39 protein-coding genes and 2 pseudogenes are annotated in these 41799 nt (G+C 69.2%); 20 read left to right on the forward strand and 21 right to left on the reverse strand.

Annotation, left to right across the window (positions count from 1 at the left end; translation table 11 throughout):
- The 5 genes from nuoE to H5J26_RS07515 form a co-directional block, all read right to left on the reverse strand.
- A partial coding sequence (gene nuoE, locus H5J26_RS07495; RefSeq protein ID WP_419183766.1) for an NADH-quinone oxidoreductase subunit NuoE occupies positions 1-592 on the reverse strand: 592 nt, incomplete at its 3' end.
- 50 nt (positions 593-642) lie between these two features.
- Positions 643-1977 carry an NADH-quinone oxidoreductase subunit D gene (locus H5J26_RS07500; protein ID WP_181764934.1) on the reverse strand — a complete coding sequence of 445 codons (1335 nt, stop codon included), beginning with the start codon at positions 1975-1977 and terminating at the stop codon, positions 643-645.
- Positions 1977-2693 carry an NADH-quinone oxidoreductase subunit C gene (locus tag H5J26_RS07505; RefSeq protein WP_181764935.1) on the reverse strand — a complete coding sequence of 239 codons (717 nt, stop codon included), beginning with the start codon at positions 2691-2693 and terminating at the stop codon, positions 1977-1979. The genes H5J26_RS07500 and H5J26_RS07505 overlap by 1 nt, the downstream gene beginning before the upstream one ends.
- Positions 2690-3244 carry a NuoB/complex I 20 kDa subunit family protein gene (locus H5J26_RS07510; RefSeq protein ID WP_181764936.1) on the reverse strand — a complete coding sequence of 185 codons (555 nt, stop codon included), beginning with the start codon at positions 3242-3244 and terminating at the stop codon, positions 2690-2692. The genes H5J26_RS07505 and H5J26_RS07510 overlap by 4 nt, the downstream gene beginning before the upstream one ends.
- 13 nt (positions 3245-3257) lie before the next feature.
- Positions 3258-3617 carry an NADH-quinone oxidoreductase subunit A gene (locus tag H5J26_RS07515; RefSeq protein WP_181764937.1) on the reverse strand — a complete coding sequence of 120 codons (360 nt, stop codon included), beginning with the start codon at positions 3615-3617 and terminating at the stop codon, positions 3258-3260.
- 959 nt (positions 3618-4576) lie between these two features.
- Between H5J26_RS07515 and H5J26_RS07520 the strand changes: the two genes are divergently transcribed.
- Entirely contained in the window at positions 4577-5278 is a 702-nt protein-coding gene (locus H5J26_RS07520) for a C40 family peptidase (RefSeq protein ID WP_309237819.1), read from the forward strand.
- Positions 5279-5424: 146 nt separating this feature from the next.
- Here H5J26_RS07520 and H5J26_RS07525 read toward each other — a convergent pair whose 3' ends face one another.
- The 5 genes from H5J26_RS07525 to H5J26_RS07545 all read right to left on the reverse strand — a co-directional run bounded on the left by H5J26_RS07525 (position 5425) and on the right by H5J26_RS07545 (position 11952).
- Positions 5425-6708 (reverse strand): geranylgeranyl reductase family protein, encoded by a 1284-nt coding sequence (locus H5J26_RS07525; protein ID WP_181764939.1) that lies wholly within the window; start codon positions 6706-6708, stop codon positions 5425-5427.
- 363 nt (positions 6709-7071) lie between these two features.
- A complete protein-coding gene (locus H5J26_RS07530) occupies positions 7072-7764 on the reverse strand; it encodes a demethylmenaquinone methyltransferase (RefSeq protein ID WP_181764940.1) in 693 nt (230 codons plus the stop codon).
- Positions 7765-7958: 194 nt separating this feature from the next.
- A complete protein-coding gene (gene mqnC / locus H5J26_RS07535; protein WP_181764941.1) occupies positions 7959-9155 on the reverse strand; it encodes a cyclic dehypoxanthinyl futalosine synthase in 1197 nt (398 codons plus the stop codon).
- Between the two features lie 63 nt (positions 9156-9218).
- The gene (locus H5J26_RS07540) at positions 9219-11006 is read right to left on the reverse strand and encodes a serine/threonine-protein kinase (RefSeq protein ID WP_181764942.1); all 1788 of its coding nucleotides are present in this window, start codon (positions 11004-11006) and stop codon (positions 9219-9221) included.
- A gap of 79 nt (positions 11007-11085) precedes the next feature.
- Positions 11086-11952, reverse strand: coding sequence for a menaquinone biosynthetic enzyme MqnA/MqnD family protein (locus tag H5J26_RS07545; protein ID WP_181764943.1), 867 nt, complete (start codon positions 11950-11952; stop codon positions 11086-11088).
- 266 nt (positions 11953-12218) lie between these two features.
- On the opposite strand from H5J26_RS07545, the gene H5J26_RS07550 reads away from it, so the two are divergent.
- Both H5J26_RS07550 and H5J26_RS07555 read left to right on the forward strand, forming a co-directional pair.
- Positions 12219-12422: a cold-shock protein gene (locus H5J26_RS07550; protein ID WP_028432886.1), complete on the forward strand. Its 204-nt coding sequence runs from the start codon at positions 12219-12221 to the stop codon at positions 12420-12422.
- A gap of 283 nt (positions 12423-12705) precedes the next feature.
- The gene (locus tag H5J26_RS07555) at positions 12706-13638 is read left to right on the forward strand and encodes a hypothetical protein (protein ID WP_181764944.1); all 933 of its coding nucleotides are present in this window, start codon (positions 12706-12708) and stop codon (positions 13636-13638) included.
- 37 nt (positions 13639-13675) lie between these two features.
- Here H5J26_RS07555 and H5J26_RS07560 read toward each other — a convergent pair whose 3' ends face one another.
- Positions 13676-14149 (reverse strand): spore-associated protein A, encoded by a 474-nt coding sequence (locus H5J26_RS07560; RefSeq protein WP_419183763.1) that lies wholly within the window; start codon positions 14147-14149, stop codon positions 13676-13678.
- A gap of 251 nt (positions 14150-14400) precedes the next feature.
- On the opposite strand from H5J26_RS07560, the gene H5J26_RS07565 reads away from it, so the two are divergent.
- The 6 genes from H5J26_RS07565 (at position 14401) to H5J26_RS07590 (ending at position 20384) form a co-directional block, all read left to right on the forward strand.
- Positions 14401-15336: a TetR/AcrR family transcriptional regulator gene (locus H5J26_RS07565; RefSeq protein WP_181764945.1), complete on the forward strand. Its 936-nt coding sequence runs from the start codon at positions 14401-14403 to the stop codon at positions 15334-15336.
- A 62-nt stretch (positions 15337-15398) separates the two neighbouring features.
- Positions 15399-16292, forward strand: a complete 894-nt coding sequence (locus H5J26_RS07570) for a 3-keto-5-aminohexanoate cleavage protein (protein ID WP_181764946.1) — start codon at positions 15399-15401, stop codon at positions 16290-16292.
- 86 nt (positions 16293-16378) lie between these two features.
- Positions 16379-17401 carry a 3-hydroxyacyl-CoA dehydrogenase NAD-binding domain-containing protein gene (locus H5J26_RS07575; RefSeq protein ID WP_181764947.1) on the forward strand — a complete coding sequence of 341 codons (1023 nt, stop codon included), beginning with the start codon at positions 16379-16381 and terminating at the stop codon, positions 17399-17401.
- Positions 17398-17862 (forward strand): thioesterase family protein, encoded by a 465-nt coding sequence (locus H5J26_RS07580; RefSeq protein ID WP_309237820.1) that lies wholly within the window; start codon positions 17398-17400, stop codon positions 17860-17862. The genes H5J26_RS07575 and H5J26_RS07580 overlap by 4 nt, the downstream gene beginning before the upstream one ends.
- A 222-nt stretch (positions 17863-18084) precedes the next feature.
- The gene (locus H5J26_RS07585; RefSeq protein WP_181764948.1) at positions 18085-19020 is read left to right on the forward strand and encodes a TauD/TfdA dioxygenase family protein; all 936 of its coding nucleotides are present in this window, start codon (positions 18085-18087) and stop codon (positions 19018-19020) included.
- A 92-nt stretch (positions 19021-19112) separates the two neighbouring features.
- The gene (locus H5J26_RS07590; RefSeq protein WP_181764949.1) at positions 19113-20384 is read left to right on the forward strand and encodes a lipase family protein; all 1272 of its coding nucleotides are present in this window, start codon (positions 19113-19115) and stop codon (positions 20382-20384) included.
- 48 nt (positions 20385-20432) lie between these two features.
- Here the strand turns inward: H5J26_RS07590 and H5J26_RS07595 are convergent, their stop codons facing one another.
- From H5J26_RS07595 to H5J26_RS07605, 3 genes are all read right to left on the reverse strand, one after another.
- Entirely contained in the window at positions 20433-20885 is a 453-nt protein-coding gene (locus H5J26_RS07595; RefSeq protein ID WP_181764950.1) for an ASCH domain-containing protein, read from the reverse strand.
- A gap of 94 nt (positions 20886-20979) precedes the next feature.
- Complete coding sequence (locus tag H5J26_RS07600; RefSeq protein WP_181764965.1) at positions 20980-22896, reverse strand: AMP-dependent synthetase/ligase; 1917 nt, start codon at positions 22894-22896, stop codon at positions 20980-20982.
- A gap of 97 nt (positions 22897-22993) precedes the next feature.
- The gene (locus H5J26_RS07605) at positions 22994-24298 is read right to left on the reverse strand and encodes an acetyl-CoA C-acetyltransferase (RefSeq protein ID WP_419183764.1); all 1305 of its coding nucleotides are present in this window, start codon (positions 24296-24298) and stop codon (positions 22994-22996) included.
- A gap of 72 nt (positions 24299-24370) precedes the next feature.
- On the opposite strand from H5J26_RS07605, the gene H5J26_RS07610 reads away from it, so the two are divergent.
- The gene (locus H5J26_RS07610) at positions 24371-25738 is read left to right on the forward strand and encodes a 3-oxoacyl-ACP reductase (RefSeq protein ID WP_181764951.1); all 1368 of its coding nucleotides are present in this window, start codon (positions 24371-24373) and stop codon (positions 25736-25738) included.
- Positions 25739-25744: 6 nt separating this feature from the next.
- Positions 25745-26689: a MaoC/PaaZ C-terminal domain-containing protein gene (locus tag H5J26_RS07615; RefSeq protein WP_181764952.1), complete on the forward strand. Its 945-nt coding sequence runs from the start codon at positions 25745-25747 to the stop codon at positions 26687-26689.
- Here the strand turns inward: H5J26_RS07615 and H5J26_RS07620 are convergent.
- Entirely contained in the window at positions 26658-27281 is a 624-nt protein-coding gene (locus tag H5J26_RS07620; RefSeq protein WP_181764967.1) for a TetR/AcrR family transcriptional regulator, read from the reverse strand. The two genes, H5J26_RS07615 and H5J26_RS07620, sit on opposite strands and share 32 nt — an antisense overlap.
- Positions 27282-27796: 515 nt before the next feature.
- Between H5J26_RS07620 and H5J26_RS07625 the strand changes: the two genes are divergently transcribed.
- From H5J26_RS07625 to H5J26_RS07640, 4 genes are all read left to right on the forward strand, one after another.
- Positions 27797-29293: a GntP family permease gene (locus tag H5J26_RS07625; protein WP_181764953.1), complete on the forward strand. Its 1497-nt coding sequence runs from the start codon at positions 27797-27799 to the stop codon at positions 29291-29293.
- Between the two features lie 112 nt (positions 29294-29405).
- Positions 29406-30041: a TMEM175 family protein gene (locus H5J26_RS07630; RefSeq protein WP_309237821.1), complete on the forward strand. Its 636-nt coding sequence runs from the start codon at positions 29406-29408 to the stop codon at positions 30039-30041.
- A gap of 103 nt (positions 30042-30144) precedes the next feature.
- Positions 30145-31044 carry an MIP family channel protein gene (locus H5J26_RS07635; RefSeq protein WP_181764954.1) on the forward strand — a complete coding sequence of 300 codons (900 nt, stop codon included), beginning with the start codon at positions 30145-30147 and terminating at the stop codon, positions 31042-31044.
- 197 nt (positions 31045-31241) lie between these two features.
- Positions 31242-31721, forward strand: a complete 480-nt coding sequence (locus tag H5J26_RS07640) for a hypothetical protein (protein WP_235980472.1) — start codon at positions 31242-31244, stop codon at positions 31719-31721.
- An 81-nt stretch (positions 31722-31802) separates the two neighbouring features.
- Here the strand turns inward: H5J26_RS07640 and H5J26_RS07645 are convergent.
- Positions 31803-32361: pseudogene (locus H5J26_RS07645) on the reverse strand (GNAT family N-acetyltransferase).
- Between the two features lie 585 nt (positions 32362-32946).
- Between H5J26_RS07645 and H5J26_RS07650 the strand changes: the two are divergent.
- Both H5J26_RS07650 and H5J26_RS07655 read left to right on the forward strand, forming a co-directional pair.
- A complete protein-coding gene (locus H5J26_RS07650; RefSeq protein ID WP_181764955.1) occupies positions 32947-33519 on the forward strand; it encodes an RNA polymerase sigma factor in 573 nt (190 codons plus the stop codon).
- The gene (locus H5J26_RS07655) at positions 33512-34492 is read left to right on the forward strand and encodes a hypothetical protein (RefSeq protein WP_181764956.1); all 981 of its coding nucleotides are present in this window, start codon (positions 33512-33514) and stop codon (positions 34490-34492) included. The genes H5J26_RS07650 and H5J26_RS07655 overlap by 8 nt, the downstream gene beginning before the upstream one ends.
- 227 nt (positions 34493-34719) lie before the next feature.
- Here the strand turns inward: H5J26_RS07655 and H5J26_RS07660 are convergent, their stop codons facing one another.
- Together H5J26_RS07660 and H5J26_RS07665 are read right to left on the reverse strand one after the other, a co-directional pair.
- Complete coding sequence (locus H5J26_RS07660; RefSeq protein ID WP_181764957.1) at positions 34720-36093, reverse strand: permease prefix domain 1-containing protein; 1374 nt, start codon at positions 36091-36093, stop codon at positions 34720-34722.
- Positions 36090-36461 (reverse strand): PadR family transcriptional regulator, encoded by a 372-nt coding sequence (locus H5J26_RS07665; protein WP_181764958.1) that lies wholly within the window; start codon positions 36459-36461, stop codon positions 36090-36092. Before H5J26_RS07665 ends, H5J26_RS07660 begins: the two co-directional genes overlap by 4 nt.
- 291 nt (positions 36462-36752) lie before the next feature.
- On the opposite strand from H5J26_RS07665, the gene H5J26_RS07670 reads away from it, so the two are divergent.
- Positions 36753-37577, forward strand: a complete 825-nt coding sequence (locus tag H5J26_RS07670; RefSeq protein WP_181764959.1) for a HEAT repeat domain-containing protein — start codon at positions 36753-36755, stop codon at positions 37575-37577.
- A gap of 189 nt (positions 37578-37766) precedes the next feature.
- On the opposite strand, the gene H5J26_RS07675 is transcribed toward H5J26_RS07670, so the two are convergent.
- The 3 genes from H5J26_RS07675 to H5J26_RS07685 form a co-directional block, all read right to left on the reverse strand.
- On the reverse strand, positions 37767-39131 hold the full coding sequence (locus tag H5J26_RS07675) for a dicarboxylate/amino acid:cation symporter (RefSeq protein ID WP_419183765.1): 1365 nt from the start codon (positions 39129-39131) through the stop codon (positions 37767-37769).
- Between the two features lie 162 nt (positions 39132-39293).
- Positions 39294-39584, reverse strand: a complete 291-nt coding sequence (locus tag H5J26_RS07680) for a DUF4229 domain-containing protein (protein WP_309237822.1) — start codon at positions 39582-39584, stop codon at positions 39294-39296.
- A gap of 160 nt (positions 39585-39744) precedes the next feature.
- The gene (locus H5J26_RS07685; RefSeq protein WP_181764961.1) at positions 39745-40269 is read right to left on the reverse strand and encodes a GNAT family N-acetyltransferase; all 525 of its coding nucleotides are present in this window, start codon (positions 40267-40269) and stop codon (positions 39745-39747) included.
- Positions 40270-40448: 179 nt separating this feature from the next.
- Between H5J26_RS07685 and H5J26_RS07690 the strand changes: the two genes are divergently transcribed.
- Together H5J26_RS07690 and H5J26_RS31350 are read left to right on the forward strand one after the other, a co-directional pair.
- Entirely contained in the window at positions 40449-41534 is a 1086-nt protein-coding gene (locus tag H5J26_RS07690; RefSeq protein WP_181764962.1) for a DUF3344 domain-containing protein, read from the forward strand.
- 56 nt (positions 41535-41590) lie between these two features.
- Positions 41591-41799, forward strand: a pseudogene (locus H5J26_RS31350) (glycosyltransferase family 1 protein); the annotation flags it as partial.

A 41799-nucleotide genomic window follows, 5' to 3' on the forward strand; every position in this document is an offset into this window, starting at 1 on the left:
GCTCGTCGGGGAAGCCCGCGAGGATGCGCGCCGTCTCCTTGAACGTGCACAGGGGTGCGCCCCTCGTCGGGGCGACCTCGCGGCCGGCGATCAGGTCGTCGACGAGCTGACGGGCCGACTCGGGCGTCTGGTTGTCGAAGAACTCCCAGTTGACCATCACGACGGGCGCGTAGTCGCAGGCCGCGTTGCACTCGATGTGCTCGAGGGTGACCTTGCCGTCCCCGGTGGTCTCGTTGTTGCCCACGCCGAGGTGCTGCTTGAGGTCGTCGAAGATGGCGTCGCCGCCCATCACCGCGCACAGCGTGTTGGTGCAGACCCCGACCTGGTAGTCGCCGGAGGGCTTGCGCCGGTACATGGAGTAGAAGGTCGCCACGGCGTTGACCTCGGCCGTGGTCAAGTCCAGCATCTCCGCGCAGAAGCGCTGTCCGGTGCGGGTGACGTGCCCCTCCTCGGACTGCATGAGGTGCAGCAGCGGCAGGAGCGCGGACCGGCTGTCGGGGTAGCGCGCGATGATCTGCCGCGCGTCGGCCTCCAGCCGCTGACGTACCTCGGCCGGAAAGTCCGGCGCGGGCATCGCGGGGATGCCGAGCATCGGGGCCTGGGGAGCGGCGCCTTGTTCCTGGGCGCTGCCGGGCGCGGTGGTCATCGGTCGACGCCTCCCATCACGGGGTCGATGGAGGCCACGGCGACGATCACGTCGGCGACCTGGCCGCCTTCGCACATCGCCGCCATGGCTTCGAGATTGGTGAAGGAGGGGTCGCGGAAGTGCACGCGGTACGGGCGGGTGCCGCCGTCGCTCACGGCGTGCACGCCGAGCTCGCCCTTCGGGGACTCCACCGCCGCGTAGGTCTGCCCCGGCGGGACCCGGAAGCCCTCGGTGACCAGCTTGAAGTGGTGGATCAGGGCCTCCATGGAGGTGCCCATGATGTTCTTGATGTGGTCCAGCGAGTTGCCGAGACCGTCAGGGCCGAGCGCGAGCTGCGCGGGCCAGGCGATCTTCTTGTCGCCGACCATGACCGGACCCGGCTCCAGGCGGTCGATGCACTGCTCGATGATGCGCAGCGACTGCCGCATCTCCTCGAGCCGGAGCAGGAAGCGCCCGTAGGAGTCGCAGGTGTCGACGGTCGGGACCTCGAAGTCGTAGTTCTCGTAGCCGCAGTACGGGTCCGACTTGCGCAGGTCGTGCGGGAGCCCGGCCGAGCGCAGGATGGGGCCGGTGGCGCCCAGGGCCATGCAGCCGGCCAGGTCGAGGTGGCCGATGTCCTTCAGGCGGGCCTTGAAGACGGGGTTGCCGGTGCACAGCGCGTCGTACTCCGGCAGGTTCTTCTTCATCTTCTTCAGGAACTCGCGCAGCGCGTCGACCGTGCCGGGCGGGAGGTCCTGCGAGAGGCCGCCGGGACGGATGTAGGCGTGGTTCATCCGCAGGCCGGTGATCAACTCGTAGAGGTCCAGAACGAGTTCACGGTCGCGGAAGCCGAAGATCATCACGGTGGTGGCGCCGAGCTCCATGCCGCCCGTGGCGATGGCCACGAGGTGGGAGGAGATCCGGTTCAGCTCCATCAGCAGCACGCGGATGACGTTGGCCCGGTCCGGGATGTCGCCCTCGATGCCGAGGAGCTTCTCGACCGCCATGCAGTACGCCGTCTCGTTGAAGAACGGCGTGAGGTAGTCCATGCGCGTCACGAACGTCGTGCCCTGCGTCCACGTCCGGTACTCGAGGTTCTTCTCGATGCCGGTGTGCAGGTAGCCGATGCCGCAGCGGGCCTCCGTGACCGTCTCCCCGTCGATCTCCAGGATGAGCCGGAGCACGCCGTGCGTCGACGGGTGCTGCGGGCCCATGTTGACGATGATCCGCTCGTCGTCGCTCCTGGCCGCCGCCGCGGCGATCTCGTCCCAGTCGCCGCCGGTGACGTCGTAGACGGTGCCCTCGGTGGTCTCGCGGATTCCCGCGGTCGCGTGGGTGGTGGGTGTGCTCATCAGCTGTACGACCTCCGCTGATCGGGAGCCGGAATCTGGGCGCCCTTGTACTCGACGGGGATGCCGCCGAGGGGGTAGTCCTTGCGCTGCGGGAAGCCCTGCCAGTCGTCGGGCATCATGATCCGCGTCAGCGCGGGGTGCCCGTCGAAGATCAGACCGAAGAAGTCGTAGGTCTCGCGCTCGTGCCAGTCGTTCGTCGGGTAGACCTCGACGACCGAGGGGACGTGCGGATCGCTGTCCGGGGCGCTGACCTCCAGCCGGATCACCCGGTTGTGGGTGATCGAGCGCAGGTGGTAGACGGCGTGCAGCTCACGGCCCTTGTCACCGGGGAAGTGCACGCCGCTCACGCCGGTGCACAACTCGAAGCGCAGCGCGGGGTCGTCCCGCAGGGTCCGGGTCACCTGGAGCAGATGCTCGCGGGCGACGTGGAAGGTCACCTCGTTCCGGTCGACGACCGTCTTCTCGATGACCTCGCCCGGGACCAGGCCCTGCTCCTCGAGCGCACCCTCCAACTCGTCGGCGACCTCGTCGAAGTAGCCGCCGTAGGGACGCCTGCTGGCGCCGGGCAGCCTGACCGTACGGACGAGACCGCCGTAACCCGAGGTGTCGCCGCCCTTGTCGGCGCCGAACATGCCACGGCGTACGCCGATGACCTCGCCCGGGTCCTGACGGGGTGCGGGTACGGCGCCGTTGCCGTTGCCGTTTCCTTCAGTCACCGGAGGAGCCCCTTCATCTCGATCGTCGGGAGCGCCTTGCGCGCCGCTTCCTCCGCCTCGCGGGCCGCCTTCTCGCGGTTCACGCCGATCTTCTCGCCCTGCACGTGCTGGTGGAGCTTGAGGATCGCGTCGAGAAGCATCTCGGGACGCGGCGGGCAGCCGGGCAGGTAGATGTCGACCGGCACGATGTGGTCGACGCCCTGCACGATCGCGTAGTTGTTGAACATCCCGCCGGACGAGGCGCAGACGCCCATGGAGATGACCCACTTGGGGTTGGGCATCTGGTCGTAGACCTGCCGCAGCACCGGGGCCATCTTCTGGCTGACGCGCCCGGCCACGATCATGAGGTCCGCCTGCCGCGGGGACCCGCGGAAGACCTCCATGCCGAAGCGGGCGAGGTCGTAGCGTCCGGCGCCGGTCGTCATCATCTCGATGGCGCAGCAGGCGAGTCCGAAGGTCGCCGGGAACATGGACGACTTGCGCACCCACCCCGCGGCCTGCTCGACGGTGGTCAGCAGGAAGCCGCTCGGCAGCTTCTCTTCGATTCCCATTGAGTACCTGCCCCTAATCCCATTCCAGGCCGCCGCGCCGCCAGTCATAGGCGTAGGCGACTCCGATGAGGGCGACGAAGACCAGCATTTCGGCGAGGCCGAAGATTCCGAGGGAGTCGAAGTGGACCGCCCACGGGTACAGAAAGACGATTTCGATGTCGAAGACGATGAACAGCATCGCCGTCAGGTAGTACTTGACCGGGAAACGCCCGCCACCCGCCGGCTGCGGAGTGGGCTCGATGCCGCACTCGTAGGCCTCCAACTTGGCCCGGTTGTAGCGCTTGGGGCCGATCACCGATGCCATGACGACTGAGAACACCGCGAATCCTGCCGCGATTGCTCCCAGTACAAGGATTGGCGTGTAGGCGTTCACCGCTCCCCGCTCCTTCCAGTCGACCGTGGGGACCTCCCGGGCCGGTGGGCCCAGGGGGGACTGTCGACGCTGACTGCCGGCTGTCCGCCGGGCACATGTTCCGCCTCCACGAAGATCACTTCTATGTGAGGCAGTTCACAAGCCCTTGCGGAAGGCATCTTATGCCCGGGCCCTGTGATCTGTGACACGGGGTCCCCCAAGGAGTTTGTGATCTCCACCACCTGGCAGTGAAACAGCACGTCAGAGGCATGCTGATCTTCAATTGCGAGACACCGGAAAGGCCTTGAGGAGAGGTGCCGGGAAGCGGTCTCACAGAGCTTCGGACCAGGCCTTCGCCGGACCCCGGAGCGCACCGGCGAAATCACCCTTCACGGGGCCGACTTCACCCTCGACGGACGACCGATATCCGACCGAGACCCTTATGCATCTGGAACGAGACCTCGCAGGCGGGTGACCGTGAAGGCCCCCGCGAGGCGATCGGGAGCCCCGAAGCGGGACTTCTCCCTCCCGCAGTTCGTGAAGAACCGCACAAACCTCCGCCCCTCCATCACTTCTTTTACGCTTCACACATCCATCCCCGGCGCCACAAAAGGGATGACAAGGCTTCAACTGCCCATTCATGAACAGAGTTGACACGCAGAGTGTGACCTGCGTCACCATGGGTCGTGGCAGCCCCTGCCAACTTTGCGCGGCTTTCAGCGGCGTGATATGCGCCGAGCAATACACGCAATGCGGACAACTGCGTGGTCACAGGGGTGTACTTGGGCAGCGCCCGTGATCGAACCGAGACATTGGAAGATCAACAAGGCCCCAACTGGGGGCTGACCCGGTACTTGTGGCGGATCGCACGAATTTTGAACGGATCATCGCAGGGCTGCTATCCATGCCCCATGTCCCGGAACACTCACGTACCCAGACACCGGAAGCCTCGCGAGAGCAGCGTGAACAGGACGCTGCGAGTGAGCGCGACCGGCGGCGTCCTCGGCGCCATCGCCTTCACCACGGCGATGTCCCCGCCCTCGTCCCTGGCCGACCAGGCCTCGGCGAAGTCGGAAGCCGCAGCCGAGACGGGCTCGGTCTCCAAGGTCGGTCACTCGGTGGCGGGTTCCTCCGCCAGGGCGGCCGACTCCCTCAAGACCACTGCACTGCAGTACGAGGTGCGCCAGGCAGAGGCCAAGGCCACCGACAAGGCTCAGGACGCGGCACAGAAGAAGGCTGACGCCGCGGCCAAGCGCAAGGCCGAGGCGCGCGAGAAGGCGAGCCGGGCCTCCCGCACCACGGCCCGCACCGAACTCTCGACGGGCAGCGGCAACGTCTCTTCCGTCATCAGCTTCCTCAGGGCGCAGTTGGGCAAGTCCTACGTCCTGGGCGCCAGCGGACCCTCGGCCTTCGACTGCTCCGGTCTGACCCAGACCGCCTTCAAGCAGGCCGGCGTGAATCTTCCGCGCACCTCCCAGACCCAGTCCCTCGAGGGCACTCCCGTCTCCATGGACGCGCTGCAGGAAGGCGACCTCCTCTACTGGGGCGGCCGCGGCAGCGCCTACCACATCGGCGTCTACGTCGGAGGCGGCAAGTTCATCGGCGCGCAGAACTCCTCGACGGGCGTCGTCGAGAAGCCTCTGGACTACGACCCGCCGTCGGGCGCGGTGCGCGTCCTGTAGGACGCCCGCACGACCCGCCCCGCTCCAGCAACGCCCGTACAGCGAACGAAGGCCCCACCGGCATCCGGTGGGGCCTTCGTCGTGTCCTGTACCGCCGTGCACGGCCGCGCCGCGTCCTCCAGCCGGCGCGGCCCGCGGGCAAGCCGCTACGCGCGCGGGGCGACCTTGCTGAGCCCGTTGATGACGCGGTCCATCGCGTCGCCGCCCGAGGGGTCCGTGAGGTTCGCCAGCATCTTCAGCGCGAAGCGCATCAGGAGCGGGTGGGACAGGCCGCGCTCGGTCGCCACCTTCATCACCTTGGGGTTGCCGATCAGCTTCACGAAGGCACGGCCCAGGGTGTAGTACCCGCCGTAGGTCTCCTTGAGGACCTTCGGATAGCGGCGCAGGGCGAGTTCGCGCTGCGCCGGGGTGGCGCGTGCGGTGGCCTGCACGATGGTCTCGGCGGCGATCACGCCCGACTCCATGGCGTACGCGATGCCCTCGCCGTTGAACGGATTGACCAGACCGCCCGCGTCGCCCACGAGAAGCAGCCCGCGGGTGTAGTGCGGCTGCCGGTTGAAGGCCATGGGGAGGGCGGCGCCGCGGATGGGGCCGGTCATGTTCTCCGGGGTGAAGCCCCACTCCTCGGGCATGGACGCCGTCCAGGCCTTGAGGACCTCGCGCCAGTCCAACTCCTTGAAGTCGTCGGAGGTGTTGAGGACGCCGAGGCCGATGTTGCTGGTGCCGTCGCCCATTCCGAAGACCCAGCCGTAGCCCGGCAGCAGCCGGTCCTGCGAGCCGCGGCGGTCCCACAGCTCCAGCCAGGACTCGAGGTAGTCGTCGTCGTGGCGCGGCGAGGTGAAGTACGTGCGCACCGCGACGCCCATCGGACGGTCCTCACGCCGGTGCAGGCCCATCTTCAGCGACAGCCGTGTGGAGTTGCCGTCGGCGGCGACGACGATCGGGGCGTGGAAGGTGACGGGCGTCTTCTCCTCGCCCAGCTTCGCGTGCACACCGGTGATGTTGCCCGCGGTGTCCAGGATCGGCTCGCCGACGTTGCAGCGCTCGTACATCCGGGCGCCGGCCTTCTCGGCCTGACGCGCCAGCTGCTCGTCGAAGTCGTCACGCCTGCGGACGAGTCCGTAGTCGGGGTAGGTGGCCAGCTCCGGCCAGTCGAGCTGGAGGCGCCGGCCTCCGCCGATGATGCGCAGGCCCCTGTTGCGCAGCCAGCCCGCCTCCTCGGAGATGTCGATGCCCATCGCCACAAGCTGCTTCGTGGCGCGCGGGGTGAGGCCGTCGCCGCACACCTTTTCGCGCGGGAAGGCGGTCTTCTCGAGCAGCAGCACGTCGAGGCCGCTTCGGGCGAGGTGGTAGGCGGTGGTGGCCCCTGCGGGGCCGGCACCGACAACGATCACGTCGGCGGTCCGCTCGGAGGTGACGGTCTCGGTCACAAGGACTCCCGCAAAGACTGGGTAGTGGGCAATGGCAGTCTAAAAGGCTCGTACTGAGCGTCCGGTCGTGCCCCCTGGCTGCGCCCGGCGTCCACCCGGATCCGAAGGCGGCCGGAGTGCGGCGCCGTGCTGGGCCCCGCGCCCCAGGCGGGACTTCGCCGACGCGCCGTAGGGCCTGTCTGACAAATGGCGCCGTCCGCCGCAGGCGCTGCTCGCGGCGGATGGTGCGTGCAGCCGCAAGGCGGAGGATCGCCCTCGTAGTGGGCTACTCGGTCGATTCGACAACTGGGGGCACCTCCCGCGAAGCGGGGGACGATGTGCGTGCCAGTCGTCGCGAGCAAGGCGAGATTTGCCAGACAGGGCCTAGGCCCGTACGCCGCGGTGCAGGGCGACCACGCCGCCCGTCAGGTTCCGCCAGGCCACCTTCGACCAGCCGGCCTTCTGAAGACGGCGGGCCAGGGCGGGCTGGTCGGGCCATTCGCGGATGGACTCGGCGAGATAGACGTACGCGTCGGGGCTGGAGGAGACGGCCCTGGCGACCGGCGGCAGCGCGCGCATCAGGTACTCGCTGTAGACGGTGCGGAACGGCGCCCAGGTGGGGTGGCTGAACTCGCAGATGAGGACCCGCCCGCCCGGCGCGGTGACGCGGTGCAGCTCGCGGAGGGCCGCGTCGGTGTCCTGGACGTTGCGCAGTCCGAAGGAGATGGTCACGGCGTCGAACGCCCCGTCGCGGAACGGCAGTCGGGTCGCGTCGCCGGCGGTGAAGGGCATCCAGGGATGCCGCTGCTTGCCCTCCGAGAGCATGCCGAGGCTGAAGTCGCAGGGCACCGTGTAGGCGCCGTCCGTGACGAACGGCAGCGACGAGGTGCCCGTACCTGCGGCCAGGTCCAGCACACGCTCACCGGGGCGCGCGTCGACGGCATCGGCGACGGCACGCCGCCACTGCCGCGCCTGCCCGAGGGAGAGCACGTCGTTGGTGATGTCGTAGCGCGCGGCGACGTCGTCGAACATCGCGGCTACTTCGTGCGGCTGCTTGTCGAGGGATGCGCGGGTCACGGACCCATTGTGGCGGGTCGCTCACCGGGACGCCGCGTCGGGGCTCGCAACTCGCCCCACGAGCCGTGCCGCCGTCAGGTCCGGGGGGCTCCGGACACCCGCGGCATGCCCCGTGCACGCGGAACACCCCGGCAGGGCCGGGGTGTTCCGGACGTACGGATCCGTGCGTCAGAGCGGGCGGGTGCCCGCCAGGGCTACTTCGCCTCGATCAGGTTGAGTTCGGGGTGCGCGCTGCCGCCCTCGATGGCCGTGGAGGAGAAGTGCGAGACCACACGGTCGTCGGCGGGGTCGTCGGCCGGGTCGTCGTGCACGACCAGGTGCTCGTACGTCGTGGCCCGCTGAGCCGGTACGCGGCCGGCAGCGCGGATGAGTTCGAGCAGTTCCAGCCGGTTGGAGCGGTGCTTCGCGCCCGCCGAGGAGACGACGTTCTCCTCCAGCATCACCGAGCCGAGGTCGTCGGCGCCGTAGTGCAGGGAGAGCTGGCCGACCTCCTTGCCGGTCGTCAGCCAGGAGCCCTGGATGTGGGCGACGTTGTCGAGGAAGAGCCGCGCGATGGCGATCATGCGCAGGTACTCGAATAGGGTCGCCTGCGTCTGGCCCTTCAGATGGTTGTTCTCGGGCTGGTAGGTGTACGGGATGAAGGCGCGGAAGCCGCCCGTACGGTCCTGCACGTCCCGGATCATCCGGATGTGCTCGATGCGCTCGGCGTTGGTCTCGCCCGTGCCCATCAGCATCGTGGACGTCGACTCGACGCCGAGGCCGTGCGCCGTCTCCATGATTTCCAGCCAGCGCTCGCCGGATTCCTTCAGCGGGGCGATGGCTTTGCGCGCACGCGCCGGGAGCAGCTCCGCTCCCGCACCCGCGAAGGAGTCCAGGCCCGCCGCGTGGATGCGGCGGATCGCCTCCTCGGGGGTCACGCCGGAGATCCGCGCCATGTGCTCCACCTCGGAGGCGCCGAGCGAGTGGATCACCAGTTGCGGGAACTGCTTCTTGATCGCCGCGAAGTGTTCCTCGTAGTACTCCACGCCGTAGTCCGGGTGGTGGCCGCCCTGGAACATGATCTGGGTGCCGCCGAGCTCCACCGTCTCCGCGCAGCGCCGCAGGATGTCGTCCAGGTCCCGCGTCCAGACGTCCTCGCTCTTGGGCGAGGCGTAGAAGGCGCAGAACTTGCAGGCGGTGACACAGGAGTTGGTGTAGTTGATGTTCCGCTCGATGATGTACGTCGCGATGTGCTCCGTACCCTCGTAGCGCTTGCGCCGTGCCGCGTCGGCGGCCGCGCCGAGGGCGTGCAGCGGGGCCGAGCGGTACAGGTCGAGCGCTTCCTCGGGGGTGATGCGGGCGCCCTGGGCTGCACGGTCGAGTACGGACTGACGGTCGGCGGTCTCGGGCACCGGGGCGTCCCTCCGAAGATGGCTGGTGGGTGTTTCCTGACCACGCCAGCGTACGCCAGCGCCCTATTTCACCTTGCGGAGCGTGGCCTTGGTCTCGCCGGAGCCCGCACCGCGCGAGGAGTACGAGAGCGTTCCGTCGCCGCGGAGCGTGAACTGCACGCGCTCGCCGTCCGCGCACGCGGGCGAGCCCTCGGGCGCGATCGACGTCATCTTCAGCGTGCTGCGGGCGGCGGAGTCGAGCGTGTAGTCCCCCTCGCAGGAGACGCCGAGCAGCCGGGCGCCCCCGTAGCCGACGTCCTCCCCCACCTCGCCCTGCTCGAAGGTGATGCGCATCGTGCCCGCGGGCGTACCGCCGTCGAGGGCCAACTCGCCCTTCCAGGTGCCGAGGAAGCCGTCCGGCACGTCGCTCTTCTCCTTGCCGCCGCCGTCCTTGCCTCCGTTCTTGCCGCCGCCGCCTGGCTGATCGCCGGGCGGGGACGAACCGGCGCTCGCCGAGGCGCCCGGCGGCTGCGCCGCGTCGTTTCCCGCGTCGCCGCCGGAGCCGGGGAGGATGTCGAAGAAGAACGAGCTGAACAGCCCGACGGCGAGCACGCAGGCGGCGGTCAGGACGAGCGTGCAGCTGATCTGGCGCTTGCTGCGCTCGGCGCGGGCCGTCACCGCCAGGCCGGGCCTGCCGCCTGTGCCGGCGTGGCCGTCCGGTGTGACCTGGCCGCCCGGCACGATCTGACCGCTCTTCGCGTCGAGTCCGCCTTGGCCGGCGAATCCGCTCCGGTCGGGCGTGCCCGGCCAGTCGGACGCTGCGGACCCGTTCCCGTTGAACGGCGCGTCCGGCGGCCCGAAGACGCCGAGCGGTCCGTGCACCTCCCGGGGCCCGTGGGAGGAGGTCGTGAACGGCACCGGCCCCGACTCCGGCCCGCCGGGGCCGCTCGGGCCCTCATCCGGTTCCAGGTCGAGCAGCTCCACGGCCCGTCTTCCGGCCTGCTCCACGATCGGGCCGGGCAGCCAGCTCCCCTGCACCGCGCCCGCCGCCTTCAACTGCTCGGCGAGCTGGGCGGGATCGGGCCTCCGTTCGGCGTCCTTGGCGAGGCATGCCGCGACCAGCTCCCTCAACCCGCCCTCGATGCCCTCCAGTTCGGGCTCCTCGTGCACGACCTTGTAGAGCAGCGCCGCCGAACTGTCCCCGGGGAAGGGGGCTTCGCCCCTCGCCGCGAACGCCAGCACCGCGCCGAGCGAGAAGACGTCGGAGGGGTGGCTCACGCCCTTGCCCAGCACCTGCTCCGGCGACATGTAGCCGGGCGACCCGATCGAGACGCCGGTGGAGGTGAGCGAGGCGGTCCCGTCGGTGGCCCGCGCGATGCCGAAGTCGATCAGCCTGGGCCCGTCCGGGGTGAGCATCACGTTGGACGGCTTGACGTCCCGGTGCACCAGCCCCAGCCCGTGCACACGGCCCAGGGCCGCCGCGAGGCCGGCGCCCAGCACCCGTACGGAATTCTCCGGCAGCGGCCCGTGCTCGGTGACCGCCTGCTGGAGTGACGGACCGGCGACGTAGCCGGTCGCCACCCAGGGCGTACGGGCGTCGGGGTCGGCGTCGAGCACGGGCGCCGTCCATCCACTCGCGCCGGGCGGCCCCTCCGGCGCCGTCCCCACGCGTCGCGCCGAGGCCACCTCGCGGCGGAAGCGCTCACGGAACTGCTCGTCGGTGCAGAAGTGCGGGTGCACGACCTTGACCGCGACCGTGCGGCCGCTCGCCGAACGGGCCAGGTAGACCCGGCCCATGCCGCCCACGCCTATGCGGCGCAGGAGCCTGTAGGGCCCGATCGTGCGCGGATCGTCGGGTTCGAGCGGCTGCATCCCCATGTCCCCCCACGTGTGGACTGCCGTGCCCAGCTTAGGCGTTGCGCCCGAGCGGACACCCCACGCGGACAGGGAGTCAGGCGGGTTCGTGCAGCAACTCCACGCGCACGTCTGCGGGGTAGTCGCCCGTACCGGCGGTGCGGCGTACGAACTCGGCCACGCCCTTGAGCTGCTGGCGGCCGAGCCGGAAGTCCAGGGTGGTGAAGTAGCGCTCCAGCACCGGGGGTTCGAAGACCTCCCAGTGCGAGGCGTGCTCGGCGACCTTGGCGACCTCCTCCAGCGCGAGGTCGCGCGAGGCGAGGAAGGCCCGGTGGACGTCCGCGACGGTCTCGGGGTGGCGCTCCAGATAGTCCCGGCGTACCGCCCAGACCGCCATGACGAACGGCAGCCCCGTCCACTCCTTCCACAGCTGGCCCAGGTCGTGCACCTCCAGCGCGGGGTCGGGCAGGTTGCGCAGATAGGCCCGCAGCCCGACGTCGCCGATCACCACCGCGGCGTCGGCCTCGCGCATCATCTGCTCCAGGTCGGGCTCGCACGTGAAGTACTCGGGCTGCACTCCGAAGCGCTCCGACAGCAGCAGCCGGGCCAGCCGCACCGACGTACGGGACGTGGAGCCCAGGGCGACCTTGGCGCCGTCCAGCTGATCAAGGGGTACGCGCGAGACGATCTCGCACGACATGACCGGGCCGTCGCAGCCGACCGCGATATCCGGCAGCGCCACGAGCTCGTCGGCATTCCTGAGGAATTCGACGAGGGTGATGGGGCCGATATCGAGGTCCCCCTTCACCAGCTGATCGCTCAGCTTTTCGGGGGTGTCCCGCGTCAGCTCCAGATCGAGCAGGGAGCCGGTGTGAACAAGGCCCCAGTAGAGCGGCAGACAGTTGAGGAACTGGATGTGCCCGACACGAGGGCGGGATCTCGGAGGCCTCGGAAACGCAGTCACACCCCGGAGCGTACGCCGCGCGTCCGGCGGCCCGGCCGCCGCCCGGCCGTGAGAGGCCGGGGAGAGGAAACGGGGCAGCGCACAAGCGAGATCGTCTGCCCTTCCCCGGTACCTGGACACCGTGCTACGCTCGCCGCAAGTTGCAGTTTGGTTTCCCTTGCAGTACAGAGCCTGCGGAGCATGTGACCGCGGGCTCTCGTCGTTTTCAGAGACTTCTTAGCGGGGTTCTGGGAGCAGGGCGACCCTTATAGGCCCAAGGAGGGCTTATGGCTACCGGAACCGTGAAGTGGTTCAACGCTGAAAAGGGCTTTGGCTTCATCGCCCAGGACGGCGGCGGTCCCGATGTCTTCGTCCACTACTCCGCGATCAACGCGACTGGCTTCCGCTCCCTGGAGGAGAACCAGCTCGTGAGCTTCGACGTGACGCAGGGTCCGAAGGGCCCGCAGGCGGAGAACGTCACGCCTCAGTGACCTGAGTTGCACCACCCAAGGAGCCCTCGCCGGGAGACCGGCGGGGGCTCCTGCCTTTGCCCGTGAGGCCCGCCCGCGCGAGCTCCGACGCCATCAGCGCCGACGTCGACGATTCGCCGAGATTCGCTGGGTATATACGAAAGTTGACGCTTCACAGTTTGTCGAGAAGTGCTAAGTCACGCCTCCCGAGGGGTCGTTTCGGGCCCCTCAGCAGTAGTGTCGGTGGGTCCAAGAGTTGAAAGCGGATCGTGGGGACCGCCCAATACACTGCAGGAGCCTGCGCATGCCGACCACATGCCCGCACTGTGGCATCACAACGCCCGCGAAGTCAGACGCGTGTTCGGGCTGTGGCCGCGACCTCTACCGCCTCTCCGATCCGTCGAAGCTTCCCTCGCTGTGGCTGAGCTTCCGGCCCGCACACATGTGGTCCAACCGCATGTGGATGTGGATCGGGACGGGCGCCGCGATCGTGCTCGTCGCCGCGGGCGCCTCCACCGGCCTGATCTTCGACGGCGGCGACCAGAACGACCGCGCCGGTGAGGAGCGGCTCTCGGAGGACAAGGGCCCGGGCCCCGTCATATCCCTGGACCCGACGCCGTCGGACTCCCCCTCGAAGAAGGCGTCCAAGAAGAAGCTGCTCTCCGAGCCCTCCCCGTCCGAGTCGAAGAAGCCCAGCGACTCCCCGCCGAAGTCCACGCCTCCCAAGAATCCGACGCCCGGAGCGCCGGCCGGATTCCGCACGGTGTCGGACGAAATGGGCTTCAGCGTCGCCGTGACCAAGGGGTGGATGCGCAGGCCGCTCGGTTCGACCCACGTCGACTACGTCCCGCCGACGGGCCAGGAGTTCCTGCGCATCGGCGCCGTCTCCGGCACGGGGAACTCCTCCGTCGCCAACTTCCAGCAGACGGAACAGCAGTTGAGCGCCAACGACCCGACCTACCAGCGGGTCCGCCTCGTGAGCAACACCTTCCAGGGACAGCCGGGCGCCCTCTGGGAGTTCACGTGGACCAACTCCGAGACCGGAGAGGTGATGCGTGCCAAGGACCAGGCGTACATGGCCCCCAACGGCATGGAGTACACCATCTACTTCGAGTCGCGCGACCGGGTCTGGGACGAGCAGGTCTTCACCACGGCGCTGAACACCTGGCAGGCGAAGGGCACCGTGGAGGCGAAGAGCTCCCCGCCGGCGGCTACGCCGAGGGCGACCGACCGCTAGCCGGTCAGTCGCCCCCTGACGGCCGGGCTGCGGCGACCTACTTACGGACGCCGCAGTTCGAGCCGCTGTTGTAGTACTCCTCCTCGCCGATGGATCCGCTCCACTCGATGCAGAAGCCCCTGCCCTTCACGTACACCGGTCCCGCGTAGGACTTGTACTCGCCCTCGTCGACCTCGGGGGGCGTCTCCGCGGTGTCGAGCGGCCGTACGGACGCCGACATGTGGATGGGGTCCCCCGTCTTGTTGCGGACGGTCACGACGCAGTTCTTGCCGGTCGTGGAGTTGTAGGTGAGGAAGACGGTGCCGAGGTCGGCGATCCCCGCCGAGTTCACGACGCTGTACCCGGCACCGCAGGCGCCGTTGTAGGCGGCCTTGGGCGACGCGGCACTCTCGGCGGTGGGCGTGGCCGCCGAGGCGGTCCCCGCGGTCGCGATCAGGGCCGTCCCCGCGACGGCTGCTACGGCGGTGGCCAGAGCGGCACTCTTCGAACGCATCACTGTTCCCCCAGTCATGGTCGTTGTCCTGCTTCGGTCGTCGGTCGGTCCGACCGGATCCGCAACGGGCTGCGGACCCGATAGAGGAGACGGGCGAGGCCCGGCGGGGGTTGTAACCGAATGAGCACTGAAAGTGCCGATCCATCGACCCGACCCCCGTGATGTGGTGCTGACTGATGCGCCAGTCAGCACCACACCAAGCAGTAAGGAGAGCATTCGTGTGCGCATCGTGTTGCTCTTTTCTCAACACATCCGTACGGTGACTCCCCATGGAGCAGGAGCCCGCGAACCGTGTCGCCGATTCGGCCGGTGACGTCGCCGTGCGCGTACGGCAGGTGATCGGCCAAGCCGGTTGCAGCCAGCGGGAGTTCGCGCGGCGGATCGTCATGGACCCCTCGAAGCTGTCCCGTTCGCTCGGCGGCAGCCGCCGTTTCACCGTCGCCGAGCTGGCCCGCATCGCGGACGCGGGCGAGGTCGACGCCGGATGGCTGCTGGGCGCGGGGGCCGCCGGGGAGCCTCCCGCCGCGTCGTCGGCAGCGACCGCCCTTACCGGCGCCGCCCGCGGTGCCACCGCCCGCCCGGCTCAGGCGCCCGAAGGCGGCCGGCCCCTCCAGATCGTCCGGGAGACGGTCCGCCTCGTCGCCGAGCACGGCTTCCACGCCGTCCGCGTCTCGGACATCGCCGAGGCCTGCAACACGAGCACCGCGGCCATCCACTACCACTTCCCCGGCCGCGCCGAGCTCCTGGAAGCTGCCGTGCGCTGGTGCATGGACGAGGACACCGCACACCGGGCCGCCCGTACAGCCGAGGCGGGCGACGCCGCGGACGAGCTGCGCCAGTTGATCGAGCTCCAGACGCCGCGCAACGCGCAACAGCGCCGGCAGTGGCTCGTCTGGCTCGATCTGTGGGCGGAGGCGGCCCGCTCGACGGCCGTGGGAGGCCTCCACGTCGACTACTACCGGCAGTGGCGCACGACCGTCGCCGACGTGATCCGGCGCGGCGTCGCCCAAGGCGTGTTCCGGGACGTCGACCCGGAGTTCGCCGCCCTGCACCTGACCGCCCTCATCGACGGCCTGGCCGCGCAGGTGCTCGCCACCGCACCCCGCGGTGACGGCTCCGCCGGCCCCGCCGGAATGGACGCCGAGGACATGCGCACCGCGCTCCTCGCCCACGTCGAGTCCCAACTCGCCGCACACGTTGAGTAGAAGGCACCCGCCCACCCGACCCGCAGGACCCGATCCGAACCCCGTACGAGCGGAGGAACCCCATGCCCGTCAACGACTCCGTCATCATCACCTGCGCCCTCACCGGCGCCGGCGACACCGTCGGCCGCAGCCCGCACGTCCCCGTCACCCCGGAACAGATCGCTCGCAACGCCGTCGAGGCCGCCGGAGCGGGTGCCGCCGTCGTGCACATCCACGTCCGCGACCCCGAGTCCGGCGCTCCCTCCCGCGACCCCCGCCTCTACCGGGAGGTCGTCGAACGGATCAAGGAGACCGGCACCGACGTCGTCATCAACCTCACCGCCGGCATGGGCGGCGACCTGGTCATCGACCCGGACGAGCCGCTCACGCACCTGCCGGGGACCGACCTCGTGGGCGGTGTCGAACGGCTCCCGCACGTCGAGGACCTGCTGCCGGACATCTGCACGCTGGACTGCGGCTCGCTCAACTTCGGCGAGGGAAGCAACCTCTACATCTCCACCCCGGACATGCTCCGCGCCGGTGCGAAGCGCATCCAGGAGCTGGGCGTACGGCCCGAGTTGGAGATCTTCGACACGGGACAGCTGTGGTTCGCCAAGCAGCTCCTGGAGGAGGGCCTGCTCGACGAGCCGAGCGTCTTCCAGCTGTGCATGGGCATCCCGTGGGGCGCACCGGCAGAGCCCGGAGTCCTGAAGTCGATGGTGGACTTCCTGCCCGCCGGCGCCCAGTGGGCCAGCTTCGCGCTCGGGCGGATGCAGATGCCCTGGGTCGCCCAGTCGATCCTGCTCGGCGGCAACGTGCGGGTCGGCCTGGAGGACAACCTCTATCTGAGCAAGGGCGTCAAGGCGACCAACGCCAAACTCGTCGAGCGGGCCGTGCAGATCACCGAGCTGCTGGGCGCCTCTGTCGCGACCCCCGACCAGGCGCGTGAGCGGCTCGGCCTGAAGCCGCGCGGCTGACCGGTCCGGCCGCGCACGCGGGACAGCGGGCAGCCGGCAGCACAGACACCCAGCACGCAGCAGCAACCGTGAGGACGACCATCAGCATGACCGACGACCTGTACCCCGGCGCCCCCTGCCCGCCCGAGTCCGTACGCCGCGTCACCTGCGTCGGCGCCGGAGTCATCGGCGGCGGGTGGGTGGCGCACTTCCTCGCCCGCGGATACGACGTCACCGCCTGGGACCCGGCACCCGACGCCGAGGAGAAGCTGCGCCGCCTCGTGGATGCGGCCTGGCCCGCACTCGAACAGCTCGGTCTCGCAGAATCGGCCTCGCCGGACCGTCTGACCGTGCTGCCCACGCTCGAAGAGGCCGTGGCCGACGCCCAGTTCGTGCAGGAGAGCGCGCCGGAAAAGCTGGAGCTCAAGCGCGAACTGCTCGCCCGGCTCGATGCGGCCACCCCTGCGGGGACCGTCATCGCCTCCTCCACCTCGGGCTACCCGATGACCGACATGCAGCCCGCACGGGACGGAACGGCCGACCCCGGCCGCCTGCTCGTCGGTCACCCCTTCAACCCGCCGTACCTCATTCCGCTGGTGGAGGTCGTGGGCGGAGAGCTCACGGATCCGGGCGCCGTCGCCTGGGCGTCCCGCTTCTACGAGGTGGCGGGCAAGTCCGTCATCACCATGGAGCGCGAGCTGCCCGGCTTCATCGCGAACCGCCTCCAGGAGGCCCTGTGGCGCGAAGCCCTCCACATGGTCGCCAACGGCGAGGCGACCGTGCGGGAGATCGACGACTCGATCACCGAAGGCCCGGGCCTGCGCTGGGCGTTCATGGGCCCGTGCCTCACCTTCGCCCTCGCCGGCGGAGAGGGCGGCATGGCCCACATGCTGGACCACTTCGGCCCCTCCCTGAAGTCCCCCTGGACGCGCCTGGAGGCACCCGAACTGGACCCATCGCTCCGCGACGCGATGGTCGAGGGGTGCGACGAGGCGGCCGGGGGCCGCTCCATCGCGCAGCTCGTGGCCGAGCGGGATCAGGGCGTCATCGACGTGCTGCGCGCGACGGGACGCCTGCCCGGCCGGGCACGCGAGGACGCGAACACGAACTCCGAGGGAGAGAAGGCGTGAGCATCGAACGGATCCCGGACCACGAGGCGACGGTGCGCCCGGAGTGGATCGACTACAACGGCCACATGAACGAGGCGTTCTACGTCCTCGTCTTCGGGCAGGCCACCGACGAGTTGATGATCCTCACCGGCCTGGACGAGCCGTACCGGGAGCGGAGCGGCTGCTCCCTCTACACGGCGGAGGCCCACGTGCGTTACCTCCGCGAGGTCTCCGAGGGCACCGGACTGACCGTGCGCACGCGGGTGCTGGGCGTCGACGCGAAGAAGGTCCGCCTCGTGCTGGAGATGTTCGCGAGCGGTACGGACCCGGTCGCCACCACCGAACTCCTCATGATCCACGTCGATCAGGGAGCCGGTCGCGCCGCCCCGTTCCCCGATTCCGTGCGTGAGTGCTTCGCCTCCCTGACCGCCGAGGCGCCCGAGTGGGCCGGGCGCTCCATCGGCCCCGTGCCCAGGCCGTGAGGTCCGGCTCGCGCTCGCCCGCTCACATGGCAGTCACGCGTTGACGCCGGTCCGTCTCCGGCACACAATGCAGTCATGATCCAGCACACCTCCCCAGCCTGCGGCCGCCTCGGCGTCCCGTGGCGGCGCGGGTGTGAGCGGTCCGGTCTCTAGCGCCGTCAGGCAGCGGTCACCCCGCGCGCCCGAACGTCCGACACCGGCCGACCACTTGAAGGATCACCCATGACCGCAACGACCCCTCTCACCCCTGCCCTCCGCGACGCCCGCGTCCCCGAGGACGGGATGTACGAGGGCCGCCGCACCCTGCGCCGCCTGCCCGAGGGTGCCGTGGACCGCCCGTACGAGCACATCGAGATCGCCCCCCAGGGCCGCGTCATCGGCGCCGAGATCCGCGGCGTCGACCTCTCGGAGCCCCTCCGGCCCGCTCTCCGCGAGGAGTTGAACAGGGCGCTGCTGGAGTGGAAGGTGCTCTTCTTCCGCGGCCAGTCCCTGACCTCGCAGCAGCAGCGCGACTTCGCCTCCCACTGGGGTGAGCTGGAGACCAACCCGCTGCTCGCACGCGGTTCTTCCGACGAGGTCGTCCGTTTCGACAAGGGCGGCAGCGGCACACCGACGTTCGAGAACGTCTGGCACACGGACGTCACCTTCCGCGAACGCCCCGCGCTGGGCGCCGTGCTGCAGCTCCACGAGGTGCCCCCCTTCGGCGGCGACACCATGTGGGCGGACATGGCCGCCGCGTACGACAACCTGCCGGACATGGTGAAGGCCCGTATCGACGGCGCACGCGCCGTCCACGACTTCATCCCCGGCTTCGCGCGCTTCTACGGACCGGAGAAACTCCTCCCCCTCCAGGACGAGTTCCCGCCCGTCGAGCACCCCGTGGTGCGCACGCATCCGGAGACCGGCCGCAAGATGCTCTTCGTCAACACCTCCTTCACCACGCACATCGTCGGCATGGAGCGCGAGGAGAGCGACCGGCTGCTGAGCTTCCTGGTCAGGCAGGCGCACGTGCCGGAATACCAGGTGCGCTTCCGCTGGCAGGCAGGCGACATCGCCTTCTGGGACAACCGCGCAACGCAGCACTACGCGGTCGACGACTACGCCCCGCACCGCAGGGTCGCGGAACGCGTCGCGATCGCTGGGGACCAGCCGTTCTGAGACCGGCTTTGCGCAGCCTCTGGCGGAGGTACTGACGGGTCAGTACTTTCCTCTCGACGAGCCCAGCATTTCTGATCGTTGGGAGACCCCCCATGCAGTTGCCCATCCGCAGAAGAGGCACCGGCACGACCGGTGCGCGCAGCAGAAAACGCATTCCCGGAAAAGCGGTCACCGCCGCAGCGGCGGTGGCCGCTTTGTGTGTATCGGCCGGTGTCGCGACACCGGCGGCGGCCACAGGCGCGGAGCCCGCCGCCGCCTCGAAGCACAGCGCGAGCGCGGACGGCGCGGCGGCCCAGCCGGGTGACGTCGTCAGTGCCGAGCCCTCCACCTTCCAGATCCTCCCGGGCGTGCCCACCCCCACGCACGCCTGGAAGATCCAGTACGCCTCGACCGACGCGTCCGGAAAGCCCAACACCGTCTCCGGCACCGTCCTGGTCCCCATGGACGGTCGCGAAGGTCCCCGCCCGCTGGTCACCTACGCGGTGGGCACCGTCGGCATCGGCGACCACTGCGCCCCCTCCGCGGGCTTCCCCACGGGCAAGACCAAGGAAGCCCCGCTGATCGAGGGAGCGTTGCTGCGCGGCTGGGCGGTCGCCGTCACCGACTACGAGGGTCTTGGCACGCCGGGCACCCACACCTACACCGTCGGCCGGGCCGCGGGCACCGCCGTGCTGGACGCCGCCCGCGCCGCCCAACGTCTGCCCGAGGCACATGAGAAGGGCGTCACGCAGGAGTCGCCCGTCGGCATCATGGGCTACTCGCAGGGCGGCCAGGCCAGCGGCTGGGCAGCCGAGCTGGCGAGCTCGTACGCACCCGAGCTGAAGGTCAAGGGCACCGCGAGCGGCGGCGTGCCGGCCGATCTGCCCAAGGTCTCGGACTACAACGAGGGCGACGCTGAGGCGGGTCTGGTGCTGATGTCGGCCATCGGGCACGACGCGGCGTTCCCCGAACTCGGCCTGGACGGCTACTTGAACGACGAGGGCAAGCGCATCGTCGGGATCATGAAGGACGGATGTCTCGCCGAGGCCTCCGAGGCCGGCGCCGGAAAGGCCATCGAGGACGTCGCCACGAGCGACCCGCTCGAGCAGCCCGACTGGCAACAGCGCATCAACGCCGACAAGTTGGGCACCAAGGCGCCCGGCCACCCCGTGTACGTCTACCACGGTGAGGGCGACGAGATCATCCCGCACGACGTCGGCAAGCAGCTGCGCGCCGACTGGTGCGCACAGGGCAACGTCGTCGAGTGGAAGAGCTATCCGCTCGCCCCGCACGCCGGCACGGCCATCCTCGGGTCGATCCCGGCGATGAACTGGCTCTCGGACCGCTTCAAGGACGAGCCCACCCAGGGCGACTGCGGCAGCTGAGCCCTCCGGGCGGACTCCCGCTGATCGCCGTCGCCCGTGCGGTGGCGGTCAGCGGGGCCGCAGGTCCTCGACGAGCCGGAAGCGCTCCAGCACCACCCTCGTCGCGTCGTCCACGGTGAATCCGGGATCGCCCAGCGCGATACGCATCTCCTCGCTGTGCCAGAACTCCTCGTGGTCGGCCCGCCATCCGGCGACCGTCTCGTGGCCTTCGCCCTCGTCGCGCGCGTGCGCCAGATCCACCTCGGCCAGCGGCACGACGCGCACCTCTGTCGTCTCGATGACCGCGACGGGGACCGCCGCCGAATCGATCACCGCCGATCTGGCGCCTGCCGTCGGCAGCGGGTCGCCGTCGTGCTCGTACTCACGCAGCAGGCCCGTCGTCGCGACCTTCCTGCCCTCCAGGATCGCCGCGACGAGCTCCTCCCTCAGCGGCCCGGGAAAGGCGAACTCGACGCGGGGCAGGGACTCGGGGCCGTCGTCGTCTGCGGATGAGGAAGTCATCCGCAAACCCTAGGGCGTGTCCGCAAAAGCAGCGTCGTCCGCATGCAGAGCGGGCCGCGCGGCCCACGCGGGACCTTGCGGGCACGGTCGCCGGTCAGCCCCGGTACAGCTTCGCGATCTCCGCCTCGTAGTCCTTCACGATCGCCGCGCGCCGGAGCTTCAGCGACGGGGTCAGATGCCCTCGCTCCTCGGTGAAGTCCTGCGGCAGGACCGCGAAGGTGCGGATGGACTCGGCGCGCGAGACCATCCTGTTCGCCTCGTCGACGGCCTGCTGGAGGTTCTGCCTCAACTCGCCGTCCTCGACGAGCTGTTGAGGTGCCAGATCCTGCTTCTTGTGCATCTGCTGCCAGTGCGCCAGCCCGTCCGGCTCCAGCGTGATCAGCGCCGTGATGTACGGGCGGTTGTCGCCGATGACCAGGCACTGGCTGACCAGGGGGTGTGCTCGCAGCCAGTCCTCCAGGGGCGCCGGGGCGATGTTCTTGCCGCCGGAGGTGATGATCAGGTCCTTCTTCCGCCCGGTGATCGTCAGGTAGCCGTCGGCGTCGAGCGCGCCGATGTCTCCCGTGGCGAACCAGCCGTCCGCGCCCACGTCCGGGACCGCGGTGCGGCTGCGGGAGTCCCAGTAGCCGCTGAAGACGTGCGGCCCCTTGAGCAGCACCTCGCCGTCGTCCGCTATCCGTGCCGACGTGCCCGGCATCGGCCAGCCGACCGTCCCCAGACGGGGCTTGAGCGGCGGGGTGCACGTGGAGGCGCCCGTGGTCTCGGTCAGTCCGTAGCCCTCGAAGACGGAGATTCCGGCGCCCTCGTAGAAGGCGGCCAGCCGGGGGCCGAGCGGGGAACCGCCACTGATGACGTAGCGGCACCTGCCGCCCAGCGCGGCCCGGATCCGCCGGTATACCAGGACGTCGTAGAGGCCGCGCGCCGCCTTCAGCCCGGTGCCGGGGCCGCCGCCCCGCCCGTGCTCCTGCTCCTCGACGGCCTCTCCGTACCGCCGGGCGATGCGTGCCGCGCGGTCGAACGAGGAGGCGCGGCCCATCTTCTCGGCGGTCGCGCGACCGGTGTTGTAGACCTTCTCCAGCACATAGGGGATGCCGAGCAGGAAGGTCGGGCGGAACCCGGCGAGGTCCGCGAGGAGTTCCTCGGTCTGGATGCTCGGCGCGTGACCGAGCCGTACGCGGGCCCGCATGCAGGCGACGCCGACCATCCGTCCGAAGACGTGCGAGAGCGGCAGGAAGAGCAGCGTCGCCGCCGGGTCCTTGCTGACCGACTTGAAGACGGGGTGCAGCAGTTCGATGTCGTTGTCCACCTCGGCGAAGAAGTTGCCGTGGGTGAGCACGCATCCCTTGGGCTGACCCGTGGTGCCTGAGGTGTAGATGAGGGTGGCGACGTCGTCGGGACCGATGAGGGCGCGCCGCTCCTCGGCCACCCCGTCCCCCAGCGCCTTGCCCTCTTCGGCGATGTGGGAAAGGGCTGCGGCGTCGAGCTGCCAGAGGTGGTCCAGCAACGGGAGGGCGCCCCGTTCCGCGGAGAGCATCCGGGCCTGTTCGACGTTCTCCACGGCGCAGCCTCTCGCACCGGAGTGCTGGAGGATGTAGCGGGCCTGAGCCGTGGAGGACGTCGGGTAGATGGGGACGGTGACGAGCCCGGCCGCCCAGCCCGCGAAGTCGAGCAGCGTCCACTCGTACGTCGTGCGGGCCATGATGGCGATCCTGTCGCCGGCCTCCAGGCCGAGAGCGATGAGCCCCTTGGCGACGTTGTTCACCTCACGGGCGAACTCGCTCGCGGTCACGTCCCGCCAGGTGCCGTCCGGGCGCTTGCGGCTGAGCACGGCCTCGGAGGGCGCTTCGGCGGCGTTGACGAAGGGGATGTCGCCGAGGGAACCGCTCGTGACCCTCGGAGCGAGCGGCGGCACGGTGACCTCGCGTACGACGCCGTCCACCACCACCTTCTCCGGTTCGACGAGCGACGGTCCGGCGCCGGCGGCCGATCTTGCGGATTCGTCGGCGGACACGGCTGCGTTCACGGGCTGGGACGACACGAGCGGCTCCTCTCCATGACGTACCTCGGTGATTCGGCGGAATGCCGTGCCGGCATTCCAGGGAGAGGGCTCACGCCTTCTCCAGTACGGCGGTCACCCCCTGCCCGCCCGCCGCGCAGACGGAGATCAGCCCGCGTGCACCGGACTGCGCCTCCTCCCGTTCGGCGAGGAGCTTGGCGAGGGTGGCGACGATGCGTGCACCGGTCGCCGCGAAGGGGTGACCCGTCGCGAGCGACGAACCGGCGATGTTGAGACGGCTCCGCTGAAGCGGTGCGAGGCCCCTCTTCTCCCAGGCTGCGAGTGTGGCCAGCACCTGCGAGGCGAACGCCTCGTGAATCTCGAAGAGTTCGAAGTCCTCCATGGTCAGCCCTGCTCGCTCCAGCATCCGGGGCACGGCGTACGCGGGCGCCATCAGCAGTCCGTCCTCGCCGGGGCGCCCCTCCTCGTCGAAGAACCCGACCGCGCCCGTCTCGTACGCGGACAGGTAGGCGAGCGGCTTCAGGCCGCGCTGCTCGGCCCAGTCCTCGCTCGCGAGCAGTACGGTCGCGGCGCCGTCGGTGAGCGGGGTGGAGTTGCCCGGGGTCATCGTCGGGTCCGGCTGATCGGTGCCGAAGACCGGCTTCAGCTGGGCGAGTTTGTGCGCGGAGGTGCCCGGACGGAGGTTCTGGTCGCGGGCCAGTCCGCGGAAGGGGACGACGAGGTCGTGCAGGAATCCGCTGTCGTAGGCGGTGGCGAGGTTGCGGTGACTCGCGGCGGCGAGTTCGTCCTGCTCGTGCCGGCTGACGCCCCATTCGCGTGCCGTGACGGCCGCGTGCTCGCCCATGGAGAGGCCGGTGCGGGGTTCGGCGTTGCGGGGGATGTCGGGGACGAGGTGCCGGGGCCGTATCCGGGCCAGCTCCCTCGCCCGATCCTTGAGCGTCTTCGCCCTGCGGGTGGCCAGCAGGATGCGCCGGAGCTCGTCGTTGACGCCGAGGGGGGCGTCGCTCGCGGTGTCGGCGCCGCCGGCGATGCCCGCGTCCAGCTGCCCGAGGGCGATCTTGTTGGCGACCGTGATCACCGCCTGCAGCCCGGTGCCGCACGCCTGCTGGATGTCGTAGGCGGGTGTGCGCGGATCGAGGCGGGAGCCGAGCACCGTCTCACGCGCGAGGTTGAAGTCGCGGCTGTGCTTGAGCACGGCGCCGGCCACGAACTCGCCGACTCCGCGGTCGCCCGCCAGTCCGTACCGCTCGACGAGCCCGTCCAGCGCGGCGGTGAGCATCTCCTGGTTGGAGCAGGTCGCATACGGTCCGTCCGAGCGTGCGAACGGGATGCGGCTGCCGCCGAGGACCGCGACGCGGCGAGGGGTGCGGGAACTCATGAGGCCGTTGGAACTCATCCTCGACCAGACTCCTGACCTGAAAGTAACCTTACTCGGAAGTAAATTTACGCGAGCTGAAGGAGTTGGGGAATGGCTGACCGGTATCTGCATTGGACCAACACACGCCCCGGTCGCACCCTGAGCCGCAGGCTCGGCCTCCCCCGGCCCGTACCGCTGCACCGTTGGTCGGCGGAGCGCCCCGCCCTGGAGGGTGGCCCGGTGCTGCACCTCACGCCCGTGCCGCCGCGGGAAGGTGGAGCGCACTCGAAGGATCTGGCGGAGGTGCTCGACGGCGTCGGGCTTCCCGTCCGCAGCGACGCGGAGCCGGGCACGCGGTACGCGGCAGCGGTGGTCGACGCCACGGGCATACGAACCGTCAAGGAACTGGGGCGGGTTCACGAGAGCCTGCACCCCGTCGCCCGCTCGCTCGCGAGCTGCGGCCGAGTCGTCGTGCTCGGCTCACGCCCCGACCCTGCCGACCACGGGCAGGCGGCCGCGCAGCAGGCACTGGAGGGCTTCGTCCGCTCGCTCGGCAAGGAGCTCGGCGGCGGCCGCACCGCGCAGTTGGTGCGGCTCGCGCCCGAAGCCACCGCCGCCGACGCCGAGTCGACGCTCCGCTTCCTCCTCTCCCCCAAGTCGGCCTACGTCAGCGGCCAGGTCGTCGAGATCGGTGAAGCGGCGGCCTCCGCGGGCCGTCCCACGGAGGTGACCGACTGGGACCGCCCGCTCTCCGGCCGTACGGCCCTGGTCACCGGCTGCGCGCGCGGCATCGGCGAATCGGTGGCCGCGACACTCGCGCGGGACGGCGCGCACGTCATCTGCCTGGACGTCCCGCAGGCGGAGGACGATCTGACGCGGGTCGCCGAGGCCGTCGGCGGCACGGCACTCCCGCTCGACATCACCGCGGACGACGCCGGCGCCCGCATCGCCGGGGCCCTGCCCGCGGACGGCCTGGACGTCCTGGTTCACAACGCGGGCATCACAAGGGACCGCAGGCTGGCCAACATGAGCGCGGAGCGCTGGGGTTCGGTGCTGGACGTCAACCTGGACTCCGTCGTACGCACGACCGACCATCTGCTCGCCGCGAAGGCGCTGCGCCCTGGCACCGGCCGGGTCGTCGCCACCGCGTCGATAGCGGGGATCGCAGGCAACACGGGGCAGACCAACTACGCGGCGAGCAAGGCCGGAATCATCGGCCTCGTGCGCTCGCTGGCACCGCGCGCCGCCGCCGAGCACGGCGTCACCGTCAACGCCGTCGCACCCGGATTCATCGAGACGAAGATGACCGCGGCCGTCCCCTTCTTCATCCGCGAGGCGGGCCGCCGCATGAACTCCCATTCCCAGGGCGGGCTTCCGGTCGACGTCGCCGAGACCACGGCGTGGTTCGCCGGTCCCGCGTCCTACGCCGTCAACGGCCAGATCGTCCGCGTCTGCGGGCAGAGCCTGCTGGGAGCGTGAACCGCCATGACCGTTCAGCATCTGACCGCGCCGCCCCGCCTTCCGGTCGTCCTCGCACGCGGCGCCCTCGCCTCACCGTCGAAGCGCGGCCCGTACGACAAGGCGCGGCTGCCGGACGACCGGCTCGTGCTGCCTCAGGCGCACACGGACCCCCGGCGACTGCGCTCCTACGCCGAGGTCTGCGGCTTCCCGCAGCCCGGGCAGGAGGACTCCGGGAACGCGCCGAGCGGCGACGGGACCATGCCGCCCAGCTACCCGCACATCCTCGGATTCCCGCTCGCCATGCGCCTGATGGCCGACCGCGCCTTCCCCTTCCCGCTGCTCGGCCTCGTGCACACGGGCATCCAACTCACCCAGCACCGGGCCCTGCGGGCACACGACCGGCCTGAGATCTCCGTGCACGCCCAGGGCCTCAGCCCGCACCGGCGCGGCAGCCAGTTCGACATCGTGACGGAGGCACGGCTCGCCGGTCAGCTCGTGTGGCACTCCAGCAGCACGTATCTGTGCCGGCACCACCGCGAGAAGCCGTCCGGCGAACCCGCTCGTCAGGACGAGCAGCCTCGCCCGCTTCCCGTACGGGACCGGTGGAAGCTGCCCACCGGTCTCGGGCGCCGCTACGGCGCCGTGTCCGGGGACCGCAACCCCATCCATCTGCATCCGCTGACCGCGAAGCTCTTCGGCTTCCCCCGGCACATCGCCCACGGCATGTGGACCTTCGCGCGCGCCCTCGCCGGGACCGGGGCGGCCGTCGGCTGCGAACAGCTCACCGCACGCGCCGAGTTCAAGTCGCCGGTGCTGCTTCCCTCGACGGTCGCCTTCGGCTGGGACGAACCGACCGCGTCGGCCGGCACCTACCGGGGAGCAGTACAGGTCCACCGCTTCGAGCTGCGCGGCGCGCACGAGGTGGAGCGACTGCACCTCACCGGTGAGGTGACCAGCGAGCGCCTTTGATCATCTGCTCCAGGCCCGTCCAGCAGAAGTTCATGAGAGTGGCCGCGGTCTCCTTCGCCGAAGGTGCGTCGTCCGTACGGGCGTTGGCCCACACCGCAAGGGACTCGGCCGCCCCGACCATGGCGTGCGCGAGCCCGGAGACCTCGCGCTCGGCGAACTCACCCTCGCAGCCGGCGTCCAGGGCCGCCCGGCTCAGCAGCAGCCTCACCAGCTCCGTGATCTCGGCCCGCATACCGGCCACTTCACGGGCGAAGGGCTCGCCCTGGGTGTCCGCGCGATGCAGCACGGACCAGCCGTCGGGGTGCGCACGCGTGTGCGCGAAGAAGGCGCACAGGCCCCTCCACAACTGCTGGTCGGCGGACGTGTGCCGCTCGCTCGTGCCGCCCCGTACCGCCTCGACCAGCGCTGCTCGCTCTCGCCGGATGCAGGCCGTGAACAGGTCTTCCTTCGACTTCAGATACAGATAGACCAGCGGCTTGGAGACGCCTGCCTGCTCGGCGATGTCGTCCATCGACGCCGACTGGTATCCGTTCTTGGCGAAGCCTACGACCGCGGCGTCCAGCATCTGACGCTCCCGCACCTCCCGCGGCATCCGCCGACGTCCCCCGCTGTTCTTGCTGCTGGTGCCCACCGCCACTGCCTCTCCACCACATCTCCCCACGGGCTCCTCGCTGGTAAGCGTACGCGGACCCTCCGTCACGGCGAGGCCGTGCGCCGGGGTTGCCCTGGAATGACGCGCGGCGGCACCGACTTGCCGGACCTGCGCTCTTCGTGTGCGGGTGCCCGGCCCGCCGGGCGGGGCTGCCGCCGCAGGTGCTGCCGGTCCTTCCGTGCCAGCCGGCTCCGGACCCTCCGCGGTCAGACGTCTGCGACGACCAGCCGTACGGCAGCCGCCACTTGACGTCTCGCATCGTGAGCTGAGGCATGGTCATCCGAAGCATTCTGCATACGGTCAACAACTCCCTCCCGCCCCGTGCACAGGCGAATCTGCGCGCCGACGTGGGGCTTCGAGGGGAGGCACCCCTGAGGCACATGTCTTGACCCGCTCGATGAGCGCCTCCACCATGAGTCGGCTTCCCGTTGAAAGCTGCACCAAGGAGCGCGCGGATGTCAGATGTTCCGGTTCTGATCAACACCGCGGTCGCGATCATCGCCACCGTGATCCTGATCGTCCGCTTCCGGGTGAACCCGGTGATCTCCCTGGTGCTGGGGTCCCTCTACCTCGGCCTGACGACCAAGCTCGGCCTCGGCAAGACCGTCGAGACGATCACCAAGGGCTTCGGCGACATCATGGCCGAGGTCGGCCTGCTGATCGCCTTCGGTGTGCTGATGGGCTCGATCCTCCAGGAGATGGGCACCATCGAGCGCCTGGTCAAGCGGCTGATCCAGCTGTTCGGACCGGCACGTCTGCCGTACTCGATGTCGCTGACGCTGGGCACCCTGCTCCAGTCCATCTACATCGACGTGCTGCTGGTGATGTCCGCCCCGCTCGCCCGTTCCGCGTCCCGCCGAATAGGCCCGCAGGGCACACCGCGGATGGCGGTGGCCATGGCCATCGGCCTGGAGTGCGGAATCGTCCTCGTCGTACCGGGTGTCGGCACTCTGGCACTGGCAGCCCTGCTGCACGTGCCGCTGGGCACGATGCTGGTCTGGGGCCTGGTCCTGATCATCCCGACGATCGTCATCTCCATGGCGATCATGACGTTCCTGTTCCGCAAGGGCTTCTGGAACACCGCCAAGGACGAGACCGCCCCCACGCGGGAATCCGCCCTGACCGAGGAGAGGGCCGAGGAGTCCGTGGAGGCCGCGGCGCAGCCGGTCGCCGCGGGGAGCGGACCGGCAGCCGGGTCGGCCACCGTCGGCACTGACGGGGCGGACGGGGCGGCGGAAGCCACCGGCCGCAAGGCCGATGACGCCCAGGACGCTGAAGACGCGTCAGACACGGAGAACGCGGAGGCCGGTCCTCCGCTGCTGGTCTGCTTCGCACCTCTGATCGTCGCACTGCTGATGATCGCCGCCGGTGCGATCTCGGAAGCCGTCGGCTGGAAGAACAGCGTGCTCGGCCTCGTCTCGGACCCGGTGGTCGCCCTCCTGGCCGGACTCATCGGCACCGTGATCACCGGTCGCCTCGCTGTCGGCAAGCAGCGCGTGGAATCAGCGATCGCGAGTGGCTTCCGCGAGAGCGGCCAGATCCTCATCCTGACGGCGGTCGGCGGCTCGCTCGCGGCGGTGGTCTCGGCCGGCGGCCTGGGTGACATCCTGCGGGACTACTTCTCCCCCAACTCCTTCGCCCCGCTGCTGCTCGTCTGGCTGATCGCGGCCGTACTGCACATCGCCGTCGGCTCCGTCACGATCTCGGCCATCACCGCGGCGGGAATCCTCGCGCCGATCGTCCCGAGCCTCCACATCGACCCGGTCCTCATCGCCCTGGCCGCGGGAACGGGCTCCCTGTTCGCCGTACACGTCACCAGCAACACCTTCTGGCTGCTCCAGTCCCTGCTGGGACAGACGACGCGCGGCGCGCTCAAGACCTGCACAGTCGGCGTCTCGGTCGCCTCAGTCGTGGCGATCCTGCTGCTCCACCCGCTCAGCCTGCTGTTCTGACCGCCCCTGCGGGCCTCACCCCGACCGCGCGCTCTGCGCACTTCGTGTGCGCTTCCGGACGGAACGGGCGCGTACAAGTAGGGGCGTACAGCCCCGCATCTACCATCCGTGCGTGAACCGGACACCCGCTGCCACCCCACAGAGCGGGGGCCTCGAGCGCCTGGAGAACCTCTCGGACGGGGTCTTCTCCATCGCGATGACGCTGCTCGTACTGGACATCACCATCAGGCGGGGCCTCAGCACCGACGGCTTCGACGACGCCCTGCACCGCACCCTTCCCCACATCGCCGCCTACGCGCTCAGCTTCGCCGTCATCTCCGAGTTCTGGCGCGACCACCGCCGCATCCTGGCGGGTTTCCCCTCACTCGACGGCACGGTCACCAATCTGACCCTGCTCGGGCTCGGCCTCACGGCGCTGCTGCCTTTCCCCACGGCGCTGCTGGCCGAGTACAGCTACCAGCCCCTGGCCGTGGCGATCTACGGCCTCAGCGTCGCCTCGCAGAACGCCGTACATCTGGCGCTGCTGCTCGCCTCCCACCGGCGCATCGGCCGGCCGGCTGATGCGACCGTGCTCCGTGTGCGCCGCCTCGACGCACTCGACCTGGCGTCGACGGTGTTCGTGTTCGGTATCACCGTTCCGTTGGCCTTCGTCTCACCGACGGCTGCGAAGTGGGTATGGCTGACGCTTTTCCCGGCCAAATTCATCATCGGCCGTATGCAGCGGAATGCCGGTACGCCATCGGATTGACATACAGGGTGACTCGCCGTCAGGCGCCCTTCGCCGGGTGCCCCCCTGCTTACGGTTTCGGAGAGGGGCAGGAAGGGCTGTTCCACCCGACCAAGGAGAGCCGATGGCTGAGCACACTGCAGGACGCGGTACTAGCCGCCGCGGTTACAAAGAAGGCCTCGGTGGGGAACTGCTCGCCGAATTCCTCGGAACGCTCATTCTGATTCTGATCGGTTGCGGATCGGTCGCTGTCGCCGTCGTCGGCCTTTCCGGATCGGGCCGCCAGGCAGGCGCCTTCGGCCCCGCCAACTGGCTGATCATCTCCTGGGGCTGGGGTCTGGCGGTGACCTTCGGCGTGTACGTGGCCGGGGGCATCAGCGGCGCGCACATCAATCCGGCCGTCACCCTCGGATTCGCCGTTCGCGGACACTTCCCCTGGAAGAAGATTCCGTCCTACTGGGCGGCGCAGGTCTTCGGCGCATTCGTCGGAGCCTCCATCGTCTACGCCACGTACCACTGGGCGATCGACGCGTTCAACAAGACGGAGGGAGTCGGACGGGAAGCCTCACTGCCCACCTTCTCCATCTTCGCGACATTCCCAGCCGAGTACTTCGGGGATTCGTGGTGGGGTCCGCTCCTCGACCAGATCGTGGGCACGGCGATCCTGCTCTGCTTCATCTGCGCCCTCATCGACCAGAAGAACACCGCACCAGGGTCCAACATGGGCCCCTACCTCACCGGCCTGGTGGTCGTCGCGATCGGTCTGACCTACGGCACGAACGCCGGATACGCGATCAACCCCGCCCGCGACTTCGGCCCCAGGCTCTTCACCTTCTTCGAGGGATGGGGATCCATCGCGTTCCCGGGGAAGTTCGAATGGTTCACGAGCTACTGGTGGATCCCCATCGTGGGCCCGCTGATCGGCGCCGTCATCGGCGTCCTGATCTACGACAACGCCATCAGCAAGGTCATCAAGGCCCGCGCAGGCATGCACCCCGAGGGAAGAGCGGGCGAGGCCGAGTAACCTCCGACCCACACAGCACCGGCCCACGCTGCGCCGCACACACGGAACCTCTCGTGTGTGCGGCGCAGTCATGAGCAGCGAAGGCACGAGTTCGGCCGCGAGCATCCCGACCAACCGCCGACGGGGCGTGCCGCCTTCGCAGGTCCGGGCGGGAATGCCTCTGGTGTGGCTGCGTCGGCTCGTACAGGCTGCGGTGAATGAACTGGATGCCCCTGCTCTCGACGCTGACCGGTGCCGTCATCGGCATCGCCGCCACCCTGACCGCCGACCGCAACCGCTGGCGTCGCGAGGAGCGGCGCCACGCACGCGAGGAGCGCCGCGAGGTCTACACGGAGTACGTGTCCGCGCTCAAAGCAGCAGGCGAGGAGATACGGGCGGTGGCCCTGGGCGATCACATGTCGGAGTCCTCGCGTGCGGCGGCCGTGCGGGAGGCCTTCCGCAGCAGCGGCCTTCACACGGCGAGCGAACGCCTCTGGCTCATGGGCCCGCCGCAGGTCGTGACGGCGGCCAACGAGGCGTTCCACAGCCTCCGCCGGATACGCGACGCCTACGTCGAGGGTGCGGCCGTCCAATCCGCCGAGGACGAGCCTCTGATCGCGCAGCGACGTACGGCCATGGCGCGGATGCGCGACCACATGCGTGAGGACCTCGGCGTGGAGCCACTCGGCTTCGAATGACCCGCCGTCCCGCCCCCGCACCGGCCGGCCTTCGTCGTACGGAACGCTCAGTCGTGCGGGCCGCTCACCCGTACCGGACGCTCAAGGACGCCTGCCGGCCCGCCACTCCGGGGCCAGCACCGACCAGACCTCCAGGTCGCGCCGCTTCCCCCGGTACAGACGGCTCTCGCGCAGCACGCCGTCCATCGTCATCCCGAGCCGCCGGGCCACGGCGATGCTGGCCTCGTTGGCCGCGGAGGCGATCCACTCCACACGGTGGATGCCTCGCTCCTCGACCGCCCAGTCGATGATCACCCGTGCCGCGCGGGTCACCAGCCCCTTGCCCACCGCCGACGGCTCCAGCCAGCAGCCCGCCTCGGCGGTGCCCTGCTCGACGTCCATCGTCCGGAAGAGGACCCCGCCGACCAGCTTGCCGTCCGTCCAGATCCCGTAGATCCGCCCCGTGTCGGCTGCGGCCTTCTCCGCGTACGACTGGAGGTAGGAGCGGCTCGACTCCAGGTCCGCGACGGCGTCCGGCAGCCCGATGTGCTGCCCGATGAACTCCCCCCCCTCGCTCCATGTGGGTCAGGAACTCCTGGGCCCGCCACGGTTCGAGGGGGCGCAGCTCAGCGCCGTCGTCACCCAGGGATCTCGCGAACATCGTCATCCTCCCCGCCCAGAACAAGTGCACGCGCCATGCATTCTCCCATCGGCCCGGGCCACGGGGTTCCTGGATATTGCCGCGACCAGGGGCGGGGGGGCATGGGCCTGCGGTACGGGCCGCAGCAAGGCACTTGCAACGCTGCATCACCGCAGAGCGTGAAGCCACGCCGTTGATCACGCCATCGATGCCTACGAGGCGATCATGTAGGTCCTTGGCTGACGGCCCGTCATCACCTGCACCCTTCTGACCTGGCACATGTCACAACTCGACTCGAGTACAGGCACTTATGTGCGTTGGAAGAAGCTACATGCCCGCAAAATGATCGCTTCGATTGGTCGGGAGGACGAGTGGACTCGGTGTGGATCACCGCGAGCCTGACCGTGCTGGTGAGCACCATGCACGGGGTAGTTCAACTCATACGGCACCACATGCGGAAGAAGGTCGAACTAGCGCGCATCACGGAACGCGGCCGCACGGAGCGGGTGCGTCGGGTCGCACAGTTCGCCTCCTTGGAGGAGACGGTGAAAGGTCACAGCCTTCGTGTCACACCCTTCGTCTCCCCCGACACAGGTGGTGTTGACCATGGAGGACGCAGCGAACATTGACCTCGCCTCCCGGCAGTTGGTGGAGGAGCCCCTAGCACTCCCAGGCCGAGAACTGGCTGAAGAGTTGCACGAGCGCGAGTTCGCGGGCCTGGTCCGCCACTTGCTCTTCCAGGGAGCCTCGTGGACCGAGGCCCAGGACGCCGCGCAGGACGCCTTCACGCAGATGTGCCGACCCGGCGTTCGAATCTCCCATCCCAAAGCATGGCTACGCACTGTTGCGTGGCGCTCCTGGGTCGGGCAGCAGGTTCGGGTGGAGGACGCATACCCGGAGATTCCTGATTGCGAAGCAGTGATCCACTGGCAGTGTCCGGCACAGGCCGTGGAGATCGGCCACGAGGAACGAGAAGTCATCGCCGTGCTGCTCTCACTCCCCGCCAAGCAGCGTGCTGCGATGGCCTGGCTGTGTGACGGCTTCACCACCGAGGAGATCGCCCGCGAGATGAAGACGACGCAAGCTTCGGTGCGTCAGAACGTCGCGCGAGCCCGGGCGGCGTTGAAGGCCGGCCTTGGACTTCAACAGCCTGCCAACGAAGAGAGGCCTGATGACTGACGTCCGTCGTGGTGAAGAAACACTGACTACTGACGAGGTTCTCGACTCCAAGCTCGCCGCAGTGCATCGGAGCATGGGTGCCGCGGTGCATTGCCGCCTGAGCGGGAGCGACGGGCCCCCCGAACTACGCGATCCGGACCTGGCCCTCACTCGGGCATTAACCTCTGCATTCCGTCAGATCGGGCTGGCGACCGTTGCTCGCCTCCAACCGGTGGCTGATACGGAGAGCACAAAGCCAGCCTCCACGCGCTACTCCAGGCCGCCACAGGAACACGAGCTCCTCTCGCATCTGCCAGCTACGCGACTCAAGTACCGCTGTGCGGCTCTGGAAGCGGCCCGAACCGTCGAGCCGCAGGAGTTGCGGCGCACGGCGGGGGAAGCAGTCTCATGCGCCCAGCAGCTGAGTTTTCTCCTGTCAGAGGGAGAACGGTGCACCGAAGTACACGGCGCTCTGCGGAAGTTGGGGCGTCGTCTGGAAGAGATGATCCGACTCCCCCTGCCGTCCCGGCAACGCGCCGCTCTCGCGGGCCCTGACTACCTCGAAGCTGTCAGGGCACATCTCGCCGCACCGGCTGCACGCATCGTGTCGGCAGCGCGCAGCATCCGCCGCCTCATGGAGCCGGAACTCCTCTCCTGCCTAGAACAGGACGACGAAGACTCGATGCCGCAAGCATGGTTGGGAGCGGCAGAGGTCGCACAAGACATCGCAGATGACCTGGCTCGACTCGCCACAGAGGCAGAGCAGTTGGCACAAGTCGCAGCGACGGTGGAACAGGCCAGCAATGACTTCTGTGGCGCGGATCTACGCAATGCCAGGTTGCACGGGGTGCCGCTGGACGGGGTGTTGTGGGATCTGGGAACCGAATGGCCCGAGGATTGGGAGCGGCACATCCGTGAAAGCTCTGTCCCCACGGATGGCATGTACGGGGTCCTTGTGATTGAGCACCCAACCGCCATACGAAGTGAAGCGTGAACACCTCCCCCCAAACCGAGGGCAGCTCACACCAGTTGCGAACACTGCCCCCACAGCCTTGGTGAGGCTGTCCTCCGACCTCTGCAGGGCAGGGAGTTGAGGAACGGTCGATGGAAGGGGCCGCCGAACAACGCGCCAACTCCCCCGACCTCCGCAGAGGACAGGGGAGTTGACGAGCCGCGACGTGATCCCGTCCGCCTCGAAGGCGCCCGGGGACGGACGTTGGATCAGAGGTAGCTGAACAGCGGCGGAAAGACCAGGGCCACGATCCAGGCCCACACGGCGTAGACCGGGAGATAGCCGGTCTGCCAGCGCTCGAGTGCCGCGAACGGTGTGCGCCTGCGGACGAACCCCAGGACCAGCCACGCCGACCAGGCGAGGTTGGCCAGCAGGATGACGTTCTCTCCCAGCGCCGCGGCCTTGTTGGGTGTGGTGCCGTACTCGGTGATGCGCCCGGTGATCTCGAACAGCACCAGCACATCGATGACGAGCGCGCTGACGACGAGGACGAGCTGCAGCCTGTCGAAGATGTTGGGCGAGGCGAGCGGATCGCGGGCCGAGAGCGAGTAGAGCAGCAGCCCCAGCACCACGGCCAGCAGCAGGTCGAACAGGATCAGCGCTTCCCGCTCGATGTCGAGTCCGGCGCCCGTCCAGCCGAAGGCGACGAGGAAGGCCAGCAACACCAGGGCGAACAGCGGGGTGAACAGCCGCGCCAGCACCGGGGCCATGTTCTCGACCACGCTCTGCTTGGCTTCCACGAGCCACCCGGCCACCACGACCGCGGCCACGCCGCCACAGGGAAGGAGCCATTGCGCCATGGCGTCCTCCGGGACGATCCCGATGGCCTTGAAGGTCCCGAAGACGAAGGCCGTCAGCACACCGCCACCGGCAGCCATGAGCGCGAGGTAGACGAACCATTCACCGGTGAAGCGAATGAAGTCCATGCGCCGGCGTGACGAGCGCACATCGTCGGCCACGTAGGCCAGACCGACCACGAACCAGAGTGCGATGGGGAGATGGATGCCAGTCGTGACCGCCGACTGGGACTCCTCCCCGATCGGATAGGCGTTGGCCGCCACGGCACCGAGGGCGAACAACGCCAGCATCACCCCGATCAGTCCTCGTGCTGCCTGACGGCGCCAGGCCAGGAAGGCCGCCAGCCAGGGAAACGCGAACAGACTGATGTTGAGTCCGTAGAACGCACCGTCGTGTTCGAAGCTCAGCCCGAAGAGTGCCGGCACCTTGACGGATATCGCCGCCCCGGCCGCACAGATGACCATGGCGAACAGGTCACGCCGCGACCGGGTGCCCTCCACCGCGCCCTCGGTCTCGCCGGTGAGCACGAGTTGCTTCCACAGCCGCTCGGAGTGTTCCCGGGCGAACTCGCGGGACAAGTCGTCCAGGCCGCCCATGCGTTTGACCGCGACCAGGAACGCCTCGTCGGCGCGCAGGCCCACGGAGGTCAACTCCTCGACGGAACCCCGGAGATGGTCTTCGAGCTCTTCGGTGTCGGACTTCCGTAGCTCCGGACGCCGCTCCACGTACTGACGCCACTGGGCGAACTGGGCCTCCAGCCCGTCCTGATCGTCTTGCGGTGTCATGCCCGGCCCTCCAGTGGTATCGCCGGCAACGTCCACTCGCCGGAGTCGAGCCAGACCTTTTTGAGCGCGTCCACGACCGTGTTCCACTGGCGGCGCTGCTCGGCAAGCTCAGCGAGACCACTTTCGGTGATGCGGTAGTACTTACGCCGTCGCTCCCCGGTGACCGACTGCCAGCTCGACTCCACGTGTCCGAGCCGCTCGAGCCGGTGCAGCAACGGATAGAGCAGCCCCTCGGTCCAGTCCAGCTCTCCGCCGGACAGATCGTTGATCCGCCTGAGGATGGCGTAGCCGTAGCTCTCCCCCTCGGACAGGATCCCCAGCACCATCGGCGTCGCCGAGGCGGCCACAAGATCCTTGGTGACCCTCACGAGACCTCCCTGCCTCCATACCTAGAACCACAAGGCATAGTAGTCCTAGGTATTTCAGCGGCACAAGGAACCGATCGCGCCCCCACTCAGCGGGCCCGCACACGTCCAACCAGCCCGCGAACGGCATGAGTCGACGTGAACGCTCCTCCAAATGCGAGCACCCGGAACGCGCCGACTCTCCCGACCTCCGTAGAGGCCAAGGGAGTTGGCGAGCCGCGCCATGCGGCCGTGCCGCGTTCGGTTGCCGGGTCCCGGTCGTGCTCCGCAGGGCGGGCCCTAGCATGCTCGGTCATGGCGATGTTCGTGCACCTGACGTCTGCGGCGAACACGGAGCGCATCCGGCGGGCCGGGATCCGTGCCGCGAGTCACGGCCAGGGCGGTGCTCGGGGGGTGTACTGCTTTCCGGTGCTGCCGTCGTACACCCTCACTCACCAATGGCTGCGCGAGCTGGCCCGATTCGGCAGCAAGGGAGGGCTGGCAGCCGTCCATCTGCGACTGGACGACGACCAGCAGGTGCTCGTCGGTCGCTACGCCGACCAGCCGCAGGGCAGTCAGACCGCCACCCGTGCAGCCGAGGCGGTGCGACGGATAGCGACCTTGGAGGACCCGCGTGGCTGGGAGGTCTTTGTACCCCGGGCGATCCGGCCGCGTGAAGTGCATCGAATCCGCAGCGCGCCCCAGGGGGGCGGCTGGCGGTACTTCCCGAATGCACATGGCCGGCGCCCCTGCACCTGCTTCGGCTGTCAGGTGCGAGGGGGCTACGGTGCGCGGCGCCTGCGCGAACGACTGCCCGATGCGGCTGACGGTCCACCGCCACCGGCCAGAGTTCTGCTCGCCAGGGTCGAGGCAGCCGGCGATCCCGGGGACCCGGGGGAGCTGCGCGAGGCGCTGTACTGGTTCGGCATGCGTCGGCGCGGGCCGCTCGCCCAGCTGTCCCGCCTCGCCTCCCACCCTGACCCCAAGGTACGGGCCGGGCTGGCCTGGGCCGTCGCCCGTTGGTCGACCCCTGGGGTCACCGACCTGTTGGACGGCCTCGCGGACGACCCGCACCCCCATGTACGAGGCATCGTCGTGGCAGCCCGTGCCGAGCGAGATGCCGTCCAGGCCGCCCCGTGATGCTGCGTCGGCGTGCCCTACGGCCTCTTCGTGCCCGTACAGCAGTACCTCGCCGAACACACACAGTCGCGGCGGAAAAGCTGCAAGTGCGCAGGTGCCCAACCCGCGCGCACGGTCAGGGACCCCGGAAACGCCGACTCCCCTGAACTCGACAAGGGTTCAGGGGAGTTGACGCTCAGCAGAGCCGCGCTACGCAGCCGTCGCTACCTGCTCCCGCTCGGTCTCGAAGGTGTCCAGGTCCATGCTGCGCGCCCCCGCGTACTTGTCGCGGTCCAGGATGTTCTCCCGCGCCGACACCAGCACCGGGATGACCGCCTGACCGGCGACGTTCGTCGCCGTCCTCATCATGTCCAGGATCGGGTCGATCGCCAGCAGCAGGCCGACGCCCGCGAGCGGCAGGCCCAGCGTGGAGAGGGTGAGCGTCAGCATGACCGTCGCGCCCGTCAGTCCCGCCGTAGCCGCCGACCCGATGACGGAGACGAAGACGATCAGCAGGTACTCCCTCAGGCCGAGTTCGATGCCGTAGAACTCACCGATGAAGATCGCCGCGATGGCCGGGTAGATGGAGGCACAGCCGTCCATCTTGGTCGTCGATCCGAAGGGCACCGCGAAGGACGCGTACTCGCGGGGGACGCCCAGGCGTTCCGTGACCTTCTGCGTGACGGGCATGGTGCCGACGGACGAACGTGAGACGAAGGCCAGCTGGATCGCCGGCCAGGCGCCGCGGAAGAACTGCAGCGGGTTGACCTTGGCGACGGTGGCCAGCAGCAGCGGGTAGACGCCGAAGAGGACCAGGGCGCAGCCGATGTAGACGTCGGCCGTGAACGTCGCGTACTTGCCGATCAGATCCCAGCCGTAGTCCTTGATCGCGGTACCGATGAGGCCGATGGTGCCGATCGGGGCGAGCCGGATGATCCACCACAGGGCCTTCTGCAGCAGCGCGAGGACGGCCTCCCCGAAGGTGAGCAGCGGCGCGGCCTTCTCACCGAGCTTGAGCGCGGCGACTCCGACGACGACCGCCATGAAGACGATCTGCAGGACCTGGAGTTCGGTGAACGGCGTGATGATGTCCGTCGGGACGATGCCGGTGAGGAAGTCCAGCCAGGACCCGGCCTCCTCCGGCTTCGCCGCGTCCTTGGCGGACAGGCCCGTGCCGGAACCGGGGTGCGTGAGCAGCCCGATCACGAGTCCGATGGCCACCGCGATAAGGGAGGTGGCCATGAACCACAGCAGCGTCCGCGTCGCGAGCCGGGCAGCGTTGTGCACGTTGCGCAGGTTCGTGATCGAGATCATGATCGCGAAGAAGACGAGCGGGGCGACGGCGAGCTTCAGCAGCTGGACGAAGATCTCGCCGGTCTTGGTGAGGGCCGTACCGAGCCAGGCGACGTCGCCGCTGCGGGTGATCCACCCCAGCGCGACGCCGAGGAGGAGGCCCAGCAGGATCTGCGCCCAGAACGGGACCTTGGGTATTCGCCCCGGCCCGGAAGACGGGGGCGCGGAGCCGGCTGAGGATTCGGTGGCGGAATCAGGGGAGGGGTCAGAAGGCAGGGACACGGTCGGACTCCCGCTCGGCAGTGGGTCTTCGGCATCCGAACAGGCATCCCGTCCGGAATCGGCAGATCCCAGAACGCCGCCCCGGGCCGTGGCCATTCCCCTCAGTGCACGACGCCGGGTGTGATGCGCCTTACAGGGCTGCCGACCCGAGAGGACGGCCCCCTACGCGTGGCTGTCTTCCTGGCCCTGATTCGCCGCGAGCCGGTCCTTGGCCCTGTCCACACCGTCGACGATCTGCGCCGACATCGCGTCCCGCTGCTTGCGCAGCAGTACGAAGCTGAGCGGGGCCGAGATCACGAGCGCCAGGAGCACGACCCAGAGGGGGTTGGACTTGCCGATGCCCTCGGGGATGACCCCGGTGTAGGCGAGCACTGCGACCAGGACGAGGCAGCCGACGAAGACGCCGGCCCGCATGGCGGTGTAACGGAGCGTTGCGTGCGACTTGCTGATCACGGGATCTTCTCCGGACTTCTTCTTCGTCGGTACGGCGCCGCGGACGGCTCGTAATCCAGTCAAACACAGCGCCGGGAGCGATCTTCCCTGCCCCTTGGGCGGCCATCGCACGCCGAGGCGACCCGCGACGGGAAACGCGAGGCCGGGAGGTGGAGCGCCCTCAGGCGAGCGCGAGCCAGAAGATGACGTCGTCGCGCAGATCGCCCTCGGCGACCTCGATCGCGCCCGGCAGACGGCCCACCTCGCGGTACCCGCAGCCGAGGTAGAACCGCTCCAGGCCGAGACCTCCACGGCAGGTGAGCTTCAGCGCGGTGATGCCCTCCATGCCCCGCGCCTCCTTCTCGACCTCCGACATCAGGTCGCGCCCGTATCCCTTGCCCTGGAGCGCGGGCTGGACCATCACCGTGTAGACGGAGCACCAGTGGCGCTTGAGCCGGTGTGTGTTGAAGCTGAGAAAGGCGGCGGCGACGATCTCCCCCTGCTCGTCCCGGCCGATCATCATCCGTGTGCGGCCGTCGTCGACGGCCGCGAGGTGGCTCAGCAGGTCGTGACGCACGTCTTCCACGGTCACGGGAGGTACGAAGCCGACCGCGCCGCTCGCGTTGGTGACGTCCCTCCACAACACGCAGAGGCCGTCGCTCAGTTCATGCGTGATCGACGGATCCATCTCGAAGGTCAGCGGCATACCGCCGACCTTAACCCAGGCAGACCGTTCGACTGTTTCCGATGCTCTGTTCGGCTCCAATGGGACGACCGGGTGTCGGCTAGTCAGTGAAAAGGGAAAGATGACCGGCGTGCCACTCGGGTTTCCCTCAGCGCCTTTGTAAAGGTCACTTTGTTTCGTGACGGGAGGCGGAGTCATCCATGGTGAACAAGAAGAAGACCGCTGTGCGCGGTCTGTGGTGCGCGGTCATGTGCACGGCGACGGTGTCGTTGTCCACGCCCGCAACTCACGCATCCGGACCGCCGGCAGGGCAAGCGCTCAAAGAGCGCTACCACGCCGTGCAGCACGGCGGTGTCGCCCGGGCGGCGAATTCGTCCATCACCTGCCGCAAGGTGATCGGAAACGCAGTTCCCTGTGCCTCGGCGCAGAAGGGTGAGGCGGGCACGAACGGCGACTACGAGATGTTCTACTCGGACGTCGACCGCGACCCCAACACCTACAACTCCACCAGGGCGACACTGCGGATGCCCAAGGGCGCGAGGGTGAGCTACGCCCGTCTGTACTGGGGCGGCAACACCCGCGTCGGAGAGGTCAAGCCGGCCAAGGACAACGGCCGCGTCCTGATCGCCGAGCCCGGCGGCAGCTACCGCGCGGTGCTCGCCGACACGGTCCGCAAGCACCGGCGCAGCGACGGCGCGGACGCCTATCAGGCCTCCGCGAACGTGACGAAGCTCGTCAGGAGCAGCGGTCCCGGCCGGTACACCGTGGCCCAGCTGAACGTGGCGATGGGTCACTCCAAGGCCGGCGCCTGGGGCGGCTGGACGCTGGTGGTGGCGTACGAGGACAGCAAGTCGCCTCTCCGCAACCTCGGCGTCTGGGACGGCTTCGTGCCCTCGGGAACGGCCTCCAAGGGAATCCCAGTCGCGACGCGGGAGATGAATTTCTCCCCGAACGCCAAGGGCAACGTCGGCGTCGTCGGATATGACGGGGACCGCGGTTCGGCGAAGGAATCCTTCACCCTTGCCGCCAACAAGCGCGCCGGTACGCCGCTTTCGAATTCGGCGAACCCGGCAGGCGACACGTTCAATTCGACGATCACCGATCGCGGACGGCAGGAATCAGGGCGTGTTCCCGCTCACGTGAACACGCTCGGATACGACTCCGACATCTTCGACGCGGCGCAGGCTCTGCGTCCCGGCGGAAACCGTCTCCTCTTCCGCTTCGCGTCCGGCGACGACGACTACCTGCTCGGCGCGCTCTTCGCGCAGGTCGACGCCCGACGCTGAATTCTCCCTCCCCCGCCAGAATTTTGTCCGGTAGTGACGTTCGAGGAGACGTTCGGGTGCTTTCGAAGCGCAGAGACCGAAGGGACCCGCTCACGGTCCTTCATCTGGCACAGCCGGTGGAAGGCGGGGTGGCGAGGGTCGTGACCGATCTGGTCGGGGCCCAGACGCGAGAAGGCGTGAGAGTCGTCGTGGCCTGTCCGGAGGGCGGCAGCCTCTCCCGGCAGGCCGCGGCGGCGGGCGCGGAGGTCGACGACTCCCTGCACGA

The organism is Streptomyces albidus (ex Kaewkla and Franco 2022), assembly GCF_013870515.1.
Lineage (GTDB): Bacteria > Actinomycetota > Actinomycetes > Streptomycetales > Streptomycetaceae > Streptomyces > Streptomyces albidus.

Excerpts from the sequence above, each read along its gene's own strand:
- H5J26_RS07500 (WP_181764934.1), bottom strand. The coding sequence starts at position 1,977 with ATGAGCACACCCACCACCCACGCGACCGCGGGAATCCGCGAGACCACC.
- H5J26_RS07575 (WP_181764947.1), top strand. The coding sequence starts at position 16,379 with ATGACCGACGACCTGTACCCCGGCGCCCCCTGCCCGCCCGAGTCCGTA.
- H5J26_RS07670 (WP_181764959.1), top strand. The coding sequence starts at position 36,753 with ATGGCGATGTTCGTGCACCTGACGTCTGCGGCGAACACGGAGCGCATC.
- H5J26_RS07595 (WP_181764950.1), bottom strand. The coding sequence starts at position 20,885 with ATGACTTCCTCATCCGCAGACGACGACGGCCCCGAGTCCCTGCCCCGC.
- H5J26_RS07650 (WP_181764955.1), top strand. The coding sequence starts at position 32,947 with ATGGAGGACGCAGCGAACATTGACCTCGCCTCCCGGCAGTTGGTGGAG.
- H5J26_RS07585 (WP_181764948.1), top strand. The coding sequence starts at position 18,085 with ATGACCGCAACGACCCCTCTCACCCCTGCCCTCCGCGACGCCCGCGTC.
- H5J26_RS07590 (WP_181764949.1), top strand. The coding sequence starts at position 19,113 with ATGCAGTTGCCCATCCGCAGAAGAGGCACCGGCACGACCGGTGCGCGC.
- H5J26_RS07550 (WP_028432886.1), top strand. The coding sequence starts at position 12,219 with ATGGCTACCGGAACCGTGAAGTGGTTCAACGCTGAAAAGGGCTTTGGC.
- H5J26_RS07635 (WP_181764954.1), top strand. The coding sequence starts at position 30,145 with ATGGCTGAGCACACTGCAGGACGCGGTACTAGCCGCCGCGGTTACAAA.
- H5J26_RS07655 (WP_181764956.1), top strand. The coding sequence starts at position 33,512 with ATGACTGACGTCCGTCGTGGTGAAGAAACACTGACTACTGACGAGGTT.
- H5J26_RS07610 (WP_181764951.1), top strand. The coding sequence starts at position 24,371 with ATGGCTGACCGGTATCTGCATTGGACCAACACACGCCCCGGTCGCACC.
- H5J26_RS07560 (WP_419183763.1), bottom strand. The coding sequence starts at position 14,149 with ATGACTGGGGGAACAGTGATGCGTTCGAAGAGTGCCGCTCTGGCCACC.
- H5J26_RS07510 (WP_181764936.1), bottom strand. The coding sequence starts at position 3,244 with ATGGGAATCGAAGAGAAGCTGCCGAGCGGCTTCCTGCTGACCACCGTC.
- H5J26_RS07620 (WP_181764967.1), bottom strand. The coding sequence starts at position 27,281 with ATGCCGCGGGAGGTGCGGGAGCGTCAGATGCTGGACGCCGCGGTCGTA.
- H5J26_RS07685 (WP_181764961.1), bottom strand. The coding sequence starts at position 40,269 with ATGCCGCTGACCTTCGAGATGGATCCGTCGATCACGCATGAACTGAGC.
- H5J26_RS07570 (WP_181764946.1), top strand. The coding sequence starts at position 15,399 with ATGCCCGTCAACGACTCCGTCATCATCACCTGCGCCCTCACCGGCGCC.
- H5J26_RS07605 (WP_419183764.1), bottom strand. The coding sequence starts at position 24,298 with ATGAGTTCCAACGGCCTCATGAGTTCCCGCACCCCTCGCCGCGTCGCG.
- H5J26_RS07565 (WP_181764945.1), top strand. The coding sequence starts at position 14,401 with ATGGAGCAGGAGCCCGCGAACCGTGTCGCCGATTCGGCCGGTGACGTC.
- H5J26_RS07690 (WP_181764962.1), top strand. The coding sequence starts at position 40,449 with ATGGTGAACAAGAAGAAGACCGCTGTGCGCGGTCTGTGGTGCGCGGTC.
- H5J26_RS07640 (WP_235980472.1), top strand. The coding sequence starts at position 31,242 with ATGAACTGGATGCCCCTGCTCTCGACGCTGACCGGTGCCGTCATCGGC.
- H5J26_RS07615 (WP_181764952.1), top strand. The coding sequence starts at position 25,745 with ATGACCGTTCAGCATCTGACCGCGCCGCCCCGCCTTCCGGTCGTCCTC.
- H5J26_RS07555 (WP_181764944.1), top strand. The coding sequence starts at position 12,706 with ATGCCGACCACATGCCCGCACTGTGGCATCACAACGCCCGCGAAGTCA.
- H5J26_RS07540 (WP_181764942.1), bottom strand. The coding sequence starts at position 11,006 with ATGCAGCCGCTCGAACCCGACGATCCGCGCACGATCGGGCCCTACAGG.
- H5J26_RS07625 (WP_181764953.1), top strand. The coding sequence starts at position 27,797 with ATGTCAGATGTTCCGGTTCTGATCAACACCGCGGTCGCGATCATCGCC.
- H5J26_RS07660 (WP_181764957.1), bottom strand. The coding sequence starts at position 36,093 with ATGACACCGCAAGACGATCAGGACGGGCTGGAGGCCCAGTTCGCCCAG.